The 57671-nt window shown below is 68.3% G+C and carries 42 protein-coding genes; 17 read left to right on the forward strand and 25 right to left on the reverse strand.

The genetic code is table 11. The annotated features are described in order from the left end of the window. The first annotated feature begins 161 nt into the window (after positions 1 to 161). Positions 162 to 1379 (forward strand): IS256 family transposase, encoded by a 1218-nt coding sequence (locus tag B082_RS0111050; RefSeq protein ID WP_026249656.1) that lies wholly within the window; start codon positions 162 to 164, stop codon positions 1377 to 1379. Positions 1380 to 1968: 589 nt separating this feature from the next. Here the strand turns inward: B082_RS0111050 and B082_RS0111055 are convergent. From B082_RS0111055 to queC, 4 genes are read right to left on the reverse strand one after another with little or no spacing between them, the layout of a single operon-like run. After that, positions 1969 to 2745, reverse strand: a complete 777-nt coding sequence (locus B082_RS0111055) for a GTP cyclohydrolase I FolE2 (RefSeq protein ID WP_018551857.1) — start codon at positions 2743 to 2745, stop codon at positions 1969 to 1971. A 3-nt stretch (positions 2746 to 2748) separates the two neighbouring features. Next, a complete protein-coding gene (gene queD / locus B082_RS0111060) occupies positions 2749 to 3105 on the reverse strand; it encodes a 6-carboxytetrahydropterin synthase QueD (protein WP_018551858.1) in 357 nt (118 codons plus the stop codon). Continuing rightward, the gene (gene queE, locus B082_RS0111065) at positions 3105 to 3740 is read right to left on the reverse strand and encodes a 7-carboxy-7-deazaguanine synthase (RefSeq protein WP_018551859.1); all 636 of its coding nucleotides are present in this window, start codon (positions 3738 to 3740) and stop codon (positions 3105 to 3107) included. Before queE ends, queD begins: the two co-directional genes overlap by 1 nt. A 2-nt stretch (positions 3741 to 3742) precedes the next feature. Next, positions 3743 to 4438, reverse strand: a complete 696-nt coding sequence (gene queC / locus B082_RS0111070; RefSeq protein ID WP_018551860.1) for a 7-cyano-7-deazaguanine synthase QueC — start codon at positions 4436 to 4438, stop codon at positions 3743 to 3745. Between the two features lie 456 nt (positions 4439 to 4894). Here queC and B082_RS39810 point away from each other — a divergent pair, with 456 nt between their 5' ends. Genes B082_RS39810 through dbpB (B082_RS0111090) form a run of 4 tightly spaced genes read left to right on the forward strand, consistent with a single transcriptional unit; the run spans position 4895 to position 8947 of the window. Then, entirely contained in the window at positions 4895 to 5455 is a 561-nt protein-coding gene (locus B082_RS39810; protein ID WP_234018142.1) for a hypothetical protein, read from the forward strand. Continuing rightward, complete coding sequence (gene dbpB, locus B082_RS0111080; RefSeq protein ID WP_018551862.1) at positions 5455 to 6588, forward strand: DGQHR domain-containing protein DpdB; 1134 nt, start codon at positions 5455 to 5457, stop codon at positions 6586 to 6588. The genes B082_RS39810 and dbpB (B082_RS0111080) overlap by 1 nt, the downstream gene beginning before the upstream one ends. A gap of 29 nt (positions 6589 to 6617) precedes the next feature. Continuing rightward, entirely contained in the window at positions 6618 to 7805 is a 1188-nt protein-coding gene (gene dpdA / locus B082_RS0111085) for a tRNA-guanine transglycosylase DpdA (protein ID WP_234018143.1), read from the forward strand. Between the two features lie 38 nt (positions 7806 to 7843). Beyond that, positions 7844 to 8947 (forward strand): DGQHR domain-containing protein DpdB, encoded by a 1104-nt coding sequence (dbpB, locus tag B082_RS0111090; protein ID WP_018551864.1) that lies wholly within the window; start codon positions 7844 to 7846, stop codon positions 8945 to 8947. A 446-nt stretch (positions 8948 to 9393) separates the two neighbouring features. Here dbpB (B082_RS0111090) and dpdD read toward each other — a convergent pair whose 3' ends face one another. The 9 genes from dpdD to B082_RS0111145 all read right to left on the reverse strand — a co-directional run bounded on the left by dpdD (position 9394) and on the right by B082_RS0111145 (position 30198). Next, positions 9394 to 11466 (reverse strand): protein DpdD, encoded by a 2073-nt coding sequence (dpdD, locus tag B082_RS0111095; protein ID WP_018551865.1) that lies wholly within the window; start codon positions 11464 to 11466, stop codon positions 9394 to 9396. Beyond that, positions 11463 to 11984, reverse strand: coding sequence for a phospholipase D-like domain-containing protein DpdK (dpdK, locus tag B082_RS0111100; RefSeq protein WP_026249658.1), 522 nt, complete (start codon positions 11982 to 11984; stop codon positions 11463 to 11465). Before dpdK ends, dpdD begins: the two co-directional genes overlap by 4 nt. Next, positions 11981 to 16507, reverse strand: coding sequence for a protein DpdJ (gene dpdJ / locus B082_RS0111105; protein WP_018551867.1), 4527 nt, complete (start codon positions 16505 to 16507; stop codon positions 11981 to 11983). Before dpdJ ends, dpdK begins: the two co-directional genes overlap by 4 nt. Then, entirely contained in the window at positions 16504 to 17196 is a 693-nt protein-coding gene (locus tag B082_RS0111110) for a hypothetical protein (RefSeq protein WP_018551868.1), read from the reverse strand. Before B082_RS0111110 ends, dpdJ begins: the two co-directional genes overlap by 4 nt. Beyond that, on the reverse strand, positions 17193 to 20270 hold the full coding sequence (gene dpdH, locus B082_RS0111115; RefSeq protein WP_018551869.1) for a protein DpdH: 3078 nt from the start codon (positions 20268 to 20270) through the stop codon (positions 17193 to 17195). Before dpdH ends, B082_RS0111110 begins: the two co-directional genes overlap by 4 nt. Beyond that, entirely contained in the window at positions 20263 to 21153 is an 891-nt protein-coding gene (gene dpdG, locus B082_RS0111120; RefSeq protein WP_018551870.1) for a protein DpdG, read from the reverse strand. Before dpdG ends, dpdH begins: the two co-directional genes overlap by 8 nt. After that, a complete protein-coding gene (dpdF, locus tag B082_RS0111125; RefSeq protein ID WP_018551871.1) occupies positions 21153 to 23747 on the reverse strand; it encodes a protein DpdF in 2595 nt (864 codons plus the stop codon). The genes dpdG and dpdF overlap by 1 nt, the downstream gene beginning before the upstream one ends. After that, positions 23740 to 27069, reverse strand: a complete 3330-nt coding sequence (dpdE, locus tag B082_RS0111130) for a protein DpdE (RefSeq protein ID WP_051094607.1) — start codon at positions 27067 to 27069, stop codon at positions 23740 to 23742. The genes dpdF and dpdE overlap by 8 nt, the downstream gene beginning before the upstream one ends. 1848 nt (positions 27070 to 28917) lie before the next feature. Continuing rightward, positions 28918 to 30198, reverse strand: coding sequence for a M6 family metalloprotease domain-containing protein (locus B082_RS0111145; protein WP_018551875.1), 1281 nt, complete (start codon positions 30196 to 30198; stop codon positions 28918 to 28920). A gap of 284 nt (positions 30199 to 30482) precedes the next feature. On the opposite strand from B082_RS0111145, the gene B082_RS0111150 reads away from it, so the two are divergent. Both B082_RS0111150 and B082_RS0111155 read left to right on the forward strand, forming a co-directional pair. Then, positions 30483 to 31145, forward strand: a complete 663-nt coding sequence (locus B082_RS0111150; RefSeq protein ID WP_018551876.1) for a TetR/AcrR family transcriptional regulator — start codon at positions 30483 to 30485, stop codon at positions 31143 to 31145. Positions 31146 to 31331: 186 nt separating this feature from the next. Further along, complete coding sequence (locus B082_RS0111155) at positions 31332 to 32888, forward strand: MFS transporter (RefSeq protein WP_026249660.1); 1557 nt, start codon at positions 31332 to 31334, stop codon at positions 32886 to 32888. 176 nt (positions 32889 to 33064) lie between these two features. Here B082_RS0111155 and B082_RS0111160 read toward each other — a convergent pair whose 3' ends face one another. Next, positions 33065 to 33577, reverse strand: a complete 513-nt coding sequence (locus tag B082_RS0111160; protein WP_018551878.1) for a MarR family winged helix-turn-helix transcriptional regulator — start codon at positions 33575 to 33577, stop codon at positions 33065 to 33067. 136 nt (positions 33578 to 33713) lie between these two features. Between B082_RS0111160 and B082_RS0111165 the strand changes: the two genes are divergently transcribed. Further along, entirely contained in the window at positions 33714 to 34493 is a 780-nt protein-coding gene (locus B082_RS0111165; RefSeq protein ID WP_018551879.1) for a dioxygenase, read from the forward strand. A gap of 9 nt (positions 34494 to 34502) precedes the next feature. On the opposite strand, the gene B082_RS0111170 is transcribed toward B082_RS0111165, so the two are convergent. Then, a complete protein-coding gene (locus tag B082_RS0111170) occupies positions 34503 to 35561 on the reverse strand; it encodes a questin oxidase family protein (RefSeq protein ID WP_018551880.1) in 1059 nt (352 codons plus the stop codon). Positions 35562 to 35983: 422 nt separating this feature from the next. Between B082_RS0111170 and B082_RS0111175 the strand changes: the two genes are divergently transcribed. Beyond that, a complete protein-coding gene (locus tag B082_RS0111175; protein ID WP_026249661.1) occupies positions 35984 to 36982 on the forward strand; it encodes a sigma-70 family RNA polymerase sigma factor in 999 nt (332 codons plus the stop codon). A gap of 151 nt (positions 36983 to 37133) precedes the next feature. Here the strand turns inward: B082_RS0111175 and B082_RS0111180 are convergent, their stop codons facing one another. Further along, the gene (locus tag B082_RS0111180; RefSeq protein ID WP_018551882.1) at positions 37134 to 38093 is read right to left on the reverse strand and encodes a helix-turn-helix transcriptional regulator; all 960 of its coding nucleotides are present in this window, start codon (positions 38091 to 38093) and stop codon (positions 37134 to 37136) included. Between the two features lie 62 nt (positions 38094 to 38155). On the opposite strand from B082_RS0111180, the gene B082_RS0111185 reads away from it, so the two are divergent. Further along, positions 38156 to 39769, forward strand: a complete 1614-nt coding sequence (locus B082_RS0111185) for an MFS transporter (protein WP_018551883.1) — start codon at positions 38156 to 38158, stop codon at positions 39767 to 39769. A 303-nt stretch (positions 39770 to 40072) separates the two neighbouring features. On the opposite strand, the gene B082_RS0111190 is transcribed toward B082_RS0111185, so the two are convergent. Both B082_RS0111190 and B082_RS0111195 read right to left on the reverse strand, forming a co-directional pair. After that, on the reverse strand, positions 40073 to 40825 hold the full coding sequence (locus B082_RS0111190; protein ID WP_018551884.1) for a DUF6227 family protein: 753 nt from the start codon (positions 40823 to 40825) through the stop codon (positions 40073 to 40075). Between the two features lie 133 nt (positions 40826 to 40958). Further along, complete coding sequence (locus B082_RS0111195) at positions 40959 to 42056, reverse strand: P1 family peptidase (protein WP_018551885.1); 1098 nt, start codon at positions 42054 to 42056, stop codon at positions 40959 to 40961. Between the two features lie 233 nt (positions 42057 to 42289). Between B082_RS0111195 and B082_RS0111200 the strand changes: the two genes are divergently transcribed. Genes B082_RS0111200 through B082_RS0111225 form a run of 6 tightly spaced genes read left to right on the forward strand, consistent with a single transcriptional unit; the run spans position 42290 to position 47852 of the window. Continuing rightward, on the forward strand, positions 42290 to 43441 hold the full coding sequence (locus tag B082_RS0111200; protein ID WP_026249662.1) for a hypothetical protein: 1152 nt from the start codon (positions 42290 to 42292) through the stop codon (positions 43439 to 43441). After that, on the forward strand, positions 43438 to 45762 hold the full coding sequence (locus B082_RS0111205) for a molybdopterin oxidoreductase family protein (RefSeq protein WP_018551887.1): 2325 nt from the start codon (positions 43438 to 43440) through the stop codon (positions 45760 to 45762). Before B082_RS0111200 ends, B082_RS0111205 begins: the two co-directional genes overlap by 4 nt. A 7-nt stretch (positions 45763 to 45769) precedes the next feature. Continuing rightward, complete coding sequence (locus B082_RS0111210; protein WP_018104243.1) at positions 45770 to 46372, forward strand: 4Fe-4S dicluster domain-containing protein; 603 nt, start codon at positions 45770 to 45772, stop codon at positions 46370 to 46372. Beyond that, complete coding sequence (locus tag B082_RS0111215) at positions 46369 to 47154, forward strand: ubiquinol-cytochrome c reductase iron-sulfur subunit (protein WP_018551888.1); 786 nt, start codon at positions 46369 to 46371, stop codon at positions 47152 to 47154. The genes B082_RS0111210 and B082_RS0111215 overlap by 4 nt, the downstream gene beginning before the upstream one ends. After that, positions 47151 to 47582, forward strand: a complete 432-nt coding sequence (locus tag B082_RS0111220) for a hypothetical protein (protein ID WP_018551889.1) — start codon at positions 47151 to 47153, stop codon at positions 47580 to 47582. Before B082_RS0111215 ends, B082_RS0111220 begins: the two co-directional genes overlap by 4 nt. Before the next feature lie 60 nt (positions 47583 to 47642). Next, positions 47643 to 47852, forward strand: coding sequence for a hypothetical protein (locus B082_RS0111225; RefSeq protein WP_018551890.1), 210 nt, complete (start codon positions 47643 to 47645; stop codon positions 47850 to 47852). Between the two features lie 55 nt (positions 47853 to 47907). On the opposite strand, the gene B082_RS0111230 is transcribed toward B082_RS0111225, so the two are convergent. The 6 genes from B082_RS0111230 to B082_RS0111255 all read right to left on the reverse strand — a co-directional run bounded on the left by B082_RS0111230 (position 47908) and on the right by B082_RS0111255 (position 53979). Further along, positions 47908 to 48333 (reverse strand): MscL family protein, encoded by a 426-nt coding sequence (locus tag B082_RS0111230; protein ID WP_202454076.1) that lies wholly within the window; start codon positions 48331 to 48333, stop codon positions 47908 to 47910. A 174-nt stretch (positions 48334 to 48507) separates the two neighbouring features. Then, on the reverse strand, positions 48508 to 49074 hold the full coding sequence (locus B082_RS35930; RefSeq protein WP_026249663.1) for a hypothetical protein: 567 nt from the start codon (positions 49072 to 49074) through the stop codon (positions 48508 to 48510). A 275-nt stretch (positions 49075 to 49349) separates the two neighbouring features. Further along, positions 49350 to 50183, reverse strand: a complete 834-nt coding sequence (locus tag B082_RS0111240; protein ID WP_026249664.1) for an S-methyl-5'-thioadenosine phosphorylase — start codon at positions 50181 to 50183, stop codon at positions 49350 to 49352. 144 nt (positions 50184 to 50327) lie between these two features. Then, positions 50328 to 50675, reverse strand: a complete 348-nt coding sequence (locus B082_RS37885; protein ID WP_026249665.1) for an FmdB family zinc ribbon protein — start codon at positions 50673 to 50675, stop codon at positions 50328 to 50330. A gap of 67 nt (positions 50676 to 50742) precedes the next feature. Beyond that, complete coding sequence (locus B082_RS0111250; protein WP_018551895.1) at positions 50743 to 52026, reverse strand: MFS transporter; 1284 nt, start codon at positions 52024 to 52026, stop codon at positions 50743 to 50745. Positions 52027 to 52368: 342 nt separating this feature from the next. Then, entirely contained in the window at positions 52369 to 53979 is a 1611-nt protein-coding gene (locus B082_RS0111255; protein WP_086023913.1) for a potassium/proton antiporter, read from the reverse strand. A 242-nt stretch (positions 53980 to 54221) separates the two neighbouring features. Here B082_RS0111255 and B082_RS0111260 point away from each other — a divergent pair, with 242 nt between their 5' ends. After that, positions 54222 to 56972, forward strand: a complete 2751-nt coding sequence (locus tag B082_RS0111260) for a penicillin acylase family protein (protein ID WP_026249667.1) — start codon at positions 54222 to 54224, stop codon at positions 56970 to 56972. Positions 56973 to 57037: 65 nt separating this feature from the next. Here B082_RS0111260 and B082_RS0111265 read toward each other — a convergent pair whose 3' ends face one another. Further along, positions 57038 to 57646, reverse strand: a complete 609-nt coding sequence (locus B082_RS0111265; protein ID WP_018551898.1) for a 5-formyltetrahydrofolate cyclo-ligase — start codon at positions 57644 to 57646, stop codon at positions 57038 to 57040. Between the last annotated feature and the right edge of the window lie 25 nt (positions 57647 to 57671).

The raw sequence follows: 57671 nt of genomic DNA on the forward strand, positions 1-57671 counted from the left end.
GATGGTGTCCCGTGGAGTGGTGTAGCGGATCTTGGTGGGGGATGTGCGCCCGTTGTGAGCCGGCGGGTGCGTCGACTGCCTCTGTGTACTCCCTGAGAACGAGGTCGGCGACCGTGTAACTGTCCTTGGTGAACGGGCAGTTCGACCCAAGGGGGTACACGGTGGCCTTGTCACAGCATGACCTACTTCGCCTGCTGGAGTCACTACGTTCGGCGGACGGTCTTGAACTCGTGCGCGAAGTCGCCGAGCGGCTGTTGCAGGAGCTGATCGAGGCCGAGGCCACCGCGCAGATCGGGGCGGAGTGGAACGAGCATGCCTCCACCCGGACCGGCTACCGCAACGGGCACCGGGACAAGACGGTGACCACGCAGGCCGGGGATCTGGAGCTGGCGATCCCGAAACTGCGGGCCGGGAGCTTTTTCCCCAGCCTGCTCGAGCGCCGGCGTCGTATCGACCAGGCCCTCTACGCTGTGATCATGGAGGCTTACGTTCACGGTGTCTCCACCCGCAACGTCGATGACCTGGTCAAGGCGCTCGGCTCGGACACCGGCATATCCAAGAGCGAGGTCTCCCGGATCTGCGGCGATCTCGACGAACAGCTCGAAGTGTTCCGCACCCGGCCCCTGGACCACACCCGCTTCCCCTACGTCTACCTCGACGCGACCTGCGTCAAAGCCCGGGTGGACCACCGAATCGTCTCCCAGGCCGTGGTCATCGCCACCGGTGTCACCCAGGACGGCGGCCGCGAGGTCCTGGGCGTCATGGTCGGCGACAGCGAGACCGAAGCCTTCTGGGCCACGTTCCTGTGCTCGTTGCGCGACCGCGGTCTCAGTGGCGTCCGCCTGGTCATCTCCGACAGCCACAGCGGCCTGGTCAAGGCCATCCGCAAGGTCATGCTCGGCGCCGCCTGGCAACGCTGCCGGGTGCACTTCGTCCGCAACGTCTTCTCCGTGATCCCCAAAGGAGCCGCGGAGATGGTCGCCGCGACGATCCGCACGCTCTTCGCCCAGCCCACCGCCGAAACGGTCCGGACCCACCTCGACACCGTCGCAGACATGCTCGGCGCACAGTTCCCCAAGGTCAAAGAGATGCTGCTGTCCTCGAAGGAGGACCTGACCGCCTTCGCGGACTTTCCCCATCAACACTGGAAGAAGATCCAGTCGACCAACCCACTCGAACGGCTGAACCGGGAGATCAAACGACGCTCCGACGTCGTCCAGGTCTTCCCGAACACCGGCGCTGTCGCCCGGCTCGCCACCGCCGTCCTCGCCGAACTCCACGACGAGTGGATCGCGTTCCCCCGCCGCTACCTTTCCACCGAGAGCATGGACAGCCTCTATCCGGACAACACCCAGGCCCTCCCAGAAAGCACCAACTGATCAGCTACACCACGAGATGGGACATGACCCTCCAACCACCCCGGCACCGGCAGCAGCGGACAGATCTCCCGCCACTCGGTATCCGTCAGATCCGTGCCATATGCCGGCTCCCGGTGGGGCTGATCGGCCGCGTTCTCGAACCGGTGAGCGAAACAATCGCACGACACAACCGCCGAGTTGAGATCCCCACCCCCGACCGCGTACAACATAGACAACAGGGCCTCCCGGCGCGCTCGGTTTCTCGACAACTCCGAACTGCACCAGAGGCCCTGTCCTCATGCCAGGACACGGCAAGATTCACCCACCCCGACAGCCACTTTCGATCACACCGCACTCAAGATCGATAGGACAACGGCTTCTGAAGTCAGCGGCGGCCCCACGTACTGCTGCGGCGTTATGTACGACGATGACGAAGACACCTGTAGGGGTTGCGGCGACCCGCTTTAAGAGACCGTTGTGCTCCAACGTTGCGTCGCGGGCCTGCGACGCAACGCCCGCGATCCCCGATGGCCCCTCGCATTCCTCGGCCTCGGATGATCACAAACCGGACGCAACGCGACTACGCCGAGGCCCTGCCGCCTGTGGCGGGTCAGTGGTGGTTGTAAGTGAGGCTCGCGATGGCGTCGTGGCTGTGGATGCTTTCCAGGTTCTTCGCCGTGACGGTGTGGGTCAGCCCTTTGTCTCGGCAGGTGAGGCTTATGTCCCGGATGATGTCTTCGACGAACACGGGGTGGTCGTAGGCCTGCATGGTGACGACGCGTTCATCAGGCCGCTTAATAAGCGGGATGACGGGAGCGGAGCCAGTGGCACGCAGCATCTGGATGATCTCGTGGACCGGTAGGGGATAAGGGGTGTCGTCGGTGCCGGTGATCTCCAGGGTGATCTCGCTGCGTTGGTTGTGGGCGCCGTAGTCGGAGATGGCTTTGGAGCAGGGGCACAGGCTGGTGACGTGCGTGGTCACCGAGGTGGTGACAGTGCATCCGGAAGCGGTGATGCGGCCGGTGACGGTGACGTCGTGGGCCTGCCAGGATTCCCGCTGGCTGGCGGGGGCGGTGACAGCCGTGGCGATGGGCAGGGTCAGGGTGAGGGTGAGAGCCGGTGCATCGAGCAGGGCGAGGCCACGCTTGAGAGCGATGGGAAACTCCTGCGGGGTCAGCGTGGCGACTTCCTCGTGCACGAGCGCGATCATGCGGCTCATGTGGGTGCCGCGCCGGTCGGCTTGCAGGCCGACGGTGACGCTGATGTCAGCAATGCCCTGCTGTCGGGTGTAGCCGTCGTCGAAGGTGAGGGGGTAACGCAGGCCGCTGATGCCCACCTCGTCGATGGAAATGCCGCGGCGGTCGGCTTCGTTTTGGATGTCGTGCATGCCTTACACGCCTCGATAAGTGCAACCGGAGGTGCAGGTTTCCCGCACGGTGATCTCGGACAGTGCGGGAAGTTCGCCGATCAGCCGGTCCCAGATCCAGCGGGCCAGGTTCTCGCTGGTGGGGTTGTCCAGGCCTTCGATGTCGTTCAGGTAGTAGTGGTCGAGTTGAGCATCGATGGGCTTGAAGGCCCGCTTGATGTCGCCGAAGTCCATCACCCAGCCCAGTTCTGCATCGACGGGGGCTTCGACGTGCACGATCACCTTGTAGGAGTGGCCGTGGAGGCGGGCACACTTGTGGCCCTCAGGTACGCGCGGCAGGCGGTGCGCTGCTTCGAAGGTGAACTCGCGAAAGATTTCCATTACTGAATTCCCAGATACTTGTGCGTCTGGAGGGAGAGAGTCCAGCGCGGGTTCTTCATGCAGTATTCGACGGTGGCACGGGTATGGGCTTCACGGTGAGCGTCATCCAGCGGTTGCAGCCTGAAGTGCCGGAAGTCCAGTTCTTCGAACTGGGCGGGGTCACCGCCGACCTGCGGGTAGACCAGTTTCAGTTCGTCACCCTGGGTGAGGACCAGAGTGGAGCCGATCTTGGGGCTGACGCACAGCCAGTCGATCCCTCGTGGGGCCGGGCGAGTGCCGTTGGTTTCCACTGCGACTTCGAAGCCGCGCTCGTGCAGAGCCTCGATGGTTTCTTCATCCAGTTGCAGCAGGGGCTCTCCACCGGTGCACACCACGAACCGGTGGGCTCGATCGGTCGTGGGCCAGGCGGCCTCCACGGCATCGGCTAGGTCCTGCGGGGTGCGAAAGCGGCCGCCACCTTCACCGTCGGTGCCGACGAAGTCGGTGTCGCAGAACTGGCAGATGGCGCGGGCCCTGTCCTGTTCCCGGCCTGTCCACAGGTTGCAGCGGGAGAAGCGGCAGAAGACCGCCGGACGCCCTGCGTGGCTGCCTTCTCCCTGCAGGGTGTAGAAGATTTCCTTGATCAGATAGGTCATGCTCAGGCGCTCTGATACCGGACGGGGTCCTTCACGCCGGCTTCAGCGAAGCCCTTCAGGCGCAGCAGGCAGGTGTCGCACTTACCGCAGGCCTGCCCCTGCTCGTCGGGGTCGTAGCAGGAGGAAGTAAGGGAGTAGTCCACGCCCAGTCGCAGGCCCTCGCGCACGATGTCGGCCTTGGACAGCGCGATCAGGGGGGAATGCAGGGTGATCTTGGAGGTTCCTTCCACCCCGGCTCGGGTGGCCAGGTTGGCCATGGTGGCGAAGGCCTCCATGTACTCGGGGCGGCAGTCGGGGTAGCCGCTGTAGTCCACGGCTGTGACCCCGGTGAAGATGTCGCTGGCACCGACCGTCTCGGCGAACGCCAGCGCGAATGAGAGGAAGATCGTGTTGCGGGCCGGCACATACGTGATCGGCACCCCGCCCTCCTCGACGTCCTCCAGCGTCTCGTGCTTGGGCACCTCGATGTCGGAGGTCAGGGCAGAGCCGCCGAAAACCCGCAGATCGATGTCGGCAATGACGTGCCGGGCCACGCCCTGGGTCTGCGCCACGCGCTGAGCCGCCTCCAGCTCGATGCTGTGCCGCTGGCCGTAGCGGAAGCTGAGCGCGTAGGGAGTGAATCCCTGGTCCTTGGCGATGGCCAGCACCGTGGTCGAGTCCAGGCCGCCGCTCAGCAACACGATCGCGGGACGGTCCATGCTGTCACTCCCCTATCTGCAGTCCAGTTTCCTCAGTTGAGGCAGGTGCAGCCTACCCCCCTAACTACCGGCTACAGTAACCACAACAAAAATCGAGTTACGGAAGTCAGGGGTCGAGTCGCAGTGAACGAGTTGCCCATCGTGGTCACGTGCACGGACCGGAAGGCCTCACCACCCCTCGCGGACCTGCAAGCCCGCACCCTGCCCAGCGGCGACCTGCCGCAGCGAGCCGCGGAATGGGCACGCCGCCTGCAGGCAGTCCAGGGCCGGCAGGCGAAACTGCAGGACCTCTACCAGGGGGATCAGTGGCGGCGTGCGCTCGCTCTCACCGACGCCGCAGCTCGAGCAGGGTTTGTCCCTCGTCTCTATGTAGCCTCGGCCGGCCTGGGCCTACGGCAAGTCTCCAGCCTGGCGCCGTCGTATGCAGCGACTTTCGTACCACGACACGCAGATTCCGTGGCTTTCTCCAGTCCTGAAGCATCCCGGTGGTGGGATCACCTGCAGCACCTGGACGGCGCCAGCGATCTGTCTAAGATCGCCACGGCCGCCGGACGGGCACTGGTGGTGCTGTCGGAGACCTACGCCCAGGCCATGCAGCGGGACTTGCGCGGGCTCGCGGCCGCCGACGCCGAGGTGGTGCTGATCGGGGGCGCCTGCGATCTGGGCGGGGTGCTGCGGGTGCCGGCCAATGCCGCCCTGCGGAAGGCCCTCGGCGGAACCCTCACCAGCTTGAACACCCGCATGGCAGCCTCCTGGCTCGAGCACTGCACGCCGGGCCGCCTCATCAGCCCTGAGGCACAGGCGCGTTGGGATGCCTGGGCCTCTCAGGCGGCCCGGCCCGAACGTTACGCCCGCACACCTATGTCGGACGAGCTGGTGATCGCCTTCATCAAAGAGATGAAGGCCCTCCACCCCGACTCCTCCCGCACTCGACTGCTGCGTCTCTTCAGAGACAAGGGGATGGCCTGTGAACAGAAGCGCTTTGCAGACCTGTACACATCAACGATTGGCCGCTGATGACTTTCACTGTGCTTAAGCGTCGGGCCCTGCGGATCGAGCAGCACCCCACGATCCCGCTGTATGTGTTCACCTTGGCGGCAGAAGAGGTGCACCAGGTCGCCGACGTCGCGCGGATCTCCCGGGACGAGGCAGGCAGACTCATTGGCTACCAGCGCCCCGAGAAAAAGCAGCACGTCAAGCAGATCCTGGAGTATCTCGACAGTGACGAGGTCCTCTTTCCCAACGGACTGATCCTCGCCTTGCCCTCCAGTGTGCGGTTCAAGTCCAGCCCCGGCCCCAGCAGCAGCGACGGCCTGTGTACCTCCGGGACGCTGGAGATCCCTCTCCCCGATTCCCCCGATGCCCCCCGGCCGGCCTGGATCGTTGACGGCCAGCAGCGCAGCCTCGCTCTGGCACGTACGCGCAACACCCGCCTGGCCGTGACCATCGCTGGGTTTGTCGCCGAAGACCTGGAAACCCAGCGAGACCAGTTCCTGCGCGTGAACACGGTCTCTCCGCTGCCGACCAACCTCGTCACCGAACTGCTTCCCGAAGTCGGCACGGTGCTGCCGACCAAACTGTCCGCCAGGAAACTCCCCTCGGTCCTGGTCGAAGCCCTCAATCAGGACAAGGATTCGCCCTTCCACGGTTTGGTGCGGCGCCCTTCCACCACTGCCGAGCAGAAAGCGGAGGCTGTCGTCACCGACAACAGCCTCACCACGGCCATACAAGAATCCCTCAACTCCCCTTCGGGTGTTTTCTTCCCCTACAAAAATCTGTCTAACGGCACCGTCGACACTGCCACGATCCGGCAGATTCTTGTCATCTATTGGAATGCCGTCCGCGACACCTTCCCGGAAGCGTGGGGCCTGCCGGCGACTCGGAGTCGGCTGATGCACGGAGTGGGCATCCGCTCCATGGGGCGTCTCATGGACCGCGTAATGATGGCCATCCCCCCTGCATCTCCCCATGCGCTTGAGCAGGCACGGGCCGAACTCGCACTAGTCGCACCGCACTGCCGTTGGACCGACGGGCGCTGGCCGGACCTGAACATCCCTTGGAACGAACTCCAGAACAACCCGCGCCACATCAGCACCCTGTCGAACTACCTCCTCCGTATCTATGTGCAGGAAAAGGCAAAAGCCGCGTGAAATTTTATTTTCCTGACAGTCAGGACCTGGTGAGCCCCACCTACGACTTCGTCAACGACGAGTACTCGCCCTACCGTGTGCGCCAACGGGACGACGTCTACGCTCACCAGGTTGTGACGCCGATCCCCTACGACGGGATCCTCGTCAGCAAGGCGGTCGTCGACGGATCCGTGAAAGGCTCGGGAAAATACTCCTCCCCGCAGCGCGAGCGTTTCTACCGGCTGGGCGTGAGAAATTTCTTTCGTCTCCCCGAAGCCTGTGCCACCATCGGTGACTGTGGCGCCTTCAACTATATAGACGAAGAGCGTCCGCCTTACGAGGTGGATGAAGTCATGGACTTCTACGGCCGTTGTGGATTCGATGCGGGAATTAGTATCGACCACATTATCTTCGGGTATATTCCCGAAGAGTCTGATAAGCAGCCCGAAGACGCCTGGATCACCCGGCAGCAAATCTCCCTGGGACTTGCCGAAGAATTCATTACCGCAACACGAAAATCAGGCGCGCACTTCGAACCGGTCGGTGCAGCACAGGGTTGGGGCCCGCAAAGCTACGCGCACAGCGTGAAGCAGTTGCAGAAGATGGGGTACCGGCGCATCGCACTGGGCGGCATGGTTCCCCTCAAATCACACGAAATCCTCTCCTGCCTGCGCGCCATCGACGACATTCGCTCCCCGGGAACAGGACTGCATCTCCTCGGCATCAACCGGGTGGACAGCATGGAACAGTTCGCCCGTCACGGCGTGACCAGTTTCGACAGTACCTCCGCCTTCCGTCAGGCCTTCATGGATGACCGCAATAACTACCACTCGGCCACCGACTCCTACACGGCCATCAGGGTCCCCCAAGTCGACGGAAACCCCGCACTCAAGCGGCTCATCCTGTCCGGGAACGTGTCGCAGGCAGAAGCAATCGCCGCCGAGCGAGCCAGCCTGCGCGCCCTGCGCGAATTCGATCGCGAGGAAACGTCCATAGAGGAGGTCCTGACCGCCCTCGGAACCTACGAATCCCTCGTACTCGGGCCCAAAAAGAAAAGCTACCTCGAAGTGTACGAGCGCACTCTGAGCGATGCGCCCTGGCGCATCTGTCCCTGCGCCCTGTGTGAGAAGCACGGAATTGAGATCGTGATATTCCGGGGGAGTGAGCGAAACAAGCGTCGCGGATTTCATAATTTGACCGTGCTCGAAGCGAAAATTCGATCACTCACCTTCGGGTAAGATCCGCCCTCTACTTTTTATCCATGTCAGGAGATGCGATGGCCGACCGCTACGAACTCAGGCTCCCCGCACTTGAAGTGCGTCAGGGTGACCGAAAAATCTACTGCTTCGCTGTCGACGGAAAGAAGATCCACAGCTTCGCCGCCGTCTCCCGCGTCCGGCGGGACGACAGCAGCAGCCTGCAGGGCTACCAGCGACCCGAAGTCCTCAGCCACATCCGGGGCATCCGCCGCTACCTCGAGTCCGACAACGCCATGCTCCCCAACGCCCTGGTCCTGGCGTTCGACGAGTCCGTCAGGTTCGAGACCGGAGCACGCCGGGCTGCCGGCGTCGACTACTCCGTCCCGGGAGAATTGGTCATCCCCGTCGACGAATCCCTTCCCGATGAGGGAAAGCCCGCCCTGATCGTGGACGGACAGCAGCGCAGCGCCGCCATCCGCGACGCGGACCTGGCCGAATTCCCCGTAGCCGCCGTCGGATTCATCGCCGACGATCAACAAGATCAGCGCTCCCAGTTCATCCTGGTCAACTCCACCAAGCCGCTACCCAAGGGCCTCATCCACGAACTGCTGCCCGAAACCAGCGGACACCTCCCTCCCTCCTACGCCCGCAAGCGCCTGCCAGCGCAGTTGATGACCCGCCTCAACATCGACGGCGAGGGCCCCTTCTACGGCCGCGTCGCCAGCCCCACCTCCCCCCACGGCAACATCAAAGACACCAGCCTGCTGCGCATGCTGGAGCACAGCCTCTTCGAAGGGGCCCTCTACCAGTACCGCAACCCCGAAGACGGCTCCGGCGACGTCGAACGCATGCTGCTGCACCTGCGCTCCTTTTGGACCATCGTGCAGGAAACCTTCAGCGACGCCTGGAAGCTCCCGCCCCGCCAGTCCCGCCTCAGCCACGGAGCAGGCATCCAAGCCATGGGTTTCGTCATGGATAGCCTCACCGACGGCATGGCCGCCGAAGACGTCGACTGCGACCGGGTCCGCAACGCCATCCTGAGCCTGATGCCGGTCACCGCCTGGACCTCCGGCATGTGGCGCTTCCCCGACGGCGAACAGCGCCGCTGGAATGGCCTGCAAAACACCCCCAACGACATCCGCCTGCTCACCGACCTGCTGGTGCGCACCGTGCGGGGCTGACCGGCCGACTGGGTTCACCGTGCCTGGATCGGACACGGTGAATGCCCCTCATCTGCCGTGCTTGCGCCCGTCCTCGGCGGCTGCCAATTGGACAGACCCATCCTGCAGCGCATCCACGATGGCACGCACCACGGATACCGACCCGGCCCTGTGGGACTGTCGCCCGATTCGCGGGTGGTGTGCGGGGCTTCCGGCGGGGTCGGGGTGTGAGGTCGAGGTCGGCGAAGTGGGTGCGGCGTGTGGTGCCTGCAGGGAGTCCGGTCGAGTGGGCGTCGATGCGGTGCGGTAGAGCAGGGACACGATCATCAGGGCAGCATTACAAGTCCCCGTCGACGAGCCTGTAGGCGGGTGCCGACCAGCAGCGATGACTTTATGAGCCTCACACGCCGAGGTCGAGGCGGTCGCGGGCCCGGGTGACGGCAACGTAAGCGAGGCGGGCTTCTACCTCAAACCTTGCCGGCGCGTAGCAAGCCGTGTATTGCCGCGCGCAGAAGAGAGGCCGAACCACTGCCGTCCGCATATTCGGTAACAGCTGATTTTGCGTGCTGTGTGATGAGCCCTGTGGCGGCGTGCTTGGCACAGCGGGTGGCCAAGACGATCACGTCTGCCTGTCGGGCTTTTTGACGCAGTTGGGAACTTCCTACGCTGTCGTGGGAAGCGGTCACTTTGAGGCCAGGGACAAGTTGCTGAAGCGTCTCGCTGACTCGGTCGAGCACTCGTTCGTCGAGGGAGTACAGCAGGAGTTGGCACCCCGTTGCGGCCTTGAGTTCTGCTTCGGCGTCTTGTGCTTCGCCTTCGCTGGGCTGGCTCTGCCAGTCCAGTTCAATGCCGAGTTCCGTGGACAGGCGGCGCGCCATGCTCAGGTCGCCGGGGTCCAAGCGCCCCTGGTGCACGCTCAGTGGTAGCAGCAGTGCCAGGGCGAAGGTTTCGCGTGCGTTTGGCTCGGGGCTGGCTTCCATGACGAGGCGGTCGGCGAAGTCCAGTGCGATGGCGGCTCGTTCGGGGGCCACCCAGCGTTCGCAGGTGTCGGCGAGTTCTTCCAGCAGTTGTTTGTAAGTAGCGGCGGAAGGACTGGAGCGCAGGACGATTTCGGTGAGGGCCTGTACGGCTAGCAGGTCTCCTGGGCCGAGCCAGTCGTATGCCAGTGCGCAGGTGATCAGGGCGCGTGCGCTCAAGGGGGCAGGCTGGCCGTACCCGACGCTGTCGATGAAGGCGCCCACGTATCGCCAGATTTTTGCCTGGCTGTCGTCGGGGAGGTCCTCCAGCACGGTGGCGATGTGCCGGTCGTCTTGGGCTGGTGATGGCCAGTCGGTCCACGCTTCCTGGTCCAGGATGCTGGTCAGGTGGGCGTGGCCGTCGGCGACCGCGCTCATCAACTCCGGCCAGGAGGTGGGAGTTGCTGGTGTGGGTGGTGCGTCCGCGTGGTGTGCCGGGGACGCGGGGGCGGGAACTTCGGGCGTTTCGGTGGATTTGCTTGTCTGGTGGGTTGGTATCCCGTCCGGCTGGACGTTGTGCAACGCGGTGATAGCGCTACGAAGAGCCAAGGGAAGGGATTCGAGGGGTGCGTTCTTTTGGAGGGTGGTGAGAACTGTTTGGGTGCTTGCCAAGTCCTCTCGGCTCACGGCGGCGAGGAGAAGGACGGTGAGGGCTTCAGTGGAGTATGAGGCTTGGGCATCTTCGAAGGGCGCAAGGGCGAGGAAGCCTCGATCGCGCAGGGCTTGTTGGGCGCCTGGCAGGTCACCGCAGGTGAGTGGTTCGTGCAGGTCGCATGCGTAGACAGCGTTAAGCACTGCTTCCTTGACGGGGATCGGCGGGTTTTGCCGCACGATGTCGCCCAGGTCAGGGTAGTCGAGCAGTTCCTGGTCGAGGCCAAGGCGGGAGAGCCGTTTGATGCGCAGGTAGGCGAGGTTGACGGCGTTGATGCCGCCTTGCGCTGCCAACTGCTCGAGCGTTGCTTGGGAGGCTGCTTCGCCGCCGGCGGCCAGGGCAGCGTCGAACTCGGCCAGGAGTCGCCCCGTGGGTTTGGTTACGCGCCACAGGCGAGGGGGGCGACTGGCCAGGGTGCGCTGCATGAGCAGGGCGACGTCGGTCAGTTTCTGGCGGTAGCGGCGGTTGGGGTGGGTTTCCAGGCGGAAGGTGGTTGCTTCGCCGGCGAGGTCCAGCAGTGCGGACTCGATGGGGTCGTTGACGTCGAGGGTGCACGGACGCACGCCTGCGTCGATGAGGTACGTCGGTCCGGCGAATGCGGTGATGATCTGGGCCATGAGCGCCGCGTGTGCTTCGCCACGGGCGGTGACGTAGATGGCGAAGCGGTCCTGGGCTTGCTGGTAGCGGGGCAGGACGAGGGGAATGTCAGTACTGCGGCGCAGCAGGTCGACGAAGGGCCGGGCTCGTTTGCCCTTGCGGGGGTCGGGATCCATTCCTGGCCACGCGTCGTTGCCTGGGCCGAAGAAGCGCTGAAAGAGGTCGTCCAGGTCCTGTGTGGTCCAGGCCGGGGCGCTTTGGCGTGGGGTGGTCACTGATGCTCCTTCCAGCGCTGGGCGAGTTCGAGGCGTGCCTGGCCTGCATGGCTGCCTCCCACCTTGTAGGTCACGGCTTCATCGTTTTCCAACAAGCCGCGCACGGTGAAGTTCATTGACCCGGTGAGCAGCCAGTCACGGCCGCAGATGGTCTTTTCGTGGACGGAGACGTCTTGCACCACGCGGACGGATTGGGCAGGGGTGCGGCGGTGCAATCGGGCGAGGAAGTGGGCGTTGTGGGGATCGGGGCGGGTGACGACGGTGAGGGCGGAGCCAGCGGTCACGATCCGGGCGAGGAGGTCGGATAGTGAGCAGGCGCTGGGAGGGGTGTCGCCGAACAGGTCGTCGTATGATCCGTGGCTGTTGTCCACGACGTGGACGTCGCTGATCCAGGGCGAGACCAGCCACATTCTGGGTCCGGGGAAGAGAAGTTCTCCCATCAGGGCCGTGGCAAGAATGGTGTCGGGGTTTTCACCGGTGGGTCCGCCGGTGCGTACGGGGCGCTGGAGTCCATTCATTGTGTGGCCTCTCGGATGTCCACTCGTACGTGCCATTGCTGGCCGTGGCGGCTCATGCTTTGCATTTCTCCGTGTACGCGCATCGCGTCTCGGTCGATCGGCAGGGCCGGCACCCGGACGATGGCGTCGGCCAGTGCGGTGGTGGCTTGGGTGTCTGCGGTCAACACGGCGGCGGCGTGTTGGGCTAGTGCGGTTTGGTAGCGCTCTTCCCAGCCTTCTTCGGTGACGTCGATGTGGGGCAGTTGTTCGTCGTGTGCTGCGGTGGCCAGGAGTCGGTCCAGGCTGGCGGGGCGGTCGAGATAAGGCTGGTAGTGCTGGAGATGGTGGTTGCGGGCGTCGCGGCCACGCGGCCAGAGCAGGCTGAAGGCTTGGTCGGCGCTAAGGCGCGGTCCCGGGCCGGTGAGCATGCGGCCTGATCCGACGGCGTAAGCGATGACGCGGGCATCGACTTCCACGCCCAGGCGTTGTTCCAGGGACCGCCATCCTCCGACCAATGCCAGTGTGCTGGCGTCGGTGGCGGGAGTGCTGCCGGGACGCAGCAGCCGGGTTGACAGTGCTGCCACTGCGCTGTGGCGTGGGGGGCCGTCGATGTCGCTCCAGGCCTCGCGCAGTGTTGTCAGCGCTTGGTTGGATTCGGCGGCGGAGGTGTGGGCCCGCAGGGCTGCCATGGCACGTGCTGCCTTGCCGTTGGGCTGGGTGGTCACGTGGTGCAGGAGTCGGGTGACGGTGGAGTCGACGTATTCGTAGTCGTTGGGGGTCAGTGCTGATTCGACCAGGCGCCAAAAGCGCCGCGGGTCTTCGGCGTAGTGCCGGGAGAGCTGCTCGATGACACCTAGACCTCCGATGGAGGTTTCGCTGAGCCAGATCGCGGCCGCGTTGTGGCTGTGTGCGGGCAGTTCCACGTCCACAATCAGGTCGCCGTCTTGGGCGTCGGGGCAGGCGCGAAGGGCGGCGCTCAAGATGGCTGCGGCCATGGTGTCGGTGTAGGTACGTCGTGCCAGGTCGGCTGTGCGCTGGGCGATGTCCGAGGCCACGAGGAGGTGTCCGGCGCGGTCGAGTGCGTCGATGACGACGGGTTGCTCGCTGAGTTCGGTGAGGGTGGCGATGAGGCGTTCGTTGCTCTGTGCGGGTGATGTAGCTGGGTCGTCGCGGTAGAGCACGCTGAGGATCTCGCTCAGGTCGTCTCGCCAGGTTCCGGTGGCGAGCAGCTGGCGGATCGATGCCGGGGCGGGGCTGTTTTCTGCCAGGCCTCGCAGGGAGAACGACGTCAGGTAGGCCAGGGCCAGCCAGCCGCGCTGGAATTGGTTGGTCACCTCGCTGAGGGCGGCGTCGCTGTCGACGGCGTGGAAGAAGGCCAGGGTGCGCCATTGGGGCGAGGTCAGATACTGGGCGACCTGGGGGTGGCTGGTGTCGAGGGGCGCCAGGGTGAAGGAGGCTGCGTCCACGTTCAGTCGGAAGCCGAGTGCGGCCGGTTCCCCGTTCAGGGTGTAGCGCACGGTGCGTGCGTCGGTGGTGCCCCCGTCGTAGCTGACCTCAAAGCGCGATCCGCATGTCATGCGGCGCACCTCGATGGGGTTGCCTGCCTCGTGGGTGGCGAAGCCCACGCTGGTGATGCGTTGTCCCCAGGGCGAGGGGTGGGGAATATCGGCGGGCAAGGGGCGTGCGCCGGCTTCGACGACGAGTTGTGAGCCCCACAGAGGAAATCCTTGGGACCGGTCGGCGACCTGCTTGTCCGGCTTGCTCAATTGCAGTCGGTGCGGGCGAAGGACGACGACGTCTGACGGTTCTTGGCCGGTGAGGGTTGGGGTCCAGCGGCCTTCGGCGGTCGAGACGGGCACGAGGGTGCTGTCGAGTTCCAGGGTGTCCTGGCCCAGTGGCGGGATGGGCAGCCAGGTGCGGTGGTCGTCGTGCTGGTGGCCGTAGCGGCGGCTGATTCTTCCCGGTACGGCCTCGCGCAGGGCTCTGGCAATCGGCAGCAGTTCATCGGCGCTGTCCTGCTCAGCCGTGTTGGCTGTGGGCTGCGCAGCGAAGGGCAGGATCAGGGCGACTTCGGGCACGTTCAGGGGGTCGAACAGGGTGCGTGTGATGAACTCCGGGAGCACCGCTCTGGGTTCGGCGCCGGGGTCTTTGTCCTGGAGGACTTGCCAGTCGTTCTTCAGCCGGCGCAGCGCGGTGGGAACGACGCTGAGGAGCAAGGAGCGCGGCTCTTCCCACAGCAAGGCTTGTACGTCGTCGGCGGTCAGGTGCAGTGACGCCTTGAGGTGGCGGGCCAGGTCGTCTTGGAGAGCGGGAGTGGTCAACAGACTCTCCAGCAGGTGCGCCAAGGCTTCACCAGCGGCCTTCTTTTCCTTGCTGCTGCTTCCCCCGCTGGGTGCGGTCAGCAGCCCTCGAGGGTCGGCCCACCAATGGCTGGGGCGGATCTTGCGCCCGGCCCAGTCCAGCAGTGATTGCGCTCCTTGAATCTTGATGACGAAGCGATTGTGGACCGGAAGGTGGCGTGCGGGCACTTCGGGCTGAAACAGCGTTTCGTAGGCCTGGTAGGCCAGACGGTCGCGACCGTAGTCGGAGAGGGTGATGACGGTCAGGGGGCGCATGGCGCGTTGGCGGCCGGCCCGGCCGCGGCGCTGGATGAAGGCTGCCGCGTCGTGGGGTGCCTTGTGCTGGAGTACCAGTCCCACGCGGGGGTCGTTGAATCCGACCTCGAGGGAGGCCGTCGCCACCGTCAGGTTCGCTTGGAGATCGACTCCGACGTCCTGGGAGGAGGTGCGTGCGATGCGCAAGGCGTGGTTGGCCCTGCCAGCAGCGAGTACGTGGCCGATTTTCTCCATGAGGTCCCAAGACTGGCCCTCACGGTAGCGTGCCTGGTGCTGGGCGCGCGTCGGGGCCCGCAACGCTGCAAGAACCGGCTTCTTCCCCGGCTTACCGTAGCGGTTTTGTCCTCCTTCGGCGTCCCTGAGATCGTCGTAGAAGCGATTGGTGACGTCCAGGTCGTCGGTGAAGAGGAATCCGGTGGAGCCGTAGAGTGCCGCGTCCTCTTCCGGATCGAGCATGCGTCCAAAGAGCATGGCTGTCTGGATCGACGTCGACAACAAACTGCTGCCTGCGATCGGATCGCCACGCAAGGCCAAGGCGTATTCGCGGCCCTCGTGGTCCATGCTGTCATCGGTGGGCTGAATGTATTCCACGCGGCTTTCGCGCAGTCCTACCAGGCGGGCGAAGAACCCTGCAGCATCGCGCAGGGTCGCGCTCAGGCCGACGAAAGCCACCGGTTTGCGGACAGCGTGCTGCCAACGGCGCAGCAGCAGGGCGGTTTGCGCTCCGTGGATCCCCGAGTAGGTGTGTACCTCGTCAAGCAGGACGAGGGAAGGCACTGCGCCGCCTTGCCAGCCCAGCAGGCGGCTGAGCCCGCCACCGGCGCTGTTCAGGTTGAGCATTTCGGTTGTCGTGAACAGCAGGTCAGGAGGTGTGTCTTCCTGAGATTTACGAGTCAGGGCAAGGACGCCGTGGGGAATGGTGGCACGGCAGGCTGGAGCCAGACAGGTCAGGCGCTCTTGATTGCTCCGGCGATCAGCATCACGCCACAGCAGTTCACCGCGCTCGCACGCGGGGCAGGTCAGGTACGGGCAGACGGCGCCATCGCGCGTGCGCTTCCAGGCAGTACGGCCCGTGGCGCCGGGTAGCAGGCGAGTGTCGTCTTGGCGGTACGGCGTGTCTCCGTACAGGGCTCCCAGTCGAAACGGCCGACGCCCCAACTTCAGCAGGGCAGGCTCCAGTGAGCGTGCGGTGCTCAATGCCTCGCGCAACTGGTCCCGTAGAAGTTCCTTGCGGGGATACAACGCGAGCGTATGCAGGCGAAAGGTGTTGGGGCGAGCGCGCTCGGCCATGGCCGCAAAAGCTGGCAGATAAAAAGCCAGAGTCTTGCCGCTGCCGGTGCCAGCGCCCACGATGACGCCACTGGAGTGAGGGCGTTGCAGGGCGCCAGTCACCGCCGCGGTGGCCTCGACCTGGAAGCGGGCGAGGTCGCGGGCGCCGATCTGGGTTTGCGCCACCAGGTGTTGAACGGCTCCCCAGCCTGGTTGGCTGTCCAGTTCCTTCAGTGCTGTGGCTGCTGGAATGTTGCGTTGAGGGTAGCGGCGTGGCGCGGTGTGCAGGCGGTAGTCGGCCACGAGTCGCTTGCCGCTTTGCCACCACGGTGTGGACTCATCCCGCGCTTGCCAGGGAAAAAGCTGCCGCAGTTGTGCTGCGAGTCGGACACTCTCTGCAAGGCGTGTGCGGTACTGCGCAGGGGAGGTGTCGGGCACTTTGAAGAGCCAGGCCCGGTCGCGGAACTCATAGAGCAGGTCCTCGCTCGACATCTGCGCAACGTCCGCGGGGGCCTTGGGCAGCAAGGATTCTATGACGTCGAGGACTTCATGCTCGGTCAGGGATCCGTCGGTGATACCCCACGACACGAGAGGCAGTTCGCGGTCCTCGAGGGCGTTGAGGACCAGGTTGTAAAAGCGCGCCAGCGCAGGTGAGATCACGCTCGCCTCCTTCGGACTTCCAGGTCGCCATCGAGTTGGCACTGGCGCAGCAGCGCGATTTCTGCGTCGGTGATGTCCTTCAGTAGCTGCGAGGTACCAGATGCCAGGCGGTCCAGCAGTGTCTGCAGTTCCGGCGGGGGGGCCGGGGCGGTGCTGAGCAGTTCGGCCAGCTCAGCATGCGCGTTGGCAAACAGGGTGATCGCTGATGCATCGACTTCTGCGGTCCGGGCGGCTTTGACGAGGTCCTGGTGCAGTGACTTCGCTCGGCTCTGCTCGCTGATGGAGAGCATGACTTGCCGGGCCAGTTCCAGTCCGGCCAGTTGCGTCTGCGTCCACTGCCGCCAGGCCTCCTGACTGTCCCGGGCGATGCGCTCTACCGTTTTTTGTACTGCGGTCGATGCGCGAGTGAAGGCCGCGTTGGGGGGCAAGCCGCCGCCCTCGCACTGACGGGAGAATGCCGCCAGGCCGGAGCCGACTCCGGACAGGTCGATGTCCGGGCTTGCGGGTTGCATCATCAGCGAGCGGGCGATACGGAGGTGGCGCTGCAAGGTGACCAGGTGGGTCCGCAAGACGATGATGCGTTCGCTGATGCGCCGCGCTTCCTCTTCTCCCTTGGCTCCCTCGTTGAGACGGCGTGCTTCAGCCTGAAGGCGTTCTGCCTTTTGCAGGACAGACAGGGGCCCGCTCATCGGTCTTCTCCCTCTACGTTCATCGCCTGCCACTCGGTCAGAATGTCCTGAACTGCCCGGGCGGCTTCGTCGCCGTGGGAGTTGGTTCGAGATTCTGCGTGGTCCAAGGCAGCGGTCAGCCACGTCTCGCTGGCCACGAGAAACTCCTGCACGACCTGCACGGTTGCGCCGCGGTCTCGCGCGGCAGCAGTGATGGATGCCGCGTGGCGCGCAGCATCGGTGGCGTCTGAATCGTCGACTTTACGCAGGTCGTCCTCGAGTTGGTTGAGGATCTTCCAGTCGACGTCGCGGGCACCTTCCAGCAACTTGGTGATCTGCTTGAAGGTTGCCCGAGGGATCGAGATGCTCGCGTCCTCGGCGGCCGCGAGGGCGTCGCGTACTGCGGCCAGGACCTGCGCGGAAGTAGTACCGCGCGGATGATGCTGGCGAATGACGTCCAACTGACCGCGCAGGGAGGCGCTTTGGTTGTTGACGACGTCGATCCAGTTGGCGAAGTTCTTGACGGCCGGCTTCACGTGGTCCGGCGGCGGTTCCTTCCCTTCCATCTGCCAGTCCCACTGTGTGCACGCCTGACGCAACAGCGGCAGAGTTCGGGCAGCGTCGATCAGGCGCGGTTGCCCGTTGCCCTGAGCCACGCCCAGTGCGTTGCGAAGCCATTCGACCAGGGCGGGCCTGTTGGGGAGGTGGGACTCCAGCAGTTTGTTCCATGCAGGATCGCGGTCGGCTGCGTCCTGACGCTTCCATGAACGCCCGTCATGGAAGGCTGCCGCCAAGAGGTCGGCCTCGTCCATGCCAGGCCATGCAACACCAGCCAACGCAGCACCGATGAGCGAAGCCCTCAGTCCGAGGACCAGTTCGTCGTCGGTGATCTGCAGGCTTGTTTGCAGGGCCGTCGTAAAAGACGCAGCGTAGCGGTCTGCGTCGGCACTCAACCGGCGTACATGCTCTGCTCGTTGCGCGGGGTGGCCGTTCTTCATCAGCAGGATGCTGTGCAGGTAACGACTGTTTCGCGCGGTCCGCTTGATACGAATGGGTGCGGTCGCAGCGCCGACCAGGTTTTCCGTTGCCCCTTCGATGGAGACCACACGGGCGTTGACGGGCCACACGGCGCGGGCGGTGGTTTGAGATTGTTCCGGCATCAAGGGATCGATCCAGCGGTAGCGCTGGACGACCGCGCCGATGAGTGCGGTGCGCAGCTCCGAAGCAACGGACTGCAGGAGCACCTGGTCTCGAGTGAGCCAGTCATCCACTGCCTTGAGCTTGGCCAGAAGCGATGGTAGAAGGTCTGATTCAGCGGAGACAGGAGCGGTCGTCGTCGGCGTGCTGGTGACGGTGCTCCTCTTGTCCCCTTCAGCTTTTACCTGGGCTTTCGGCGTCTGTTTGATCGCTGTGCTGTCGCCAGAGAAGGTGCGGTGTTCCAAGGCGAAGGCGTCGATGACGGCGTTGGGCAGGGCGTCGGCGTGGGTGGGGGCGTTTCCCCAAAATTCCAGGACAAGCTTGCGGCGGAAGGCATCCAGGTGGTCCTCAGCCTCGACCACTTCCTGCACTTCGGCAGGCAGTGGGTCATCAACGGCTGCTGTAGGGAACTGAGAACGGAAGCGGGCGTCGGGGAAGGATCCTTCCTTGAGCGCGGTCGCGTGCTCGACCAGGACAGGACGGATCACGCTTCCCAAAACGGTGCGGGGGACAAACGCGTAAGGGTCGCTGCGTGGGGCAGTGGCGTGGATGGTGCGCACCAGCGCAGACTCGTTGAAGGGATAGAGCCCAAAGCCCTGGGAGGTTGCCCCGAACTGCTCGTGGCATTGGGTGATCAGGGGGCAGGATTCGCAGTGGTTGGTGACCTGTCCGTCGTCCGCGCTTTCCAGGGCGTCCCGTCCAAGGCGGGCGGCGTTCAGATACCGCCCGACGAACGAGGCGATCTCTTCCTCGCCTTGGTCGTCCTGGGTGAAGGGCACGTTGAGGTTGTAGACGTAGCCGGTCGTTGCCCGCACGCGGGTCAGGGCAGTTTCCGGCAGGTCCTTGAAGTAACCCGTGGTGACAGCCATGAGGGTGCGGATGGGCGCCAGGCTTGCGCTGCCAAAGCGGTTGCCCGCCTCGATGACCGCATCGAGAAGATCTTTCTGGACGCCCTGAATGAGTGCAAAGTCTTCGATCAGCAAAACGATCTCTTTGCCCTCGCGGGCGTACTCCCGCCGCACCTTGAGCATGGCGTCCTGCAGGCGGCCGGAGCCCAGGCTGGCTACCTGCTTGACGGCCGTTTCCAAGTGCTGGTTCAGCAGGTCAACGGCAGCCTGCTGCAGGAAGGGGTTACCCGAGATCGCGCCGACCAGTTTGATCGTGATCTGGGCGGCCTGGTGGAGATCGAGCAGGTCGGTCGGTAGATCGTCGATAGTGAAGGCCATGGGACGGTCTGGTTCGCCACCCGCGCGGTCATGAAGCAGCTGCTCTGCCAGTTCGGTGATGAACTTGCCCTGGGCGAGCATGGAGGCACTCACGTGGGGGTCTTGCAAGATGACGGTCAGGCCGCGGGGGCCGGCCAGGGGGCGGGCGTGCTGCGGAACGTCGCGGACTGTGGTGGCGGCCAGGGATTCACTCAGTGCGTTGACCAGTCGCCTGCTGAGCGTGGCGACGTCCATGCTGTCGGTGAAGCGATGGATGTCGTCGCGCAGTTTGGCCAGGTTGCCGTCCTGGACGCTGGCGAGGAGGGCGTCGATGACGGCCCGCAGACTCGTCTTGGCCTTTTCCAGGTAGATGACCTTGCGCTTGGCCGAGTCGGGCAGCGTTTCGCCTACCCAGCGCACCAGGTGGGATTTTCCCGTGCCGGAGTCACCCACAATCGGCACCAAAAGTGCACCGGTGTCGGATTTCAGTGCAAGGAACTCATCGCGGACGGTTTTCTCGTCGACCAGGGCGCCGTCGGCCAAAACGGAGCGCCCGTCCAGGCGGGAGCGGCGGATACGCAGCGGTGCATGCGTGGCCAGGAAGACCGCTCGGGAAGGGCTGACTGCTTCGGTGTTGATCGTCGTAGCTGCCGTTTCAGGCTTCCAGCACAAAAAGCCGCGAAGGTCAGCCATTCTGGTCCTCCGAGATGACGATGTCGGACACGTAGTGCGAGGGGCGGTCGGGGTCGTGAAGGCTCAGGATGCGCTGCGCATCGGCATCTTGCTGCAGAACGAGCCAGCCCTCGTCTTCACCGCGCAGGAGAGCAAAGGACAAGGCAGGGCCAGCCGATCGTGCTCCTGGGTCGGGGATTCCCAAGGCCGTGGCGTACTCACCGCCGGGAAGCACCGGTAGGGCTGTGCGCAGGGCCTGGGCGGCGTCAACGGCGTTGACGCGTTCCCCGATCCCCCACATCGTCAGCATGGTCTGTTTGATGGCTGCCGTGCAGTCCGGCGACAGGGGCCCCTTGCCCGAGGTGGGCAGCAAGGGAGTCGCTCCGAAGCCCAGGGCGGGGGCCCAGTGCACGAAGCGATTCCAGCGGGTGTCATTTTTGGAAGCGGTGCCCGCTTCGGGGTTGAGGTCGACAGACTGCTCAAGCTGAGCGATATCCCAAGTGGCGGCTTCGCCCAGGGGGTCTCGGGACAAGAACCACACGAGCGTACGGGTCAGGTCCCGCGGACCGGTCTGCGAAGGATCCTGTGCCAGTCCCGCATTGAGGTCACTGTCCAAGACAGCACGGCGAAGGCAGGCAGCGAACGCGGCGAAGTGCGTGCCGTCCACGCTCACAGCATGTCCAGCGAGCCGGATGCGGTTGTCTTCCTCTGCGATCAGCCCCAGGTCCCGCAGGGTGCGTACGGTTTGATCGAAGGTCTTGTTCTCCTTTCCCTCGGTGAGCGAGGGCGGAGCCAAGAACGACCGTGCCCGGTCGACGGGCAGTGGCTTGCCTTCTGCGGCAAGCAGTCGAACCACGGCCCACATAAAGGGTGGTACCGAGGCTTCCACATTCAGCAGGGCCATCAGAAAGACTCCAGGGCAGTACGTACCCACAGGTGGGCGCGGTGGATGGCAATGAGAGGGGCTTTGGGGCGGTCCGGATGCGTCAGGGACCGGGGATGCAGCAGGTACGTCACATCCTGGGACTCAAAACGCATCGCCGCTTCCGGCCCCATGACGGAATCCTCCGGGTCCATGAGCCAGACCAGGGGGTTGGTGTAGCGGTCGAGGAGGTCTCCATCGGAGTCCACGATGAGGGGATGCGGGCGCACGTCGCGCTGCAGTCGTCGGGTGGAAAGGCGGCTGATTCCCGGACCGCCCACGGCCGACATCCCCCGTGCCGCCAACCGCTCGAGCAGTTCGGGTATGAGTTCGTTGAACTCTTGTTGGGTTTCCCAGTAGATGGAAAGACACGAAAGGTCTGTCCTGAAGCGCTGCAGGGGATCTGCGCTGCTGGTGGGCCAGGACGGCACCGGGGGCCGGGGTTCCACGGCCAGTCGGTAGTAGCCGGCAGCACTCCCGCGCGCGGGGCCGTTCTTACGGCAGTGCGGGCACCCGCGGCAGGTGACTGCAGTGGGCAAGGTGCCCCCCTGGTACGGCACGCGATAATGCTCTGCCAGTGCCTCGCCCCAGCAGCGTTCACTGCGCAAAATGGTGCGCAGTCGCCCGCCCGCACTGTGCTGGTCGGCGATGATCTGCTGACGCACCTGGTTGAAGTGGGCGCCAAAGTAGTCAAGGTCATTGGTTTGGCCGTCGGCGAGGATGATGTCGAACTGCTTGCCCAGTGCGGCATAGAACGCATCGGATCGCTGCTGCCAGGCTGCGTCGGTTTCCTCAGGTGCGCGCACAGGCGGCTCAGGGATGGTCACCGTGATTAGGCCGGCTCTGACCATCAGGTTGAGGATGCGTTCGTTCCAGGTGCGATGTTGGTTGAAGCCTTCGTGCATATCGGCGGGCAGGGAATCAAGGCTGATCCGGTAGGCGCCGCTGGGGGTGCGAATGCGGTCGCGCCACATGGCCCGCCATCGTTTCCAGGCACGCTTGGTCGTCAGTTGCGGATCGCGGTTGAGGCGTTCGGCCAACTCCTCATCGCCGGGGGCGGTGGCCATGTAGGCGATGCAGGGGTTGCCGTCGCGCCCTGCGCGGCCGACTTCCTGGTAGTAGCGATCGGTGGTTTCCGGCAGGCAGGCGTGAACGACGGTGCGTACGTCGGCGAGGTCGACTCCCAGACCAAAGGCTGAGGTGCCGACGACCACGTCAAACCGGGTCGGGCTGGGCCCGGCAGGCGTGGAGCCCGCCCAGCCTTCCAGGGCAGCACGACGATCATCGTCCTTGGAGTCGCCGGTCACCTGGGTCACGCGGCGGAAGCCCACTGAGCGAAGCCGCTCAGCCCAGGCTTCGGCGTCCTTGACGCGCGTCGTGTACAGCGCCAGCGGCTTGGGCAGCATGGCGACGGCCTCGATGACGGCTTCCTGCCGCGTTTCCGGGTCCGGGCAGGTGTCGACGTAGTAGCTGGGCTCGTGGCGCAGTTGCGCCGCCCAGACCACCTGCGCCTGTCCTGGTTCGGCAAACAGTTGTTCCAGCAGGATGACCTGGCGGCTGGTGAGGGTGGCGCTCATGGCCACGGTCACCGGGGCCTGCCCTGCGGGGGCCTTGTGCAGCCAGGTGCGCCGGTGGCTGGCCATGGTTTGAAAATCGGGCCGAAAGCCTGTGCCCCACTGCTCGACCAGGTGTGCTTCATCGATGATGAAGTACTGCAGCAGTCCCGCCTCGGCAGCATCCTCCAGCGGCTTCTTCAGCGCCGTCACCACTGCTTCGGGCGAGGTGAACAGCAGGCGCTGGCGGCCGGTGCGGACGTCGTCGCAGATCTGCTGCTTGACCTCCTGCGGCAGGCCGCTGGTATAGGCGTAGCGTCCGGTCGGGCTTCGTTTGCCTTGCCGTTCAAGGGTGGCTTGCGTTCTGGCTTCCATGTCCAGGGCCAGGATGACGGTGGGCACGACCACAACGGACACGCCCCCGCGGGCACCGGCCAGCAGGGCTGAAGCCTGTGCGACCGCGGTCTTGCCGTGTCCGGTGGGCAGGCACGCGATCGTCGTGGTGCCGGCGGGGGCGAGTGCGACCGCTCGGGCCGCCTGCTGCTGTCCGACGGAGACGTACTCCTGGTATCCCAAGGCCTCGTGCCAAAAGGGATCGGCAGGCTGAGGTTCAAGGTGTCGCCGGAGCGGCGAGTCCTCTCCGAGGTAGACCTGTTCCAGATCCTTTTGAGCGTTGTCTTGTGCTTCGGGCGTCAGCGCTCGCGGGTGCCACGGTTGGGCGAAGACCCGCAGGCCTCGCGCGGTTGGAAGGGTCCGGCAGGCCATCTGTTCCCACTGCTCGCGGCTGGGCAGTGCCGGATCCAGGGGGACGTCGAGCCCGGTGTGGTTTCCCCTGACGGCAGCCTCCAGCAGCACCTGGCGGGTCAGCGCCGCAATGTCGCGCCAGGCGACCGCCTGGGTGTGCTGTGCCGCCTGGTCGGCCAGGGCGTCCTGCAGCCGTCGCAGGGTGCCGGCAGCCGTCTTCGACGGTATCTGGGGCCATGCGGCAAACAATTCCTGGGCCTGCGCCCACGCATCACTCATGGTGCTCCGCCTTCCGGAAGCCGCCGCGCACGATGCAGGTGGCAGCCACCACGCGCACCGAGGGGCGGATGAGCCCCTCCACGAGATCGCCTGCCACGGCAACATCCAGCAGATAGCTCTCGGTATCCCCCAGCAGATGACCGGCTGCCTGGCGCGCCTGGGCCTGGGCGGTTGCGACGGCGAGTTGCTGGCGTGCCTGCTCCTGCGCCGTGGTGCACCTGCTCACGAGGTCGGTCGCCTGGAACAGGTGGGCCCGGGCCGCGCCCTCGGCCGCTTGTGCCGCATGCCGGTACTCCTGCCAGCCACCGAACACAGCCAGCAGTTGGCCCTGGTTGGTGACATTGTAGTTCTGATCTCTCTTCGTTTCCTTGCCGTTCTTGTCCTTGCCGTAGGGGGCATTCAGCCAGGCGCAGACCGCCGGGTCGGCCAGAGCCGTGGGGTGCCCCGCGCGCGTCCACACCTTGAGGGTGAACGGGGGCATGAGGCGATCAGCCTGACGCCTCAGCGCGCGCCGGGCCTCCGGTACGTCTTCGAGGCGGCGCAGTGCGGCACTGATGTCCGCTTCCACGAGATACTCGAGTCCGAAGTAGGCCTCATCGGCTCCGCGACAGGTGGGGTCGAAGCGGCGGAAAGCTGTGGCCTGACCGCATTCATCGGTGAAGACGATGTCGGCGAGCAGGTCCACGAAGGGGTTGCCCGCGCGAAACAGCCTGGTTCCCGGGGCCCGCAACGCGGTGGACCGGTTGAAGACTCCCTGCGTCATGTCGGCATGCATGCGCTCGGCAGCTGCTTTGTAGCGGCGTGGGTCGATCAGCGGGCGTGAGGAAGCAACGTCGAAGTAATCGCGCTGGTGGCCTGCGACGGTACGCGTGCCGTGCCGGAAGCCCAGGCCGCCGTTGTTTCGGTCGGCGTAGTGCACCAGGTCCGTCCGCAGACGTGGCCAGTCTTGTTCCAGGCGATCCAGGGCGGCAGCAATCTGCCGTGTCTGCTCCGACGCCTCATGTACGGACTCCAGCATGTCCATGGTGTCGATATCCCGCTTGGCCTGGCGCAGTTCTTCGCGGATGCTGGGCGCCAGCGAGGTCAGCCGCCCCGGACCGTCGACGAGGGCTTGCCCCCACACACCGGGCAGCCCATCAGCAATGATGTCCTGCAGGGTAGAGACAGATGCGGTGAACAGGTCGTATCCCTCGTGCAGCACACGCGCCCACGCGCCGCAAAACGCCTCATCGCCTTCGCGGTCGCCCACGCGGAACTGCTGCGCCGGCCGGTTTTGGCGCAGCGATTCCACCCCGCGGTAGCGGTCCACGCGTCCGATCCGCTGCTCCAACCGGTTGGGATACCACGGCAGGCGCACGTGCACCACCGTGTCGGCGAGTTGCAGGTTCAGCCCGTCCTCGGCGGATGCGTCAACGACAAGGATCTGGGACTTCGTGGTGTCGCCTGCCGTGCGCCAAGCCAGCACGGCCTGCTCGCAGGCGTCCGATCCGACGTCGAGGGTGTGCAGGCCCACGACGGCCGCGGGTGCCTGCTCGCGCAGCGCATCGGCGACCTGCCCGGCCAGGCTTCCAGGGCCGCAGAAGATCACCGCCCTGGTTCCGGGGCGGACCACCGACAGCAGCGCCTTAGCCAGGACCGTACGGGCCGATACACCGGAGTGGTCGGCGTACTCCTGAATGTAGGCGTCCAGCAGGTCACTCTCGCCGGGCACCGGGGCCGGCGCGGCAAGGTAGCCGCGTTCCTGATCGGTGAGTCCTGCCTGGTCGGCGGCTCGACTGTCGTGGTGCACGCGCCAGCGCAAGGCAGAGAGCACGTCCTTGAACAGGGCCCCGGCCCGTGAGGCGAGTACCGCCAGCGCCATGCCGTAGGCGGTCTGCTGGGTTTCGTCGGCTTCGGTGTCCAGCAGGTGATCAGCGATCAGGGTGCGCCATTGCAGCAGCAGCGCCTGGGCCAACTGGTGTTCCCCGGATTCCACCGCGAGCAGGCGCGGGCGGGTACGTCCCCGCACTTCGTAGGGCACCAGGTCCGATGCTTCGTCGTCGCGCAGCACGGAGGCGCGGCGGTGGCGGATCACTCGTCGGTGCAGGCGGTAGGTCTCACTGAGGTGAGCCCTCAGTGCCTCGACGCGCACTTCCAGTTCCGGGGCCTGCTCCTCGTCCGCCAGTTCGTCGTCGTCGGTGAGCAGCGCCAGCACCTCGGTGGCCAGACCGTCGAAGTGGCCATCGTGGGGCACCAACTCACGCAGGTTGTGGATGGTCATCGGCAGCAGTGCCGGGAAGTAGGCATCCAACTGGAAGGCGCCGTCGGCGAAGTCTTTGCGCCGCCGGTAGCGCTCTTCGAAGGCGGCACGGTCGTCCCAGCGGTACAGGTGTTTATCCAGGAGGTGCAGCAGGCCCAGGTGGGTGACGTAATGTGAGGTCACCGGGGTGGCCGACAACAGCAGCAGGCGCGTGGCCGAGTGGGCGATGCCGCACAGTTCGCGGTAGGGCGACTGCGTCGGCTCGGTGATCGTCTGGACGAGAAGGTGCGCCTCATCGACGATCAGCAGGTCAGCCTCGCGGTAGGTAGCCCACTTGTCGGGGGTGTCGTGAGCGGTGAAGGTGATGCGTGCTTCGGGGAAGTCATCGATGAAGAACTTCTCCAGCATTTCGCTGCGCCATTGCCTGACCAGGGGCGCCGGCGCGAGCACGACAACTCGCGCGCGAGGGTTGTCGATCAGCGTCTGGCGAAAGATGTAGCCGGCTTGGACGGTTTTGCCCAGGCCCACCTCATCGGCCAGCAGGTAGCGCTGCACGGGGTCGGAAAGGACGGTCAGCGCGGCCTGGATCTGATGGGGGTAGATCTCGACAGCAGAAGACAGCAGGGCCGGGATACTTCCGCTGGCGCCGCGCTGGGCGATGAGGCCGTGCAGCATCGGCAGGCGGGCATCGTGGAAGTAGCCGGATTCGTTGCCTCCCGCGCCCAGTGTTGCCACCGGGTTCCTCACGGGCTGGTCCCAGCGCACGTGCAACTCTGTCGTGCGCACCGGCGGATGCACGTTCGGATGATTGGGGAACCGGACGTAGTACACGCCTGGGTCGCTCCCCTGAACCCGCCCCACGAACCAGACGCCCGTGCTCGGGTCACGCCGATACACGCGGGTCTGGTCGGGCAGGCTGACCGGCGTGCACAGGTGCGCAGCCACCCACTGCGTGTGAACAACCGGTTCCGCTATCGACTCGAAGAAGTCGACCTTGACGTTGTCGCCCTCGACTGCCGTGACACGCCCAACCCCCGGAGAACCGACAAACCGAACAAAACTCCCCACCCTTGGCCTTGACATCACACTTCCTTCACGGGGCGCTCACATCCGGCAGGCTGAAGCGTAAACGGCACCTCTGACAGTAACCCCGCCCGGGTATGCCAATCCGGTCTGCGATCACGAGAGTAGGGTCTCCGCCTTAGGGTGATTTGTGCCGTCTCATGCCGCCCCTCCCTTGTGTCGACGTTCACTCACGCTAGCGGTGATCACGCCATTCGTGGTCTCTCTGATCGGGTTGGCCGCTCGTAACGTGCCGCAGGACGCCGGGCGGGCCGACTCGAGTACTTCCTGCCGCCCGCAAAAGCTGGCTCTCTTTGGGTGTGTCGACCTGCCCGGTGTCCGTTCGCGGCTTGACTCAACAGAGGCATGAGCATCGGCCACCCCACGCTTCTCGAAGTCGGGATGTCACCTGCGGATTCCACTGACCCGACGTCCGAGAGAGAGGACCGCCGATGATGCTGATCGGTATCGATCCGCACAAGTCGACCCACACGGCCACGGCCGTGGATCCCGAGACCAACCGTGATCTGGCATCGATCCGCATCGACGTGACGCTCTAGGAGTACCAGCACATGCTGGACTGGGATGCCAGTGGCTCGAGCGGCGATGGGCCGTCGAGAACACCAGGGGCCTGGGACGCCATCTGACTTCATGGCTGCTTGCCCGGGGGCAATGCACCAGAACGACTGGTCGCGCGCCGAGTCGTTCGCCGAACGGGCCGTTAACCTGCTGGACGACGCGTTCACCCGGGCCGCCTGCGGCACCATCCTGATCAACAAGGCCGATTTCTTCGCTAGCCAGAGCGACAACCGGCGGCAGGAATTCCTCCAGCGCGGGAATAAGCACTTCGAGGTGGCCTCCCTCGGACCGGGCGATGTCGCTGGCGGAGAGCGTCACGGAGTGCGACGTCCCGGAATAGTCCACGCCGATCGCCGAGTTGCTTCACGAGCGGAAGCTGATCTACAGCGGCCTGCGCCTGGACCTCCGATACGACCTGGCACTGGACTCGGTCCGCCAAGCCGACGTGCTGTCCCGCCGATGGAGAAACCTGTCGGAGTAGGGCCTCCCCGCTGAAGGTCCAAGGGGTCGACTCCCGACGGAGTCGGCCCCTTGGGTCTGAGTTGGAGCGCCCTCATCACTCCCGGCTCCGCTCACCATCCATGCGCCGAGCGTGGAATACCGGCACTGCCATGCTCGTGACGGCCGCAATCAATAGGGTTGCCCGCGGAAGGCTGGTTCGCGAAGGACTTGGATCGCCTCCCTGTGGCACGCCCGCCCCACCGATCTGATCGATGCGGCATCCGCCTACCGGGACCTCACAATGAGGCTCCGTAAGGACCTCGAGACCGGCGTCCCGCACTACTGGGTGCATCGAGGACAGGGCCCACCGTGCGGAAAGGCGCATGCAACGCAGCGCACATGACGGCCAGCGCAGCGCGAACTGCTATCGATTGGTGCATGGCACGACGGCGTCCTGTACTGATGCCTTGGAGCCGGTCCCCGCAGCGGGCACCCCAGTGCTGGGTCGCGTGCGTACAAGCCGGGGGCGTTTTGAAATCCCGGGTGGCCCGTTTCGGAGGCGTCCGCGTTAAGGCGCTGACCTGGGCCTGGAGCGTTTTCGACAGATCCCACGAAGGCGGGGAACTGTCCGAAGTGTGTCGAACGGGCGCCATGTGCGGAGCCGGTTCCCGACGCGTTCGGGCAGGGTGGCGATCGGCCTGTGGTGGCCTGCTCGCCGCCGCCAGTGTAGCGGGTGGCGTTCTCGGCGTACCGGGGGTTCGGGCGCAGGGGTGGTGCTCCTCGGCGACGGTGCGTGCGGCGTCGGGCGCGGCCCTGCGGTGATCGTTCACGCCGGCCGGCCGCTCGCGGCTAGGGCCGTGTCACCTGCACCCGGTAGTCCCCCTTGGCGTCCTTCTCCAGTACCGAGATGCGTATCCCGTTGGCGCGGTCCGTGAAGGTTTCGCCGGGCTGGAACGCCGCGTCGGAGAGTTCGGCGTGGACGTTGGGGAGGCGGGTGCAGCCGGGGCTGTCCTTGGTGCTGTCGGCCACGGAGACCGGGCCCTGGCCTGTGTCCACGTCGGAGTTCACCTTGTAGATGAGGACGCCGGGGCGGCAGACCGCCTGGTCGTTGCCCGCCTGGGTGCGGACTTCGACGGCGTAGCCGGATTCGGCGGTCAGGGGGACGAAGGCAAGCTTCAGGCCGCCGCGGGTGGCCAGGGGTTCCAGGACGTGGTCCGTGGTGCCGGGGCGGGCGGCGCAGCTGACCTGGTCGTTGTCGAGCCAGCCGAGCTTCCACTTGTGCCAGCCCAGCAGGTCGTTGTTGGCGCCCCAGTCCTCGGACATGATGTCCCAGTGCCCGACCGAGCCGCCGCCCTCCACCGTGTAGAGGTCGGGCAGGCCGAAGACGTGGCCGTTCTCGTGGGGCAGGACGCGGTATCCGGTCTGGGCGTACGAGCCCGAGCCGTCGTCCTGGCGGCTGTAGACGAAGGACGTGTTGGCGAGCGGCACCCCGTCGGCGAGGGGGGCTTCGTCGTTGCCCGAGAAGGTCACCGACAGCACGGTGTCCAGCGCCGAGGGGCCGGCGTTCGGGGTGACCAGGATGTTGACCAGGTCGTACTCGGTGAAGTCCACCTTCGGGTCGGCGGCGGCGACGATGTCGTTGACCAGGTGGCGGTAGCCCGGTTCGTACGGGGAGCCGCGCTCGATTCCGTACTCCGCGAAGGGCAGCGGCATCCGCAGCCACGAGGTGATCGGGGCCTCGGGTATATAGGTGAGCCGGCCGTAGGAGCTCGTGCGGAACCAGTCCGTGGTCTGGGGGAAGAATTCGGCGAGGCGGTCCTTCGCCGGCTCCGTGCCCGGGGCGTCCGGGAAGTCGATCATCAGGTTCAGGGCGTGGACCTGGCCGGTGGAGCGCGCGTAGCCGGGCTGGGTCGGCATGCCCTCCGACATCTGTACGCCCATGGAAGAGGCGATCCGGCACGGGCCGAGGCCGGTCGCCAGGGGGGCCGTGGCCGCCGGACCCGCCGAGGCCCTGCTGGGCAGTGGCAGGGTGCTGCTCGCCGTCGCCAGTGCCGCGATGACCAGGGCCGTTGCGGCGCCGAGTGCGACCGGGCGGCGGTGCTTGCGTATCCGGTGGCGTGGCTGCTGCATAGAGGCGCCTTCGGGGCCGCGGCAGCCGGCCGACCCTGACTGCGCTCTGTCGTCAGCCTCTGCCGGGTGATCGCGGGGCGCTCGCTGGGTGCGCCGATCGGTTGGTTTTTCCGATGGTTCCCCGATGGCGTATCCGGTGCGGCGGGTGGAGTGACGCAGGTCACAAAAGGTGCGGAAATAAGTGGGGAGGCCTTCCCCGTTTGCACTCGTGTCCCCGCGAAACGGGGAGGCGGTCCCCGGTTCGTTTCCGGCCGGGCCGCCCCGGAAGAGTAAGGAGCGCCGCCGTGGTTCCCGCCGCCCGTACCGCCACCGCACCGGCTCAGTCGCGCACGCCCCGGCCGAGGGCCGACGCGCTGCGCAACCGGGAGCGGATCGTGACGGCCGCGCGCGAGATGTTCGTCGAGTTCGGGCCGGAAGCGCCGCTCGACGAGGTCGCCCGCCGCGCGGGCGTCGGCAACGCCACCCTCTACCGGAACTTCCCCGACCGCGCCGCACTGATCCACGAGGTCGTGCTCTCGGTCACCTCCCGCACCACCGACCGCGCCGAGGAGGCCGCAGCCGAGGAGGCGGACCCCTTCGCCGCCCTCAGCCGCTTCGTCCACGCGGCGGCCGACGAACGCATCGGGGCCCTGTGCCCCATGCTGTCCGGCGGCTTCGACAAGGACCATCCCGAACTGCTCGCCGAGCGCCGGCGCCTCGAAGAGGCCGTCGAAGGGCTCGTCGCGCGCGCCATGTCCGCGGGGCGTCTGCGTACCGACATCGCCGTCGGAGACGTACTGGTCGCCCTCTCCCAGCTCACCCGGCCGCTGCCGGGCATCGCCTGCCCGAACATCGACCGGTTCACCCACCGCCACATCCAGCTGCTCCTGGACGGACTGGAGGCCCCGGCCCGGTCCGTGCTCCCCGGAACAGCGGCGACCTTGGAGGACCTGCGGCGCCGGATGTGATCCGAGCCCCGCTCCCTTCCTCTTCACCCTCACCCTCACCCTCACCCCGCCCCTGACCCGAGCCTGACCCGAGCCTGACCGACTCCGTCCGTCCTCCCTTCCTTCCTCCTTTCGCCGTGCCTTCGACGAACGAGCGCACGGTTGACGATCCCGCGCGCCCCGGCGCGTCCCTAGGTGGCTACTCCCATGTCGAAAACAGCTGATATCCAACTCCCCGACCCCAGCCGCTGGAAAGCGCTGGCGTTCATCGCGCTCGCGCAGCTGATGGTCGTGCTCGACGCCACGATCGTGAACATCGCCCTGCCGCACGCGCAGACCGACCTCGGTATCACCGACGCCAACAAGCAGTGGGTCATCACCGCCTACGCCCTCGCCTTCGGCGGGCTGCTGCTCTTCGGCGGGCGCATCGCCGACCTCTGGGGCCGCAAGCGCACCTTCGTCGTCGGGCTCGTCGGCTTCGCGCTGGCCTCCGCGCTCGGCGGCGCGGCACAGAACCAGGGCATGCTGTTCGGCTCCCGCGCACTCCAAGGCGTGTTCGGCGCGCTGCTCGCGCCCGCCGCGCTCTCGCTGCTCGCGGTGATGTTCACCGATGCCAAGGAGCGCGCCAAGGCGTTCGGCATCTACGGGGCGATCGCCGGTGGCGGTGGCGCCGTCGGCCTGATCCTCGGCGGTCTGCTCACCCAGACGCTGAACTGGCGCTGGACGTTCTTCGTCAACATCCCGTTCGCGATTGTCGCCGCAGCCGGTGCCTACTTCGTCATCCGCGAGCCCGCCGGCAGCCGTAACCGCTCCTCGCTGGACATCCCGGGCGTCGTCCTGTCCGCGCTGGGCCTGGTCTCGCTGGTGTACGGATTCACCCGCGCCGAGTCCGCGGGCTGGTCGGACGGGCTGACCATCGGCACGTTCGTCGCCTCCGGCGTCCTGCTGCTGGCCTTCGTCCTGACCGAATCCCGGGTCAAGTCGCCGCTGCTGCCGCTGCGCGTCGTGATGGACCGCAACCGCGGTGGCGTCTACCTCTCGCTGGGCCTGGCCGTCATCGCGATGTTCGGCCTGTTCCTCTTCCTCACGTACTACCTCCAGGTCGTCAAGGGCTACTCGCCGATCAAGACCGGCTTCGCCTTCATGCCCATGATCGCGGGCATGATCACCGGGTCCACGCAGATCGGCGCCCGGCTGATGACGCGGGTCCCGGCCCGCAAGCTGATGGGTCCCGGCTTCCTGACCGCCGCCGTCGGCATGCTGCTGCTGACGCGCCTGGGCATCGACTCCTCGTACGCGGCGGTCATCCTGCCGGGCCAGCTCCTGCTGGGTCTGGGCATGGGTACGGCGTTCATGCCGGCCATGTCGCTGGCCACGCACGGGGTCGAGGCGCGGGACGCGGGTGTCGCCTCCGCGATGGTCAACACCTCGCAGCAGGTCGGCGGTGCGATCGGTACGGCCCTGCTGAACACGATCGCCGCCTCGGCCGCCACGGCGTACGCCACCTCGCACGCCGCGCTCGGTGCCAGTGACCCGGAGCTGCTGAAGCTCCAGTCGATGGTGCACGGCTTCACCGGTGCCATTTGGTGGGCCGTCGGCATCCTCGTGGTGGCCGCCGGGATCGCGCTGACCTTCATCAACGCCGGACGTCCGGCCGCGACCGGTACGTCCGCGGGCTCCGGCTCCGGCTCCGGCTCCGGTTCCGGTTCCGGTGACGCGGACGGTGTCGAGGACGAGGTCAGGATTCCGGTCGTCGCCCACTGAGCCGCTGCCGGCTGGTCCACCGCCGGCCGGTCCACTGCTGGCTGGTCCACCGCCGGCAGGTTCACTGCCGGCCGACCCACCGCCGGCTGGCCACCGCCGAGCCGATACGTTTCTGCCCCGGTCCCGTCGTGTCGTACGACGGGACCGGGGCAGAAGTGCGTGGAGGGGCGGCCGGGTCAGCGCAGCCAGGGCAGGTCGGCGTCCGCGCAATCGGGCTGCAGTCCGGCGGCCAGGACCTGCATGATCTCGCCGAGCGAGCGCACCTGCTCCGGGGTCAGGCGGTCGAACATCGCCTGGCGGACGGCCTTCACATGGCCGGGCGCGGAGCGGCGCAGCATCTCGTGGCCCTCGTCGGTGAGGACCGCGTTCTGGCCGCGCTTGTCGGAGGGGCAGTCCTCGCGGCGTACCCAGCCGTTCTTCTCCAGCCGGGCGACGGCGTGCGAGAGCCGGGAGCGGGTGATCTTGGCGTCCTTGGCCAGCTCGGTCATCCGCTTCTGGTGGCGGGGTGCCTGCGAGAGCTGGACGAGCAGGCCGTAGTAGATGTGCGGCATGCCGGCATCGCCCTGCAGCTGGCGGTCGAGGTGATCCTCCAGGAGCGTGGTGGCGTGCAGGTACGCCCGCCAGACGCATTGTTCTTCGTCGGTGAGCCAGCGCGGCGCACCGGTTGATGCCGTGGTCATGTACTCCACTGTACGACCTTTTCTTGAAAGTTGAACAAGATAGAGCTAAGGTCTCTCAAGGTAGGAGCTTGAAGATTAAAGCATCCTTCCTTCTGAAGCCTTCCAGTAGAAGACTTACCTTGAGTAGCAGCAGATGGGGAGTGTCATGACTGTCACCGCGGAGCGCATGCCCGCCCTCTATCTCTCCCACGGCGCCCCGCCCCTGGCCGACGACCCGGTCTGGCCCGGCGAGCTGGCCGCCTGGTCGGCTCGGCTGCCGCGCCCCACCGCCGTCCTCATGGTCTCCGCGCACTGGGAGGAGGCCCCGCTCGCACTCGGCGCGACCGAGACGGTCCCGCTGGTCTACGACTTCTGGGGCTTCCCCGACCACTACTACCAGGTGCGTTACGCCGCCCCGGGCGCCCCGCGCCTGGCCGAGAGCGTGCGCAAACTGCTGCGCGGCGCCGGTACGCCGGTCCAGGACATCCCGGACCGCGGCCTCGACCACGGGGCGTACGTACCGCTGGTCGAGATGTTCCCCGACGCCGACATCCCCGTACTCCAGATCTCCCTGCCGACGCTCGACCCGCAGAAGCTGATGGACATCGGGCGCAAGCTCGCCCCGCTGCGCGACGAGGGCGTGCTGATCGTCGGCAGCGGCTTCTTCACGCACAACCTCGCCGCCCTGCGGCACGCGGGCTCCACCCCCGGCTGGTCGGCGGAGTTCGACGACTGGGGGCAGCGCGCGCTCCAGGAGCAGGACATCGACGCCCTCCTGGACTTCCAGCACAAGTCCCCGGCCGGCCGCCTGGCCCACCCCCGCACCGAGCACTTCGCCCCCCTCTTCGTCACACTCGGCGCCTCCGAGCAGGAACTCGATCAGGGGCGCAGCGTGATCGACGGCTTCTGGATGGGCCTGGCCAAGCGCTCGGTGCAGTACGGGTGAGCAGCGCCTTCAGAGCACCGGCGGGTTCAGCTCCACCGAGCGCAGCGCGGCCGTCAGGGCTGTCGCGTCGCCCACGTCCAGCGCGGTGTCCGTGAACTTGATGGTGTGGTCGTCGCCGTGCGCAGCCGCCCGCGCGAACACCTCCTCGGCCGACAGCGTTCCGGATCCGTCCGGAACGGCCACGGGCAGGGGCAGGGCGGGGGAGTAGGCCGCGGTGACCGCCGCGCTCGCCGCCCACGCCGCGCCCACACTCGGCTCCCACAGCTCGCGCGGCAGCGCGGGCAGCGTGCGCAGCACGGCGTTGGGCGCGGTCGCCGCGTGCACCAGCATGATCGGTTCGCCGTGCCCGTACGCCGCATAGCGGTGGGTGGCGGCCCGCACCAGCTCCGCCAGCCGGGCACGCGCCTCGTCGGGGCCGGTCACGGGCCGGCCGGGCCACTGCGGGAACGCCGTGAGCTGGTCCAGTCGCGCCCGGATGCCGCCGCTCCGGTCCGGTACCGGCACCACGGCGTCCAGCGCGGCCCCGGCGCTCGGGGCCGGGGCGAGCGGGGCCAGTGGGGGCAGCGGCTGGTGGCGGGCCGCCCAGTAGCCGAGCGCGTGGGCCAGCTCCCTGACCCGGGGGCCGTTCTCCTCCGTGGTCAGCAGGGTGCGCACGCTGTGGCCGACCCGGATCACCGGGTGCGTGGCGCCGCCCGCGATGCCGGGGAGCAGCCGGGGCCACCACTCGGCGAGGACCTCGCGCCAGGGGCGGGCGGCCGTCTCCCGCTCGAAGTGCACCGCCCAGTCGGCGATGCGGCGTGGGTCGCCGAGGGCCTCGTGCCAGTTCGCGGGGGTGATCTCGGCGAAGCGGTCCGGCATGTCCTCCAGCTTCTGCCGGTAGTGGTCCAGCCAGCGGTGCACGCCCGGGGCCTGCCCGTGGTGGACCAGGGCCTCCACGGCCATGGGGGCGTGATTGCTCAGCCAGCCGTGCCGCTCGGGGCCGAAGGAGTGGAGCCGTTCCAGTGCCTCGTCCAGCGTGCCGGAGGTGTCGGGTGCGGTGCGCGGTGTGCCGGGTGTCGTCTCGTCCATACACGGTCACGCTAGGCAGCGCGTACCGATCCGGTAACCGGCTGTGGTCCCGGGCGGAGCGGGCCGCGGGGACTAGGACCGCGGTCCCGGACGTTCGTAGTCGAGTGGGTGCGCCGGAGGCGTACGACACGGGTCCGCGTTCCTGAGCAACCGGGCACCCATGACCGGACGTCTACCGGGGTACGAGCGCCAACGGGCGGCAGCGAGCGCCGACGGGGTCCCGAAAAGTCCCGGACAGCCGCTGCGACCTGCACGTTCGTGCTCAGCCGCACCGAGTGCCCGCCCCGGTGGTGCGACAGGGTACTGCATGATCGCGAAATTGAATGCCGGGCATGGGAATTCTGTCCGGATTCCAGTCGTTGTTTCCAACGGATGCAGGGCACCCGAGAGGGTGTCGCGACCTACTCAGCAAGGGAGCACGCATGGCAACCCGTGCCGTCGCCCGTCGTTCGTCCGCCACGGGCGGGACCAACCGGGCGAGCAGTGTTCGCGCCGTGGGCGGAGAGATCGCCGATCGCGACCTGGTCGGCATGTACCTGGACGAGATAGCGCGTACGCCGCTGCTCGACGCCGCCAAGGAGGTCGAGCTCTCCCAGGCCGTCGAGGCGGGCGTCTACGCCGGCCGGATCCTCGACGGCTCGGTCGAGAGCGAGGCCGGCGGTGCCTCGCGCGAGGAGCTGGAGGCGCTGGTCGCCGAGGGCGAGCGCGCCAAGGACATATTCATCCGTTCCAACCTCCGCCTCGTCGTCGCCGTCGCCCGCCGCTACCCGCGGGCCGGGCTCCCCCTGCTCGACCTGATCCAGGAGGGCAACGCGGGCCTGGTGCGCGCGGTCGAGAAGTTCGACTACGCCAAGGGCTTCAAGTTCTCCACGTACGCCACGTGGTGGATCCGCCAGGCCATCACCCGCTCCATAGCCGACCAGTCGCGCACGATCCGGCTCCCCGTCCACCTGGTGGAGGAGCTGGGCCGTATCCGTCGCGTGCAGCGCGAATTCAACCGCGAGCACGGACGCGACCCGGAGCACGCGGAGATCGCCGCCGAGCTGGACTCCACGCCGGGGCGCGTCGGTGACGTCCTGGACTGGGCCCGTGACCCGGTCAGCCTCAACATGTCCGTGGACGACGAGGGCGACACGCAGTTCGGCGACCTGTTGGAGGACACCTCCGCTGTCTCGCCCGAGCAGTCGGTGCTCACGCTGCTGCGCAGCGAGGAGCTGGAAGACCTCATCGGCAAGCTCGACAACCGGACCGCGTCGATCATCCGCATGCGGTACGGCATCGAGGACGGCCGCGAGCGGACCCTGACCGAAGTGGGCAAGCAGCACGGCCTCACCCGGGAGCGCATCCGCCAGATCGAGAAGCACGCACTGCTCGAATTGAAGCGAATGGCTCACGACACGGGCTTTGACGCTGCGGCGTGAGCCCGAGTCCAGTAACCTCCGAATTGGGCCGCTTCACCTGGCCCCCCTGAGCTGAGTCCCGGCGCCCACCCCCCCCTGGCGCCGGGGCTCATTCTTTTGCGCTCGCCTTCTCCGCGCGCGCTTTCTTCTGTACGCGCCCCGCTCGCAGCCGTCAGGAGGCAGCCGCGCGGGTGAGCCGGGAGCCCAGGTCGTGCAGGTAGGCCACCAGCTGCGGCGGCTCGTGCGCGGTGAACTCGCAGTCCACCAGTGCCAGGCGCACCGCCACCCACTCCAGCGAGTCCCGCAGCACACCACGCAACCGGCAGCCGCCCTCCCCCTCGGGCTCCAGCGATCCGAGCGCACCGGGCAGCCGCGAGGCGACGAACTCCACCGGAGCCGCGAAGCTCACATCCACCGCCAGCTCGTGCCGGCGCGCCATCGAACTGCTCAGGAACTCCGCCGCGTCACCCGCGGGCAGCTCCCGCGGCGCGAACCGCGACCCCGTCGCGAACGGCTCGCTCACCCGGTCCACCCGGAAGGTGCGCCATGCCTCCCGCTCCAGGTCGTACGCCACCAGATACCAGCGCCACCCGGTGCTCACCAGCCGGTACGGCTCGACCTGGCGCCTCGTCTCGGCACCGTCCCCCGCGCGGTAGGCGAACCGCAGCCGTTCCCGGCCGGTGACCGCCGATGCCATCACCGTCAGCGTCTGCGGATCGATCGTCGAACCGTCGCCCCTGGCCAGCGGCACCGTCGCGTTCTGAAGGGTGGAGACGCGGTGGCGCAGCCGGGAGGGCAGCACCTGCTCCAGCTTGGCCAGCGCGCGTACGGAGGCCTCGTCCACGCCCTCGATGGCATGGCCGGCACCGGCCCGCAGCCCCACCGCGATGGCCACCGCCTCCTCGTCGTCCAGCAGCAGCGGGGGCATGGCGGTGCCGGCCACGAGCCGGTAGCCGCCGACCGAGCCGCGCGAAGCCTCGACCGGATAGCCCAGGTCACGCAGGCGGTCGATGTCGCGGCGGATGGTGCGCGGGCTGACGGCGAGCCGTTCGGCCAGCTCGCTGCCCGGCCACTCGCGCGGCGTCTGGAGCAGTGACAGCAGATTCAGCAGTCGTGCCGGGGTATCGGTCATGTCACTCAGGATGCGCGCCCATTGGGTCATGACCTGACCTAGTTGCCGTTTAAGTTCTTCACATGACTTCCTCCGCACCTCTGCCGTCGCCTGCGGTCGCCTCCGCGCCGGCCCCGGCCCCGTCGGACCGCCGCCGGTGGTTCGCCCTGGCCATCGTGATGACCGCGGCCTTCATGGACCTGGTCGACGTCACGATCGTCAACATCGCCATCCCCAGCATCGAGCGGGACACCGGCGCCTCGTTCAGCTCGATCCAGTGGATCGTTGCCGGTTACGCCCTGGCCTTCGCCGCCGGGCTGATCACCGGCGGCCGGCTCGGCGACATCTACGGCCGCAAGCGCCTCTTCCTCATCGGGATAGGCGGCTTCACCCTCGCCTCCGCGCTCTGCGGATTCGCCGCCAACCCGGAGATGCTGGTCGCCTCCCGTTTCCTCCAGGGGGCCACGGCGGCGCTGATGGTGCCCCAGGTGCTGTCGATCGTGCACGCCACCTTCCCCGCCCACGAACGCGGCAAGGTCTTCGGCCTCTTCGGTGCGATCGTCGGCCTCGGCGCGGTCTCCGGGCCGCTGCTGGGCGCCCTGCTCACCGAGTGGAACATCGCCGGCCTGGAATGGCGCCCGATCTTCCTCATCAACCTGCCCGTCGGCATCATCGGCCTGGTCCTCGGCAGCAAATACATCAGCGAGTCCAAGTCGCCCAAGGCGCTGCGCCTCGACCTGACCGGCGTCGTGCTGGTGACGCTCGGCATGCTGATGCTGATCTACCCGCTGACCCGGGGCCGCGAGCTGGGCTGGCCGCTGTGGGGCTACCTGTCGATGGCCGGAAGCGTCCTCGTCTTCCTCGTCCTCGTGCTGTTCGAGCGTGCCAAGGGCAGCCGGGACGGCTCGCCGCTGGTCGAGCTGTCGCTGTTCCGGGTCCGGAGCTTCGCCGCCGGTATCGCCGTGCAGCTGACCTTCGGCATCGGACTCGGGATCTTCTTCCTGGTCTGGACGCTGTACATGCAGCAGGGGCTCGGCTGGAGCGCCCTGAAGGCCGGCACGACCGGCATTCCGTTCTCCGTCTCCGTCTCGGTCGCCGCCGGCCTCTCCGTGCAGAAGCTGGTGCCCCGCTTCGGCCGCAAGGTCCTCCAGGCGGGGGCGCTGCTCATGGCCGCCGGTCTGCTGCTCTACATCTGGGAGTCCGGCCACTACGGCATGGGGATCACGTCCTGGCAGATGGCGCTGCCGCTCGTGGTCATGGGTGTCGGCATGGGCCTGATCGTGGCCCCGCTGGCCGACGCGGTGCTCTCCGAGGTGCCCAAGGAGCACTCCGGTTCCGCCTCCGGTCTGTTCAACACCGTCCAGCAGATGGGCAACGCTCTCGGGCTCGGTCTGGTCTCCGTCGTCTTCTTCGGGGCGATCGGCGACCGGCTCACCCCGGCACAGGTGGGCCCGGCGTTCGCCGACGCCTTCGAGCAGTCGCTGTGGTGGGTGGCCGGGGTGCTGCTCGTGATCTTCGTGGTGATGTTCGCGCTGCCGGCCAGGCCGAAGCAGCACGTGGAGGGCGCCGACGAGGAGGCCGTCGAGGCCCCGGCCGGTGAACTCGCGGGCGGGTCCGCGGAGAACCCCGTGGGCGGTGGGCCTGCGGCGAACGACGATGCCGGGGAGGCCGCCGGGGAGCCCGTGCTGACGCACTGAGCCACGGCGTTACGCGGCAGAGGCGACCGGTGCCCGCGTCCCCCCGAGGGACGCGGGCACCGGCATGCGCGGGGCCCGGCCGGCGTGTGGGGTCGGCCGGGGCACGGGGGGGCGACGACTGCGCGCACGGGGGCTGCCCGGGGCACGGGGGCTGCCCGGGGCGTCCCGGCCGCCCGCCGCGCCGCGCCCCGGCCGCCCGCCGCGTCCCGGCCGATCGGCGGGCCGGGTGCCGGCAGTCGCGCGCGGGGGCCGGTGGTGGACCGGGTGCCGGCAGCTGCGCGCGGGCGGTGGGCCGGGTGCAGGTCAGCAGATGCGCGTACGGCTCTCCATCGCGCCGCGTGCCGTCTCCTCGTCGCCGTACACCTCACACATGTGGCGGCCGTCCGGCGTCGCCGTGTGCTCGACCTCCCACAGGCTCGTCTCGCTCCCGTCGAGGAGCAGGAACGCGTGCTCGTACAGCGTGAAGCCCGCGTTCCGTCCGTCGACCTGGCACTGGCGGCCGAAGACCTGCGTGATGTGGTGGGCGAAGGCCGCCCGCAGCAGATGGGCGGTCGCCTCGCCCGGCCCGTCGCCGTTCTCCGCGCGGCGCAGGACCCGGCGGGCGTGGTCCGCGGAATTGTCCGGGGCGTACATCCGGGGCAGCGGCGGCGGGGGAGCGGCCATCAGGGCGGACAGGATCTCCAGGTCAGCCTGCGCGCCGGCGTCCCCGAAGTCGGGGGCTTCCCACAGGCCGCCGGTCATCCGGGCGGCGGCGATCTGGGCGTCGGCCTCGTCGTCGTACAGCTCGTGCTGCCGGGTGTCGGGATGCCCGGCGCCGCGAGGTCCGCCCCGCACCAGCTCCCACAGCGTGAGCGCCGAGCCGTCGCTCAGCAGATATGTATGCCGGTAGGTCTCGCGGTGCAGGGTGGCGCTGTGGTGGGAGGAGTGCAGGGAGCTGCTGTGGGCCAGCGCGGTGCCCAGCCGCTCCATCGTGCTGTCGGGCAGGTCGAACGAGTTGAGAGCCCGTCGCAGGAGTCGTTCGAGGTGCTGCTCGGTTGTCTCGTACGGATCGCTCAAGGTGCTGTCTCCAGGCCGTCGCCGCGTGTGACGTGATGCGTGCATAACGTAGCCCCTGAGGCTGACATCGGGACCGGGGTTCGGGAAAACGTATGGCGCACACGGAAGGTTCCACGTGTCCACCCGAACTTCCTTACGTCGACGGCGATTCGGTTCCCCCGCCGGGGCCGTGCGGCTCCCGCCCCGTGCGCCGGAGCGTCCCGTAGAGGTCGCTGTACGCCGGACAGGCGCCCCCGCCGTCGCGGCCGTCGGTGCCCGAGGCCGCCCGCACCGCCTTCACAATGGCCCGCGCCACGACCTCCGCACCCGCCGCGAGCAGGGGATTGAGCGCGACCGGGTTCTCCGCGTCCAGCGCCTGCCGACCGGTGGCCAGCGCGAAAACGGTGTCCCCGTCGGTCAGCAGGTGCACGGGCCGGATGGCGCGGGCCAGCCCGTCGTGCGCCGTCCCGGCGAGCTTCTGGGCCTGTGCGCGGCTGAGATCGGCATCGGTGGCGACGACGGCGAGCGTGGTGTTGAGCGGGGGGCGCGTGTCCGCGTCGCGCGCCTGTGCCAGGCGCCGTTGCGCCGCCTCGTGGACCCCGGTGGGCGGGGCGACGGCCGGCTCGGCGCCGCCGTACTCCCCGTACAGCACCCCGGTACGGGGATCGAGCACCGAACCCGCCGCGTTCACCACGACCAGCGCGCCCACGGTGTGCCCGGACGGCAACAGGACGCTCGCGGTCCCCACCCCGCCCTTCAGCTGCCCCGCGACCGCCCCCGTGCCCGCGCCCACGCACCCCTCGGCGACCACCGCGCCGGCCTCGGAGCCCGCCGCGGCCTCCACCGCCGCCCGGCCCGTCGAGGCGTCCGGCCTGGCCCGCCAGTCGCCGCCCCGGCCCAGGTCGAACACGCAGGCCGTCGGCACCACTGGAACGACCTGCGCCGGATCGGCCCCCACCCGCACCCCGCGGCCCCGCTCCTCCAGCCAGGCCATCACCCCGGACGCCGCGTCCAGCCCGTACGCACTGCCCCCGGTGAGGACGACCGCGTCGATGCGCTGCACCAGGTTGCGCGGGTCCAGCGCGTCCGTCTCCCGGGTCCCGGGCCCGCCGCCGCGCACATCGACGGCCGCCACCGCACCGCCCTCCGGCGCGAGCACCACGGTCGTACCGCTGAGCGCCCCCTTGCCGGGGACCTGGGCATGCCCGACGCGCAGCCCGGCCACATCGGTGAGCGCATCCTGACGGGCCATCGGTACTCCTCGGTGACGGTGACGGTGACGGTGACGGGGGCGGGGGCGGTGACGAGGCGGGGGCACGGGCTGGAGTAGGGGCAGGGGGCAGGGGGCAGGAGCAGGGATATGGCGTACGCGGTCAACGTACCGGCGGGGCGGACGCGTGGGGAGGCGCGTCCCGGCCCCGACTCGCTCACCCCGTAAGGCTACAAAACAGGACCAATCGCCCCGTTCAGCCCTACGGTGACGGGGTGACCGAGCCACCTGAAGCCGCAGGCGCAGCCGCGCAGCCCGCCCCCGGTGCCCGCACCGGTTCCTCCGGCGGGGCCGGCACTCCGCCGTCCGGTGGCGGGTCCGCCCGTGCCGGGAGTGCCGGTCCCCGGTCCGTGACCGCGCGGGCGACCGCGGCCGGTGTCATCGTCTCCCTCCTGCTGGTCGTGGCGATCGTGCTCGGCAGCCGGCTGCTGGCGAACTTCGACTCCGCGCTCCTGCCGTACGCCGTGGCCTCGGTCTTCCTCGCGTTCGGCGTCGCCTACCGGTACACGGTGTGGGTGTCCGCACCCGGGGCCAGGCGGCTGTTCAAGAAGGGGTGGGGGAGCCTCTTCTCCGTCGCCAACTTCCGCCGGGCACCCACCGCCCTGCCGAAGATGGCCGCCACCTACCTCGGCTTCCAGAAGTTCCTCGGAGCCCGCTCCCACGCCCGCTGGGCCGCCCACCAGCTGATCTTCTGGGGCTGCGTCCTGGCGGCGCTGATCACCTTCCCACTGACCTGGGGCTGGTTCACGTTCACCTCGGGCACCGGGTCCGGGCCCGGCTACGAGATGCGTATCTGGGGCTTCAAGATCATCGGGTTCGACTCCCTGGACATCCTCGGCTGGCTGATGTTCCACGGCCTGGACATCGCGGCCGTCCTCGTCATCCCCGGCGCCTCGTACTTCCTGTGGCGGCGGATGAGGGACCGCGCTGCCATCACTGGCCAGCGGTTCGGCTACGACCTGGTGCCGCTGATCGCGCTCATCGTCATCTCGGTGACCGGTCTCCTCCTCACCTTCTCCTCGATCTTCCTGCACGGCGGCGGCTACGAGTTCCTGGCGATCCTCCACATGGCCTCGGTGGTCTTCACCCTCATCTACATCCCGTTCGGGAAGTTCTTCCACATCGTCCAGCGGCCCGCCGCCGTCGGCATGCAGCTGTTCAAGTACACCGGCCGGCAGGACGAGCAGGTCTTCGGCTGCCGCCGCTGCGGGGAACCCATCGACACCACCCCGTACGTCGACAACCTCCGCGGCACCATGCGCGACCTCAGCCTCGGCTTCGACGAATGGGCCGAATACTGCCCCCGCTGCAAACGGGTGCTGCGCGGCAGCGCCTATCTCTCCCAGGTGAAGAAGGGCTTCAAGTGACCGCGGACCCGCGAGCGCCCGAACCGCATGCGGTCGTTCCCATCGACCCCGCCCTCGCACCGCCCGGCACCCGGGCCTTTCGCGACGCGGGCGGCATCCCCGCCGACCGGTGGCACGCCGACCAGAACGGCGAGACCCTCGTCCCCACCCACTGCTGCTTCTGTGGTGTCCAGTGCGGGATGTATCTGCGCGTCGACCGGGGCGGCAAGGTCTTCGGCGTCGAACCCCGCAACCACGACATCAACCGGATGCGCCTGTGCCCCAAGGGCATCAACGCCTACCAGCAGGTCAACCACCCCGACCGGCTCACCGCCCCCCTCATGCGCCGCTCCCGCGACGAGCCGCTGCGCGAGGTCTCCTGGGACGAGGCGCTCGACTTCACCGTCGCCGAGATCAGACGCATCCAGCAGACCTACGGGAACGACGCCTTCGGGCTGCTCGGCGGAGCGAGCCTGTTCTCCGAGAAGACCTATCTGGTCGGCAAGTTCGCCCGGGTCGCCCTCAAGACCCGGCACGTCGACTACAACGGCCGTCTGTGCATGGTCAGCGCGGCGGGCGCCAACAAACTGGCCTTCAACATCGACCGGGCCGGCAACCCCTTCTCCGACATCCTGCTCACCGACTGCCTGCTGATCGCCGGCTCCAACGTCGGCGAGTGCTTTCCCGTGATGACCCAGTACGTGTGGGGGGCCCGGGACCGCGGCGCCAGTCTCATCGTGATCGACCCCCGCGAGACGGCCGTCGCACGGACCGCCGACATCCACGTCGCCCTCAAACCCGGCACCGACTCCGCGTTCTTCAACGCCGTGCTGAACGTCGTCATCGCGGAGGGCCTCACCGACGAGCCCTACCTCGCCGCCCACGCCACCGGCTGGGCGGAGGTGAAGGCCAAGGCCGCCGAATACCCGCCGTCCCGGGCAGCCGAGATCTGCGGGGTGCCCGCCGAACAGATCGTCCAGGTCGCCCGCACCTTCGCCCGCGCCCCCAAGGCCATGGCCTGGCACGCCCGGGGCATCGAGCACCACTCGCAGGGCGTCGAGAACTGCCTCACCGTGATCAACCTCTGCACCGCCACCGGACACATCGGCAAGCCCGGCGCCGGCTACGGCACCCTCACCGGCCAGGGCAACGGGCAGGGCGGCCGCGAACACGGCCAGAAGTCCGACCTCCTCCCGGGCGGACGCTCCATCAACAACGACGAGCACCGCCGGCAGATCTGCGAGATCTGGGGGATCGAGGAGTCCGAACTCCCGCCCGCCGGAACCTCGATGATGGAAATGGTCTGGCAGATGCAACGCCGCGAGATCCGCGGCCTGATCGGCATCTGCAACAACCCCTTCGTCTCCCTGCCCAACTACAAGGTGGTGAAGGAGGGGTACGACGCCACAGAGTTCCACGCCCAATTCGACTTCTTCCTTTCCGAGACCGCCGCCAACGCGCACGTCGTCTTCCCCGTCACCACCTGGGCCGAGGACGAAGGCGTCATGGCCAACGCCGAGGCCCGGGTGGTCAAGCACAACAAGGCCCAGGACCCGCCCCCCGGCGTCCGCACCGACACCTGGGTCATGTGCGAACTCGCCCGGCGCCTCGGCGCGGGCGACAAATTCGCCTTCGCCGACTCGCGCGCGGTCTTCGACGAGCTGCGCATCGCCTCCGCCGGCACCGTCAACGACTACTACGGCATCACCTACGAACGCCTGGAGGAGACCGGCGGCATCGCCTGGCCCTGTCCCTCCACCGATCATCCCGGCACCCCCCGCCTCTTCGAGGACGGCAGGACCTACCACCCCGACGGCAAGATCCATCTACAGGTCGTCGAGTGGCACCCGCCGATGGACCCGTACGACGACGAGCACCCCATGAGCCTCACCACCGGACGTACCGTCGCCCACTTCCTCTCCGGCAACCAGACCCGCCGTCTGGGCGCCCTCGTGGAACAGACCCCCCGCCCCTGGGCCGAGGTCCACCCCTCCCACGGCTTCCGCAACGGCGAACCGGTCCGCGTCGTCACCCGACGCGGCAGCGAGGTCTTCCCCGCCCTGGTCACCGAGGCGATCCGCCCCGACACCGTCTTCATCCCGTACCACTGGCCGGTCCCCACCGCCGCGAACGCGCTGACCATCGACGCCCTCGACCCCCGCTCCAAGATCCCCGAGTACAAGGTGTGCGCCTGCCGCATCGAGCACGCCGGGCAGATCGACGAGGTCCCGGCACCCCCGGTCGCGCCGGGGCACGTCGCCTACCCGGAGACCCAGGTCTCCCGCACCGACCCGCTGCCGCCCACCTCCCCGCAGGGCCGCGGCACCTCGGAGAGGAGCTGATGCCCGCATGATGGGCCGAACGATCTTCATCGACCCGGGGCGCTGCATCGGCTGCCAGGCCTGCGTCTCCGCCTGCCGCGAATGCGACTCGCACCGCGGCAAGTCCATGATCCACCTCGACTACACCGACGAGGGCCAGTCCGTCGCCTCCCTTCCCACGGTCTGTATGCACTGCGAGGACCCCGTCGCCCCCTGCGCCGAGGTGTGTCCGGCCGACGCGATCCTGGTGACCGCCGACGGCGTCGTGCAGCAGGCCGACACCACCCGCTGCATCGGCTGCGCCAACTGCGTCAACGCCTGCCCCTTCGGCGTACCGAAGATCGACCTCCAGGCGAAGCTGCAGATGAAGTGCAACCTCTGCTACGACCGCACCGCCTACGGCCTCGCCCCCATGTGCGCCACCGTCTGCCCCACCGGGGCGCTGTTCTACGGGACCGCCGAGGAGCTCCAGGCCGAACGCCCCGGCGTCCAGGTCGCCGACTCCTTCGTCTTCGGCGAGAGCGAGGTCCGTACCGGCGTCGCGATGGTCGTGCCCGCCGACCGCGTCCAGTGGCCGGTGCCCGGCGGCCTGCCCGTCGTGGAGATCAACGGGAAGGACGTCCGGCGATGACCGAAACGGAACACCCGCCGCCCGGCGACCCGAAGCAGCCACCGCCCCGCGACCCGGGCAGCACACCCCCCGGAGCCCCCGGCCGGCCCGCCTCCGGTGATCCGCGCGAGGCCCTGCACGACCGGATCGCCGCCGACTCCCTCACCACCCGCCGCGACTACCTTCGGATCGTCGCCACCGTGTCCGGCGGGCTCGCCGCCGGCGGTCTCGGGGTCGCCGCCGGCATCCTGCCCCGCCACGGCGACCCGGACGAGGACGGCAAGGCCCCGGCCCCGAAGAGGATCGCCTCCCAGCTCCTTCCCGGCGAATCCATCGCCTTCGACTACCCCGACGCGGAGGACCGGGCGGTCGCCGTCCGCCTCAACGACGGCGCCCTCGTCGGCTACTCCGCGATCTGCACCCACCTCGCCTGCGCCGTGCTCTGGCGGAAGGACCGGGGCACCGAGGGCGAGCTGTACTGCCCCTGCCACGAGGGCGTCTTCGACGCCCGGACCGGCGAGGTCACCGCGGGCCCGCCGCCCCGTGGGCTGCCCAAGGTGGTGCTCACCGAGCAGCCCGACGGCAGCATCTGGGCGGTCGGCACCACCCGCTCCGGCGAGAGCATCGAGCACGGGCTGTGCCGCCGGCTGGGCGAGGACCGCCCCGACCTCGCCGGCCGCATCGGCTGCCCCGGCGTCCGCGACGGCGCGGAGGCCCCCGGCGCCGCCCGCACGGTGGCCCCCGGCCCCTCCCGCCCCCGCACCGGAGCCGACGCGTCCGCGATCCCCGGGAGCCCGACATGAGCGCCGAAGACGGTCCGCGCCCCGGCGACGGCCGACAGCGCCCCGGCGCGGCCCCCGGCCCGCAGCAGCCCCCCGGTCCTCACTACCCCGAATACCACCCGGGCAGCGCGCGGGCCGAGCTCAACCGGCCCCTCCACGAGCGGTACCCGCAGATCCGGCCCACCAGCGGCTATGGCGACCCCCGCGTCCGCCACACCGGGCCCGGACCCGGGGCCGGCACCGACCAGGAACCCGAGCGGTCCTCCAAGCTCACGGCCCGGCTCGTCCTCGCCATGAGCGTCGTCATCGGGCAGCTGTGGGGTCTGACGGTGATCGTCGACGAGTGGATGGAGGGCCACTCGGCCACCGCGTGGTGGGGAGCCGGGTTCCTCTGTCTCTCGTTCCTCGTCGTCCTGGGGCTCTGGCTCCTCGACCCCAAGGACCGCTGACCGCCGCCCTCCGGGGCCGGGGCTCGGCGGGAGCGGGGCCGGCAGCCGTACCCTGGACGTATGAGTACCGCCCCCGCCCCCGGCCCGCGCGACGCGGAGCCGAGCACTCCGGACCGGCCCCGGCCCAAGCCGGCGCTGATCTTCGACGATCCGCTGGACCAGCAGTCAGCGGACGACACGGACCAGGGGTGGGGCGAGCGGGCCCCGTCCGGCGGCAGCGCCGCCGACCTCGCGCGCTTCCTCGACGAGAAGCCTCCGCACCACATCTGACCGCGCCCGCCGCTGCCCGGCAGCCTCGGGTGTACCGCCCGGCCGCCGGGACGGCTCATGCCTGGTGGCTGCCGCCGCGCTGAGCGATCAGGGTGTCGCGGATCTCCTTCAGCACCTCCAGCTCGCTCACCTCCATCGTCTCCTGCACGCCTTCCTTCGCCGCCTGCATCGCGGCCCGCCTGGCGAGGTACTTCGCCATCGGCAGGACCATCAGGAAGTAGACGACCGCGGCGGTGATCAGGAAGCTGAGCGTCGCGCTGAGGACCGAGCCCCACAGAATCCGGATGCCCTCCGTCGCCTCGCCCGTCGCCGGGTCCGTCGTGCACGGGGCCTTCAGGCAGGAGCTGTAGTTCTCCAGGTCCTTGGTGCCGAACGCACCGACGAGCGGATTGATGATGCCCTTGACGATCGCGTTCACGATGTTCGTGAACGCCGCGCCGATGACGACGGCGACCGCCAGATCGATCACGTTGCCACGCATCAGGAAGGCCTTGAAGCCGTCCAGCAGGCTGACCTTCTTCGTCTCGCTCACAGGTGCGCTGTCCTCCGTATGTATCGCAAGGGGGGTGAACTGCCTTGCAAACTACGGCAGTAGGTGGGGAAACCACCTCATCCGGGGCTGTTGTCAGGTGACGTGATGGTTCGCCAGTACGAATCAACACAGAATCACCGCGAATCCGCCCGAGATCCCGGCACCCGCGAGGTCTGCGGCCGTCTTCCTCGGCACCGCCAGTACGATCAGCGCCCCCGCGCCCGACGCGCCCTCGGCCGACGCCGCCGGCACCTGCTCCACCCGCGCCCCCTCGGCCAGCACCCGGGCCTTCGCCCCGGCCCCCTCGGACGCCACCACATCCACCCGGTCGCCCGGCCGCAACAGCCGTACGGTCGCCGCGTCCGCGATCCGTACCGGCGCCGACACCAGCCGCACCGGGGGCGACGCCCGCCCCGGGGCCGGCCCCCGCGCAGCGTCGGCGCCCTGCCCGCCCCCGCCTCCACCGAACCCGGAAACGGCCAGCGCGGCCGCCGTCAGCGCCAGCCCCGCCGCCATGGACCGGCGCTGCCGCCACACCGCCCGGCGCACCCGGTGGCCCGAGCCCCCGCGCACCCGCAGCGGCGGGAACGCGGGCACCCCGCACGGCGGCGGGGCGGGCAGCGGCCCCGGCGGCGCACCCGCGACGGGAGCGGTGGGGCCGGGCAGGGAGGAGAAGTGGGAACCGGACATGGGCATCGCGAACACCGCCTGCGTCAGGGAGTGGGTCGGACGGGTCTCCTGGTCGTGCCGTCCGGCGGCCGGAATGCCGACACCCCGGCCGCCGCACAGACCTCACGATCCACCAGCCGGCCCGTTCCCGCCGGGCCCTGTGGACCGCTCACCCGATGTGGAAAACTCCCTCACCCGCAGGCAGGTCCCCGGACCGGGCCCTGCGGCAGACACCGCCGCGGCAAGCACCACTGCGGCAAGCACCGCCGGGGCAGACACCGCCACGGCGAACACCCCTACGGCAGCGCGATCCCCGTGTCGACGCCGTCCAGCGCGTGCCCGCACGCGCAGTCCCGGCCCGCCTGGGCCGGCAGCGCGGTCACCGCGTCGAAGAGGACGGAGCGCAGCCGGTCCACATTGGCGGCGAACACCTTCAGCACCTCCTCGTGGGAGACGCCCTCGCCGGCCTCCGCCCCCGCGTCCAGGTCCGTCACCAGGGTCATCGTCGTGTAGCAGAGGCCCAGCTCACGGGCGAGCACCGCCTCCGGGTGCCCCGTCATACCGACCACCGACCAGCCCATCGCGGCGTGCCAGCGCGACTCGGCGCGGGTCGAGAAGCGCGGCCCCTCGACGACCACCAGTGTGCCGCCGTCCACCGCCTCCCAGCCGCGCCCCCGCGCAGCCGCCAGCGCGGCCTTGCGGCCCTCGGGGCAGTACGGGTCGGCGAAGCCCAGGTGCACCACGTTCGGCACCGCCCCGTCCGCCCTGGTCTCACCGTCGTAATAGGTCTGGACGCGGGTCTTCGTGCGGTCCACCAGCTGGTCCGGGACGAGCAGGGTTCCCGGGCCGTACTCCGGGCGCAGCCCGCCCACCGCGCACGGGCCGAGCACCTGGCGTACGCCGACCGAGCGCAGCGCCCACAGGTTGGCGCGGTAGTTGATGCGGTGCGGGGGCACATGGTGGCCGCGGCCGTGCCGGGGGAGGAAGGCGACCCGGCGGCCGCCGATCTCGCCGAGGAAGACGGAGTCGCTGGGCTCTCCGTAGGGGGTTTCCACGCGGACCTCGGTGACGTCCTCCAGGAAGGAGTACAGCCCCGAGCCGCCGATCACGCCGATCTCTGCGTTAGACATGCGGTCACAGTAGGCGTTCGGCCTCGGCCCACGGCAGAGCGGTCGGTGAGCGCGAAGCAGCCGCCCGGCAGTGCGGGCGGGGACGCCGACGACCCCGCCGAACGGATCGGCGGGGTCGTGGGAGAAGCCAGGTGGGGCGGCCGGTCAGGCGGCCGAGGAACCGCTCGACGAGGACGAGGCGGTGGACGACGAGGACGTCGACGTGGTGGAGGACTTCGAGTCCGACGACGTCGAGGACGAGGAGTCGGAGGACGACGACGATCCGGAACCGGAGGTCTTCGCGGTGGCCGACGCCGGCGTGCTGCTCGACGAGGAGCCGCGGCTGTCGTTCCGGTAGAAACCGGAACCCTTGAAGACGATGCCGACCGCCGAGAACACCTTCTTCAGGCGTCCGTCGCAGCTCGGGCACACCGTGAGGGCGTCATCGGTGAACTTCTGCACCGCTTCGAGGCCCTCGCCACACTCGGTGCACTGGTACTGGTAGGTCGGCACTTTGTTCCTCCTGGCACTCTGACTCGATGAGTGCTAACGACGCTCCATAGTGACGTATTCCGCTGGATCAGTCCACCGTGACCGGCCCGCGGTGACCGATACCACGCGCCACGGTGCGGCCCACACCGGCCGGCAGGAGCCGGGAACGCAGCGCCACCAGGGTCACCAGCGCCAGCACCGTACCCACCAGCGGCACCAGGAATCCCGCGCTCGCCCCATGGGCGTCCGCGAGCCGGCCGGCGACCGTCACGGCGCCCGCCTGGCCGAGCGCGACCGCGCCCGTCAGCCAGGTGAACGCCTCGGTCCGCGCGGAGCCCGGCACCAGCGCCTCGACCAGCGTGTAGCCGCTGATCAGGGCGGGGGCGATGCACAGGCCCACCAGCAGACCGAGCGCGGCGAGCAGCGGCACCGAGTGCACCGCCCACAGGCCCGAAGCGGTCAGCGCGAGAGCCGTGTACCCGGCGATCAGACGGCGGCGGGGGCCGGACTTCCAGGCGATGGCCCCGCAGGCGATCCCGGCCAGCATGTTGCCGGCCGCGAACACCCCGTACAGCACACCGTTCGCGCCCGGGTTGCCGATCTCCTCGGCGAACGCGGTGATCGAGACCTGCATGCCGCCGAAGACCGCGCCGATCCCGAGGAAGGCGACCGCGAGGACGCGCACGCCGGGTACGGCCAGGGCGGAGGCATGGCGCGGGGCGCCGGGCAGGCGCGTAGCGCGTACGGGCGGCTCGGTGGCGCGCCGCGCGGCGAAGAGCAGGCCGCCCACCAGGGTGAGCGCGGCCTCGGCGATCAGGCCCGCCGCCGGGTGCACGCCCGTGCACAGCGCGGTGGCGAGTACGGGGCCGATGACGAAGGTGAACTCGTCCGTCACCGACTCGAACGCGGCGGCCGTCGCCATCAGGGGCGAGGCCGGACGGTCCGGGGTCGCGCCCAGCAGGGCCGCCCAGCGGGCCCGCACCATGGGGCCGACCTGCGGGACGGACGCGCCCGTGGGGACCGCCGCCGCGAACAGCGCCCACAGGGGGGCGCCCGCGAGGGCGAGCGTCACCAGGAGCGAGACGGAGGCCGCGTGCACCAGGACGCCGGGCAGCAGCACGGCTCGCTGGCCGAACCGGTCGGCGAGCTTGCCGGTCTGCGGGGCGAACAGGGCCATGGAGACCCCGGTGACAGCGGCGACGGCGCCGGCGCTGCCGTACGAGCCGGTGGTGTGCTGCACCAGCAGGACGATGCCGATGGTCAGCATCGCGAAGGGCTGCCGTGCGGCGAAGCCCGGGAGGAGGAAGGTCCACGCACCGGGGGTGCGCAGCAACTGCCCGTATCCGGGGCGGTCGGAGACCGTGGACGCCACGGTCCTTGCCTTTCTGCCGCCTGGTGGCCGTGCTCCCGGTGGGCGGCCCCGCACGGGGCGGGGCCGGGCCGGAGCTGCCGAGAGCTGTCCTCTTCGCGCGGAACTGCGGTAGATGCCGGGCGCTCGCGACCGGGGCGCGGGGCGCTGCCGGTCCGGAGGACGCCACGACCGCCATACGGTCGCGCCAGCTCTGCGTCAGGCAGAGTTGGTCGTCTATCGGTTGATCAACGGGTCGATCAGAAATCAGTGGATCTGGGTTTCCTTCATGCTACAGGCAGAAGGTGCAGGGGCCCTGTGATTGTGTGCACCCTGCCCTTCGACGCCTGTGAACACTTTGTGTGATCAGTGATGTGCCTTCGCGTTGCGCTTATGGGGCTCGTCCTTGTCGGCGTCGCGCTTCTTCGCGTCGTCCGTCCTGCCGAGCTTCTTGACCGCCTTGAGCGCGCCGGAGACGTGGGGCCCCGTAAGAGCTTCGTCGCCTCCGTTGTGTCCGCCCGTGCCCAGCCAGCCGGCCAGCTTGCCGCCCTCTCCGACCGCGCGCAGCCGTGCCTCGGCCGCGTCGCGTACCGGGTCGGTCGCCACGACCAGGAGTTCGTCGCCGCGCCGCAGCACGGTCGACGGGGCGGGTACGAAGCTCTTGCCGTCGCGGACGACGAGGGTGACGGCGGCGCCCGACGGCATGCGCAGTTCCCCGACCTCGACGCCGTGCATCTTCGACTTCGCCGGGATGGCCACCGACAGCAGGTGCCCGCGCAGCCGCTCCAGGGGTGCCGATTCGATGCCCAGGTCGGCGGCCTCGGACGGGTCGTCCCCGATGTTCAGTGCCTTGGCGAGCCAGGGCAGGGTCGGGCCCTGGATGAGGGTGTAGACGATGACCAGCACGAAGACGATGTTGAAGACGCGCGTGGAGCCGTCGATTCCGGACACCATCGGAATGGTTGCCAGGATGATGGGTACGGCGCCGCGCAGCCCCGCCCAGGACATGAGGGCCTTCTCCTGCCAGGGCAATCGGAAGGGCGCCAGCGAGATGAAGACCTCCAGCGGCCGTGCCACCACGGTCAGCACCAGGCCGACGACGACGGCCGGCCAGAAGTCGTCCAGCAGGTCGTGCGGGGTGACCAGCAGGCCGAGCAGGACGAACATGCCGATCTGCGCCAGCCAGCCGAGCCCGTCGGCGAAGCCGCGGGTCGCCGGCCAGTGCGGCAGTTTGGCGTTGCCGAGGATCATCGCGGCGAGGTAGACGGCGAGGAACCCACTGCCGTGCAGCATGGCCCCGGCCGCGTACGCGGACACCGCGATGGCCATGACCGCGATGGGGTAGAGGCCGGACGCGGGCAGCGCCACATGGCGCAGCCCGTACGCGCCGAGCCAGCCCACCGCGAGGCCGACGGCGGCGCCGATGGCCAGTTCCAGGGCTATCTCGCCGATCAGCACGTACCAGCTGTCGACCTCGCCGATGGTCGAGAAGGCGACCACCAGGATGACGACCGGGGCGTCGTTGAAGCCTGACTCGGCCTCCAGGACGCCGGTGATGCGGGAGGGCAGCGGCACCTTGCGCAGCACGGAGAAGACCGCGGCGGCGTCCGTGGAGGAGACGACGGCGCCGATGATGAGCGCCTGCCGCCACTCCAGGCCGACCAGGTAGTGCGCGCCGGCGGCGGTCACGCCCACGCTCACGCCGACGCCGACGAGCGACAGCATCACGGCCGCGGGCAGCGCGGGTTTGATCTCTTTCCACTTCGTGCCGAGGCCGCCCTCGGCGAGGATCACGACGAGCGCCGCGTAGCCGATGACCTGCGTCAGTTCCGCGTTGTCGAATTTGACGTCGAAGAAGCCGTCCTGGCCCATGGCGATACCGATGCCGAGGTACAGGAGCAGGCTGGGGAGCCCGCTGCGGGACGAAATGCGTACCGCCGCGACGGCGACGAGCAGGACGAGTGAGCAGACGAGCAGGAGTTCGTTGAGCGTGTGGACAGTCAGTGGCCGGTCCTTCCCTGCGTACGCCTGCCGGATCCTCTTCCGGCGGCCAGTACTTCGTTACCTTACCTAATCTTTAACGTTTTCTTGATGCGTTCGAGTATTCGTACGATCGCTACGCAATTCGAGCCATCCTGATACCGCGTCCGAGTGGCCTACGCGCTGCGCCTATGGTTGCTCCAGCACTCCCAGGACCGCCCTGCCCTCGAAGGACAGCGATGCCCGCCACAACAACCGCCTCTTCCGGCTCCACCGGTACCGCCGGTGGCGGGTCGCGCAAGAAGAAGGGGCGACGAGCCCGCCTGATCGTGATCGTCCTGGTGCTGGCGCTCGTCGCGGGTATCGGTTACGGAACGTACTGGTCCGTATCCACCGTGCGCGCCTCGTACCCGCAGACCAGCGGGACGATCCAGCTCGCCGGTCTCGGCGGCAACGTCGAGGTCAAGCGCGACGGCTACGGGATCCCGCAGATCTACGCGGACTCCGACGCCGACCTGTTCCGCGCCCAGGGCTTCGTCCAGGCGCAGGACCGCTTCTGGGAGATGGACGTCCGCCGCCACCTGACGGCCGGCCGGCTCTCCGAGATGTTCGGCTCCGGCCAGGTCGAGACGGACTCCTTCCTGCGCACGCTGGGCTGGCGCAAGGTCGCGCAGGAGGAGTACGACACCGTCCTGTCCGCGGAGACCAAGAAGAACCTCCAGGCGTACGCGGACGGTGTGAACTCCTACCTCGAAGGGCGCGACGGCAAGGACATCTCCGTCGAGTACGCCGCCCTCGGCCTCACCAACGACTACAAGCCGTCGAAGTGGACCCCGGTCGACTCCGTCGCCTGGCTGAAGGCGATGGCCTGGGACCTGCGCGGCAACATGCAGGACGAGATCGACCGCTCGCTGATGACGAGCCGGCTCGACAGCAAGCAGATCAAGGACCTGTACCCGGACTACCCGTACGACAAGCACGAGCCGATCGTCACCGAGGGCGCCATCTCCACGGCGACCGGGAAGTTCGACCCCGAGGCCACGGGCTCCGACGGCAGCGGCGCGACCACCGTGGAGGGCGCCACCCAGGGCCTGACCACACAGCTCGGCGCGCTCTCCGACACGCTGGACGAGATCCCCGCGCTGCTCGGCCCCAACGGCACCGGCATCGGCTCGAACTCCTGGGTCGTCTCCGGCAAGTACACGACGACCAACAAGCCGCTGCTCGCCAACGACCCGCACCTCGCGCCGATGCTGCCCTCGCTCTGGTACCAGATGGGCCTTCACTGCCGCGCGGTCTCCGAAACCTGCAAGTACGACACGGCCGGGTACACCTTCTCCGGCATGCCCGGTGTGATCATCGGCCACAACCAGGACATCGCCTGGGGCTTCACCAACCTCGGCGCCGACGTCACCGACCTCTTCCTGGAGAAGGTCTCCGCCGACGGCTACCTGTACGACGGCAAGACGAAGCCGTTCACCACCCGCGAGGAGACCATCAAGGTCGCCGGCGGCAAGGACCGGCACATCACCGTCCGCGAGACCAACAACGGCCCGCTGGTCTCCGACCGCAGCAGCGAGCTGGAGAAGGTCGGCCAGAAGGCCCCCGTCGCCAACTCCGCGCCGGACCGCGCCGACGGTTACGCGGTCGCCCTGAAGTGGACCGCGCTGGACCCCGGCCACTCCATGGACGCGGTCTTCGAGCTCAACCGCGCCAAGGACTTCACGACCTTCCGGACCGCCGCCCAGCACTTCGAGGTTCCCTCGCAGAACCTCATCTACGCCGACACCAAGGGCAACATCGGCTACCAGGCCCCGGGCAGGATCCCGGTCCGCGAGCAGGGCGACGGCACCACGCCCAGCCCCGGCTGGTCCTCGGCGTACGGCTGGAAGAAGGACCCGATCCCGTTCGACGAGCTGCCCTACGAGTACAACCCGAAGCGCGGCTACATCGTCACCGCCAACCAGGCCGTGATCGACGAGGACAAGTACCCCTACCTGCTCACCAAGGACTGGGGCTACGGCAGCCGCAGCCAGCGGATCAACGACCTCGTCCAGTCGAAGATCAAGGGCGGCGGCAAGATCTCGACCGAAGACATGCAGAAGATGCAGATGGACAACACCAGCGAGATCGCCGCGCTGCTGGTGCCCGAGCTGCTGAAGATCAATGTCTCGGACAAGGACGTCCGCCAGGCGCAGAAGCTGCTGGAGGGCTGGGACTACACCCAGGAGGCCGACTCGGCCGCCGCCGCGTACTTCAACGGCGTCTGGCGCAACATCCTGAAGCTGGCCTTCGGCGACAAGCTGCCCAAGGAGATGCGCGTCGAGGGCGAGTGCCTGAACGTGCGTCCCGCCAACAGCTCGGGCCCGGTGGACGAGCAGGACCGCCTCGTGCGCGAGTGCGGGCAGCGCTCCCCGGACTCCGCGCAGCCGGACGGCGGGGACCGCTGGTACCAGGTCGTCGCGAACCTCATGGACAAGCCGGAGAGCGACTGGTGGAAGTCGCCCAAGAGCCGCAAGGACAAGGCGACCGAGACCCGTGACGAGCTGTTCGCCCGTGCCATGGAGGACGCGCGCTGGGAGCTGACGGCCAAGCTCGGCAAGGACATCACCACCTGGAACTGGGGCCGGCTGCACCAGCTGACCCTGAAGAACCAGACCCTCGGCACGGAAGGCCCCGGATTCCTCCAGCGGGTCCTCAACCGAGGCCCGTGGAACCTCGGCGGCGGCGAGGCGGCGGTGGACGCCACCGGCTGGAACGCGGCCGGCGGCTACGAGGTGGTCTGGGTGCCGTCGATGCGGATGGTCGTCAACGTGGGCGACTGGGACAAGTCCCGCTGGATCAACCTCACCGGCGCCTCCGGGCACGCGTTCAGCGCGCACTACACCGACCAGACCGACAAGTGGGTCAACGGCGAGCTGCTGCCCTGGGCCTACGGCACGAACGCCGTGGCCGGGACGACGAAGGACACGCTGACCCTCAAGCCGTGAGCGCCTGTACCCAGGCGGCTCGCCGGCCCTGACCGACAGGACACCGCCCGAGGGCCCCCGGTGCTTCAGCCCGCGCTGAAGCGCCGGGGGCCCTCGGGTGTCACCACCGCGTTCACGGGGAAGTCGTGCGGCTCGGCCGGGACCCGCGCGGCCACCTCGGCCGCGTACAGCAGGACGACCAGGGCGGGCGTGGCCCCGGCGGCCGTCAGACGGGCCAGCACCCGGTCGTAGCTGCCGCCGCCCCGGCCCAGCCGCATGCCGCGCGCGTCCACCGCGAGGCCGGGCAGCAGCACCGCGTCCGCGTCCAGGACGGCATCGGGGCCAAGCCGCTCACCGACGGGTTCGAGCAGTCCGCGGCCCGCCTTCGCGAGGCCGCCCGGCCCCTCGTACAGCGCCCAGTCCAGGTCGTTGTCCGCGAGCAGCACCGGCAGCAGCACCCGTACGCCCTGCGTGCGCAGCGCGTCCAGCAGCGCGCGGGTGCCCGGCTCGCGCCCCACCGAGACGTACGCCGCGACGGTACGGGCCCCGCCGATCTCCGGGAGGGCGAGCGCGTGCCGGGCGAGAACCGCGGCGGCCCGCTCGGCGTCCTGATCCGTCAGGAGGCGGCGCGCGGCGAGCAGTTCACGCCGCAAGAGCGCCTTTGCGGACATCTCGGTGTTCAACGGGGCACCCATCGACTTCTCGTACGCGGCTATATGA

The sequence above is a fragment of the Streptomyces sp. ATexAB-D23 genome (assembly GCF_000373645.1).
Classification (GTDB): domain Bacteria; phylum Actinomycetota; class Actinomycetes; order Streptomycetales; family Streptomycetaceae; genus Streptomyces; species Streptomyces castrisilvae.

Excerpts from the sequence above, each read along its gene's own strand:
- B082_RS0111225 (WP_018551890.1), top strand. The coding sequence starts at position 47,643 with ATGAGTACCGCCCCCGCCCCCGGCCCGCGCGACGCGGAGCCGAGCACT.
- queE (WP_018551859.1), bottom strand. The coding sequence starts at position 3,740 with ATGACCTATCTGATCAAGGAAATCTTCTACACCCTGCAGGGAGAAGGC.
- dpdK (WP_026249658.1), bottom strand. The coding sequence starts at position 11,984 with ATGAATGGACTCCAGCGCCCCGTACGCACCGGCGGACCCACCGGTGAA.
- B082_RS0111265 (WP_018551898.1), bottom strand. The coding sequence starts at position 57,646 with ATGGGTGCCCCGTTGAACACCGAGATGTCCGCAAAGGCGCTCTTGCGG.
- B082_RS0111145 (WP_018551875.1), bottom strand. The coding sequence starts at position 30,198 with ATGCAGCAGCCACGCCACCGGATACGCAAGCACCGCCGCCCGGTCGCA.
- B082_RS0111055 (WP_018551857.1), bottom strand. The coding sequence starts at position 2,745 with ATGCACGACATCCAAAACGAAGCCGACCGCCGCGGCATTTCCATCGAC.
- B082_RS0111110 (WP_018551868.1), bottom strand. The coding sequence starts at position 17,196 with ATGAGCGGGCCCCTGTCTGTCCTGCAAAAGGCAGAACGCCTTCAGGCT.
- B082_RS0111155 (WP_026249660.1), top strand. The coding sequence starts at position 31,332 with ATGTCGAAAACAGCTGATATCCAACTCCCCGACCCCAGCCGCTGGAAA.
- B082_RS0111210 (WP_018104243.1), top strand. The coding sequence starts at position 45,770 with ATGATGGGCCGAACGATCTTCATCGACCCGGGGCGCTGCATCGGCTGC.
- dbpB (WP_018551864.1), top strand. The coding sequence starts at position 7,844 with ATGGCCGACCGCTACGAACTCAGGCTCCCCGCACTTGAAGTGCGTCAG.
- dbpB (WP_018551862.1), top strand. The coding sequence starts at position 5,455 with ATGACTTTCACTGTGCTTAAGCGTCGGGCCCTGCGGATCGAGCAGCAC.
- dpdE (WP_051094607.1), bottom strand. The coding sequence starts at position 27,069 with ATGTCAAGGCCAAGGGTGGGGAGTTTTGTTCGGTTTGTCGGTTCTCCG.
- B082_RS0111185 (WP_018551883.1), top strand. The coding sequence starts at position 38,156 with ATGACTTCCTCCGCACCTCTGCCGTCGCCTGCGGTCGCCTCCGCGCCG.
- B082_RS0111230 (WP_202454076.1), bottom strand. The coding sequence starts at position 48,333 with ATGCGTGGCAACGTGATCGATCTGGCGGTCGCCGTCGTCATCGGCGCG.
- B082_RS0111240 (WP_026249664.1), bottom strand. The coding sequence starts at position 50,183 with ATGTCTAACGCAGAGATCGGCGTGATCGGCGGCTCGGGGCTGTACTCC.
- B082_RS0111180 (WP_018551882.1), bottom strand. The coding sequence starts at position 38,093 with ATGACCGATACCCCGGCACGACTGCTGAATCTGCTGTCACTGCTCCAG.
- dpdG (WP_018551870.1), bottom strand. The coding sequence starts at position 21,153 with ATGGCCCTGCTGAATGTGGAAGCCTCGGTACCACCCTTTATGTGGGCC.
- B082_RS0111170 (WP_018551880.1), bottom strand. The coding sequence starts at position 35,561 with ATGGACGAGACGACACCCGGCACACCGCGCACCGCACCCGACACCTCC.
- dpdH (WP_018551869.1), bottom strand. The coding sequence starts at position 20,270 with ATGGCTGACCTTCGCGGCTTTTTGTGCTGGAAGCCTGAAACGGCAGCT.
- B082_RS35930 (WP_026249663.1), bottom strand. The coding sequence starts at position 49,074 with ATGTCCGGTTCCCACTTCTCCTCCCTGCCCGGCCCCACCGCTCCCGTC.
- B082_RS0111175 (WP_026249661.1), top strand. The coding sequence starts at position 35,984 with ATGGCAACCCGTGCCGTCGCCCGTCGTTCGTCCGCCACGGGCGGGACC.
- queC (WP_018551860.1), bottom strand. The coding sequence starts at position 4,438 with ATGGACCGTCCCGCGATCGTGTTGCTGAGCGGCGGCCTGGACTCGACC.
- dpdF (WP_018551871.1), bottom strand. The coding sequence starts at position 23,747 with ATGAGTGATGCGTGGGCGCAGGCCCAGGAATTGTTTGCCGCATGGCCC.
- B082_RS0111195 (WP_018551885.1), bottom strand. The coding sequence starts at position 42,056 with ATGGCCCGTCAGGATGCGCTCACCGATGTGGCCGGGCTGCGCGTCGGG.
- B082_RS0111220 (WP_018551889.1), top strand. The coding sequence starts at position 47,151 with ATGAGCGCCGAAGACGGTCCGCGCCCCGGCGACGGCCGACAGCGCCCC.
- B082_RS0111260 (WP_026249667.1), top strand. The coding sequence starts at position 54,222 with ATGCCCGCCACAACAACCGCCTCTTCCGGCTCCACCGGTACCGCCGGT.
- queD (WP_018551858.1), bottom strand. The coding sequence starts at position 3,105 with ATGGAAATCTTTCGCGAGTTCACCTTCGAAGCAGCGCACCGCCTGCCG.
- B082_RS0111165 (WP_018551879.1), top strand. The coding sequence starts at position 33,714 with ATGACTGTCACCGCGGAGCGCATGCCCGCCCTCTATCTCTCCCACGGC.
- B082_RS0111215 (WP_018551888.1), top strand. The coding sequence starts at position 46,369 with ATGACCGAAACGGAACACCCGCCGCCCGGCGACCCGAAGCAGCCACCG.